At 73.4% G+C, this 57,671-nt stretch carries 45 protein-coding genes (2 of these 45 running past the window's edge); 18 read left to right on the plus strand and 27 right to left on the minus strand.

Translation table 11 applies throughout. The features are described from left to right. The 4 genes in view from ACGF7U_RS15655 to ACGF7U_RS15670 are tightly spaced (at most 17 nt apart) and all read left to right on the plus strand, a layout consistent with a single transcriptional unit that may run on beyond the window. Positions 1–260: the final stretch of an ABC transporter substrate-binding protein gene (locus ACGF7U_RS15655; protein ID WP_393106975.1), read on the plus strand. Its footprint begins 1,042 nt before the window's first position; the window shows 260 of its 1,302 coding nt (coding positions 1,043–1,302); its start codon lies beyond the left edge, outside the window; the stop codon is at positions 258–260. Then, positions 257–1,267: an ABC transporter ATP-binding protein gene (locus tag ACGF7U_RS15660; protein ID WP_393106977.1), complete on the plus strand. Its 1,011-nt coding sequence runs from the start codon at positions 257–259 to the stop codon at positions 1,265–1,267. The genes ACGF7U_RS15655 and ACGF7U_RS15660 overlap by 4 nt, the downstream gene beginning before the upstream one ends. Continuing rightward, positions 1,264–2,145 carry a carbohydrate ABC transporter permease gene (locus ACGF7U_RS15665; protein ID WP_393106979.1) on the plus strand — a complete coding sequence of 294 codons (882 nt, stop codon included), beginning with the start codon at positions 1,264–1,266 and terminating at the stop codon, positions 2,143–2,145. The genes ACGF7U_RS15660 and ACGF7U_RS15665 overlap by 4 nt, the downstream gene beginning before the upstream one ends. Positions 2,146–2,162: 17 nt before the next feature. After that, positions 2,163–2,633, plus strand: a complete 471-nt coding sequence (locus ACGF7U_RS15670) for a hypothetical protein (protein WP_393106981.1) — start codon at positions 2,163–2,165, stop codon at positions 2,631–2,633. Between the two features lie 137 nt (positions 2,634–2,770). Here the strand turns inward: ACGF7U_RS15670 and ACGF7U_RS15675 are convergent, their stop codons facing one another. Then, positions 2,771–3,796, minus strand: coding sequence for a WD40 repeat domain-containing protein (locus ACGF7U_RS15675; RefSeq protein ID WP_393106983.1), 1,026 nt, complete (start codon positions 3,794–3,796; stop codon positions 2,771–2,773). Between the two features lie 326 nt (positions 3,797–4,122). On the opposite strand from ACGF7U_RS15675, the gene ACGF7U_RS15680 reads away from it, so the two are divergent. Continuing rightward, the gene (locus ACGF7U_RS15680) at positions 4,123–6,510 is read left to right on the plus strand and encodes a WD40/YVTN/BNR-like repeat-containing protein (protein WP_393106985.1); all 2,388 of its coding nucleotides are present in this window, start codon (positions 4,123–4,125) and stop codon (positions 6,508–6,510) included. A gap of 103 nt (positions 6,511–6,613) precedes the next feature. Here ACGF7U_RS15680 and ACGF7U_RS15685 read toward each other — a convergent pair whose 3' ends face one another. The 5 genes from ACGF7U_RS15685 to ACGF7U_RS15705 form a co-directional block, all read right to left on the minus strand. After that, positions 6,614–7,795: a peptidoglycan DD-metalloendopeptidase family protein gene (locus tag ACGF7U_RS15685; protein WP_393106988.1), complete on the minus strand. Its 1,182-nt coding sequence runs from the start codon at positions 7,793–7,795 to the stop codon at positions 6,614–6,616. 150 nt (positions 7,796–7,945) lie between these two features. Next, entirely contained in the window at positions 7,946–8,935 is a 990-nt protein-coding gene (locus ACGF7U_RS15690) for an ABC transporter permease (RefSeq protein WP_393106990.1), read from the minus strand. After that, positions 8,932–9,825: an ABC transporter ATP-binding protein gene (locus ACGF7U_RS15695; protein ID WP_393106992.1), complete on the minus strand. Its 894-nt coding sequence runs from the start codon at positions 9,823–9,825 to the stop codon at positions 8,932–8,934. Before ACGF7U_RS15695 ends, ACGF7U_RS15690 begins: the two co-directional genes overlap by 4 nt. Before the next feature lie 11 nt (positions 9,826–9,836). Beyond that, positions 9,837–10,253, minus strand: coding sequence for a GntR family transcriptional regulator (locus tag ACGF7U_RS15700; RefSeq protein ID WP_393106994.1), 417 nt, complete (start codon positions 10,251–10,253; stop codon positions 9,837–9,839). A gap of 129 nt (positions 10,254–10,382) precedes the next feature. Continuing rightward, a complete protein-coding gene (locus ACGF7U_RS15705; RefSeq protein WP_393106996.1) occupies positions 10,383–10,970 on the minus strand; it encodes a TetR/AcrR family transcriptional regulator in 588 nt (195 codons plus the stop codon). A 48-nt stretch (positions 10,971–11,018) separates the two neighbouring features. Between ACGF7U_RS15705 and ACGF7U_RS15710 the strand changes: the two genes are divergently transcribed. Continuing rightward, entirely contained in the window at positions 11,019–11,624 is a 606-nt protein-coding gene (locus ACGF7U_RS15710) for a GNAT family N-acetyltransferase (protein WP_393106998.1), read from the plus strand. A 42-nt stretch (positions 11,625–11,666) separates the two neighbouring features. Here the strand turns inward: ACGF7U_RS15710 and ACGF7U_RS15715 are convergent, their stop codons facing one another. Further along, positions 11,667–12,311, minus strand: a complete 645-nt coding sequence (locus ACGF7U_RS15715) for a LuxR C-terminal-related transcriptional regulator (protein ID WP_393107000.1) — start codon at positions 12,309–12,311, stop codon at positions 11,667–11,669. After that, positions 12,263–13,576, minus strand: a complete 1,314-nt coding sequence (locus ACGF7U_RS15720; protein WP_393107002.1) for a histidine kinase — start codon at positions 13,574–13,576, stop codon at positions 12,263–12,265. The genes ACGF7U_RS15715 and ACGF7U_RS15720 overlap by 49 nt, the downstream gene beginning before the upstream one ends. Before the next feature lie 101 nt (positions 13,577–13,677). On the opposite strand from ACGF7U_RS15720, the gene ACGF7U_RS15725 reads away from it, so the two are divergent. Beyond that, on the plus strand, positions 13,678–15,828 hold the full coding sequence (locus ACGF7U_RS15725) for an MMPL family transporter (RefSeq protein WP_393107004.1): 2,151 nt from the start codon (positions 13,678–13,680) through the stop codon (positions 15,826–15,828). A gap of 166 nt (positions 15,829–15,994) precedes the next feature. Here ACGF7U_RS15725 and ACGF7U_RS15730 read toward each other — a convergent pair whose 3' ends face one another. After that, complete coding sequence (locus ACGF7U_RS15730; RefSeq protein ID WP_393107006.1) at positions 15,995–17,353, minus strand: hypothetical protein; 1,359 nt, start codon at positions 17,351–17,353, stop codon at positions 15,995–15,997. 507 nt (positions 17,354–17,860) lie between these two features. On the opposite strand from ACGF7U_RS15730, the gene ACGF7U_RS15735 reads away from it, so the two are divergent. From ACGF7U_RS15735 to ACGF7U_RS15765, 7 genes are read left to right on the plus strand one after another with little or no spacing between them, the layout of a single operon-like run. Continuing rightward, positions 17,861–18,913, plus strand: a complete 1,053-nt coding sequence (locus tag ACGF7U_RS15735) for a LacI family DNA-binding transcriptional regulator (protein ID WP_393107009.1) — start codon at positions 17,861–17,863, stop codon at positions 18,911–18,913. Positions 18,914–18,944: 31 nt separating this feature from the next. Further along, entirely contained in the window at positions 18,945–20,540 is a 1,596-nt protein-coding gene (locus tag ACGF7U_RS15740) for an FAD-dependent oxidoreductase (RefSeq protein ID WP_393107011.1), read from the plus strand. A gap of 23 nt (positions 20,541–20,563) precedes the next feature. Next, complete coding sequence (locus tag ACGF7U_RS15745) at positions 20,564–21,847, plus strand: ABC transporter substrate-binding protein (RefSeq protein ID WP_393107013.1); 1,284 nt, start codon at positions 20,564–20,566, stop codon at positions 21,845–21,847. A 12-nt stretch (positions 21,848–21,859) separates the two neighbouring features. Continuing rightward, the gene (locus ACGF7U_RS15750) at positions 21,860–22,810 is read left to right on the plus strand and encodes a carbohydrate ABC transporter permease (RefSeq protein WP_393107015.1); all 951 of its coding nucleotides are present in this window, start codon (positions 21,860–21,862) and stop codon (positions 22,808–22,810) included. After that, positions 22,800–23,642, plus strand: a complete 843-nt coding sequence (locus ACGF7U_RS15755) for a carbohydrate ABC transporter permease (RefSeq protein WP_393107017.1) — start codon at positions 22,800–22,802, stop codon at positions 23,640–23,642. Before ACGF7U_RS15750 ends, ACGF7U_RS15755 begins: the two co-directional genes overlap by 11 nt. After that, entirely contained in the window at positions 23,639–24,580 is a 942-nt protein-coding gene (locus tag ACGF7U_RS15760) for an ROK family protein (protein ID WP_393107019.1), read from the plus strand. Before ACGF7U_RS15755 ends, ACGF7U_RS15760 begins: the two co-directional genes overlap by 4 nt. After that, positions 24,577–25,287 carry an N-acetylmannosamine-6-phosphate 2-epimerase gene (locus ACGF7U_RS15765; protein ID WP_393107021.1) on the plus strand — a complete coding sequence of 237 codons (711 nt, stop codon included), beginning with the start codon at positions 24,577–24,579 and terminating at the stop codon, positions 25,285–25,287. Before ACGF7U_RS15760 ends, ACGF7U_RS15765 begins: the two co-directional genes overlap by 4 nt. A gap of 112 nt (positions 25,288–25,399) precedes the next feature. On the opposite strand, the gene ACGF7U_RS15770 is transcribed toward ACGF7U_RS15765, so the two are convergent. The 16 genes from ACGF7U_RS15770 to htpG form a co-directional block, all read right to left on the minus strand. Then, entirely contained in the window at positions 25,400–29,443 is a 4,044-nt protein-coding gene (locus ACGF7U_RS15770; RefSeq protein WP_393107023.1) for a ThuA domain-containing protein, read from the minus strand. Between the two features lie 182 nt (positions 29,444–29,625). Continuing rightward, entirely contained in the window at positions 29,626–30,789 is a 1,164-nt protein-coding gene (locus tag ACGF7U_RS15775) for a multicopper oxidase domain-containing protein (RefSeq protein ID WP_393107025.1), read from the minus strand. After that, positions 30,786–31,754 (minus strand): sugar phosphate isomerase/epimerase family protein, encoded by a 969-nt coding sequence (locus tag ACGF7U_RS15780; protein ID WP_393107027.1) that lies wholly within the window; start codon positions 31,752–31,754, stop codon positions 30,786–30,788. The genes ACGF7U_RS15775 and ACGF7U_RS15780 overlap by 4 nt, the downstream gene beginning before the upstream one ends. 20 nt (positions 31,755–31,774) lie before the next feature. Next, a complete protein-coding gene (locus tag ACGF7U_RS15785; RefSeq protein ID WP_393107029.1) occupies positions 31,775–34,927 on the minus strand; it encodes an OmpL47-type beta-barrel domain-containing protein in 3,153 nt (1,050 codons plus the stop codon). 877 nt (positions 34,928–35,804) lie between these two features. Further along, a complete protein-coding gene (locus ACGF7U_RS15790; protein WP_393107031.1) occupies positions 35,805–36,722 on the minus strand; it encodes a diacylglycerol/lipid kinase family protein in 918 nt (305 codons plus the stop codon). A gap of 143 nt (positions 36,723–36,865) precedes the next feature. After that, a complete protein-coding gene (locus ACGF7U_RS15795; RefSeq protein WP_393107033.1) occupies positions 36,866–37,675 on the minus strand; it encodes a class I SAM-dependent methyltransferase in 810 nt (269 codons plus the stop codon). After that, positions 37,656–38,480, minus strand: a complete 825-nt coding sequence (locus tag ACGF7U_RS15800; protein WP_393107035.1) for an ABC transporter ATP-binding protein — start codon at positions 38,478–38,480, stop codon at positions 37,656–37,658. The genes ACGF7U_RS15795 and ACGF7U_RS15800 overlap by 20 nt, the downstream gene beginning before the upstream one ends. After that, on the minus strand, positions 38,480–39,223 hold the full coding sequence (locus ACGF7U_RS15805; protein WP_393107037.1) for an ABC transporter ATP-binding protein: 744 nt from the start codon (positions 39,221–39,223) through the stop codon (positions 38,480–38,482). Before ACGF7U_RS15805 ends, ACGF7U_RS15800 begins: the two co-directional genes overlap by 1 nt. Next, complete coding sequence (locus ACGF7U_RS15810) at positions 39,220–40,224, minus strand: branched-chain amino acid ABC transporter permease (protein ID WP_393107039.1); 1,005 nt, start codon at positions 40,222–40,224, stop codon at positions 39,220–39,222. The genes ACGF7U_RS15805 and ACGF7U_RS15810 overlap by 4 nt, the downstream gene beginning before the upstream one ends. 11 nt (positions 40,225–40,235) lie before the next feature. Further along, entirely contained in the window at positions 40,236–41,129 is an 894-nt protein-coding gene (locus ACGF7U_RS15815; RefSeq protein ID WP_393107041.1) for a branched-chain amino acid ABC transporter permease, read from the minus strand. Then, positions 41,126–42,319 (minus strand): ABC transporter substrate-binding protein, encoded by a 1,194-nt coding sequence (locus ACGF7U_RS15820; RefSeq protein WP_393107043.1) that lies wholly within the window; start codon positions 42,317–42,319, stop codon positions 41,126–41,128. The genes ACGF7U_RS15815 and ACGF7U_RS15820 overlap by 4 nt, the downstream gene beginning before the upstream one ends. A gap of 45 nt (positions 42,320–42,364) precedes the next feature. Next, complete coding sequence (locus tag ACGF7U_RS15825; protein ID WP_091094994.1) at positions 42,365–42,769, minus strand: roadblock/LC7 domain-containing protein; 405 nt, start codon at positions 42,767–42,769, stop codon at positions 42,365–42,367. Between the two features lie 17 nt (positions 42,770–42,786). Next, complete coding sequence (locus tag ACGF7U_RS15830; protein WP_393107045.1) at positions 42,787–45,162, minus strand: nitrate- and nitrite sensing domain-containing protein; 2,376 nt, start codon at positions 45,160–45,162, stop codon at positions 42,787–42,789. A gap of 254 nt (positions 45,163–45,416) precedes the next feature. Beyond that, positions 45,417–45,890, minus strand: a complete 474-nt coding sequence (locus ACGF7U_RS15835; RefSeq protein ID WP_393107047.1) for a helix-turn-helix transcriptional regulator — start codon at positions 45,888–45,890, stop codon at positions 45,417–45,419. Between the two features lie 285 nt (positions 45,891–46,175). Further along, positions 46,176–47,447, minus strand: coding sequence for a cytochrome P450 (locus ACGF7U_RS15840; RefSeq protein WP_393107049.1), 1,272 nt, complete (start codon positions 47,445–47,447; stop codon positions 46,176–46,178). 550 nt (positions 47,448–47,997) lie between these two features. After that, the gene (gene htpG, locus ACGF7U_RS15845; RefSeq protein WP_393107052.1) at positions 47,998–49,911 is read right to left on the minus strand and encodes a molecular chaperone HtpG; all 1,914 of its coding nucleotides are present in this window, start codon (positions 49,909–49,911) and stop codon (positions 47,998–48,000) included. Positions 49,912–50,266: 355 nt separating this feature from the next. Here htpG and ACGF7U_RS15850 point away from each other — a divergent pair, with 355 nt between their 5' ends. The 4 genes from ACGF7U_RS15850 to ACGF7U_RS15865 all read left to right on the plus strand — a co-directional run bounded on the left by ACGF7U_RS15850 (position 50,267) and on the right by ACGF7U_RS15865 (position 55,893). Further along, positions 50,267–50,626 (plus strand): hypothetical protein, encoded by a 360-nt coding sequence (locus ACGF7U_RS15850; protein WP_393107054.1) that lies wholly within the window; start codon positions 50,267–50,269, stop codon positions 50,624–50,626. After that, a complete protein-coding gene (locus ACGF7U_RS15855; RefSeq protein WP_393107056.1) occupies positions 50,613–51,644 on the plus strand; it encodes a hypothetical protein in 1,032 nt (343 codons plus the stop codon). Before ACGF7U_RS15850 ends, ACGF7U_RS15855 begins: the two co-directional genes overlap by 14 nt. A gap of 318 nt (positions 51,645–51,962) precedes the next feature. Further along, positions 51,963–54,779, plus strand: coding sequence for an ATP-binding protein (locus ACGF7U_RS15860; protein ID WP_393107058.1), 2,817 nt, complete (start codon positions 51,963–51,965; stop codon positions 54,777–54,779). A gap of 463 nt (positions 54,780–55,242) precedes the next feature. Continuing rightward, on the plus strand, positions 55,243–55,893 hold the full coding sequence (locus tag ACGF7U_RS15865) for a C39 family peptidase (protein ID WP_393107060.1): 651 nt from the start codon (positions 55,243–55,245) through the stop codon (positions 55,891–55,893). A 74-nt stretch (positions 55,894–55,967) separates the two neighbouring features. Here ACGF7U_RS15865 and ACGF7U_RS15870 read toward each other — a convergent pair whose 3' ends face one another. Together ACGF7U_RS15870 and ACGF7U_RS15875 are read right to left on the minus strand one after the other, a co-directional pair. After that, a complete protein-coding gene (locus tag ACGF7U_RS15870) occupies positions 55,968–56,789 on the minus strand; it encodes an HpcH/HpaI aldolase/citrate lyase family protein (protein WP_393107062.1) in 822 nt (273 codons plus the stop codon). Continuing rightward, positions 56,790–57,671 carry the 3' portion of a CaiB/BaiF CoA transferase family protein gene (locus ACGF7U_RS15875; RefSeq protein WP_393107064.1) on the minus strand. Its footprint extends 330 nt past the window's final position, so only the last 882 of its 1,212 coding nucleotides appear in the window; its start codon lies off the right edge, out of view — the gene reads right to left on this strand; the stop codon is at positions 56,790–56,792.

Genomic DNA, 57,671 nt, shown 5'->3' on the forward strand with positions numbered 1-57,671 from the left:
TCCCGTCCCGGCTCGACGTCGCCAACTCCCCGGCGTTCCTCGACCCGGCCGCGCCGCCCCGGTCGTCGCGGGTCTACCTCGACGCCGCGCCGCACCTGCGCGCCACCCCGCGCACCGCCACCTGGTCGCGGGTGGAACGCGAGGCGGGCACCCTGCTGGAAGAGGTGTTCTACGGCCGGGTCGGGCGCGAGGAGGGGCTGCGCCGGCTCGAGGAGCGGACCCGGCCGCTGTTCGCCCTGCCGGCGGGAGCGGGCGGGTGAGCGCACGCGGGGCGATCCGGCTGGAGTCGCTGACCAAGGCGTACGGGCGGACGACCGCCGTCGACGGGATCGACCTGGACGTGCGGGCCGGGGAGATGCTGACCCTGGTCGGGCCGTCGGGCTCGGGTAAGTCCACCGTCCTGCGGCTGGTCGCGGGGCTGGAGCGGCCGGACCGTGGCCGGGTCGTGGTGGACGGCCGCGACGTCGCCCGCGTGCCGCCGCACCGGCGGGCCGTGGCGATGGTGTTCCAGGACTACGCGCTCTACCCGCACCTCACCGCCCTCGGCAACCTCACGTTCGGGCTGCGGGTCCGCCGGGTCCCCCGCGCCGAGGCCGATTGGCGGGCCCGCGCCGCGGCCGAGCGCCTGGGGATCGCCGACCTGCTCGACCGGCATCCCGACGAGATGTCCGGCGGGCAGCGCCAGCGGGTCGCGCTGGCCCGCGCCCTGCTGCGCGAGCCCAGCGTCTACCTGCTCGACGAGCCGCTGGCCAGTCTGGACGCGCCGCTGCGCTTCGCCACCCGCGCCGACCTGCTGGGCCTGCACCGCGAACTCGGCACCACCACCATCCACGTCACGCACGACCAGGCCGAGGCGATGACCCTCGGCGACCGGGTCGTCGTCCTGGACGGCGGCCGGATCCGGCAGGTCGGGCCGCCGCAGCAGGTCTACGACGAGCCCGCCGACACCTTCGTCGCCGGCTTCCTGGGCAGCCCGCCGATGAACCTGGTGACCGGGGGCGGCCCGCTGGGCGGCCAGCCGGGCGTGACCCTCGGCGTACGGCCCGAGGACCTGGCGCTCGACGCCGAGGGGCCGATCGAGGCGACCGTCGAGGCGGTGGAGGCGCTCGGCAGCGAGGCCGTCCTGCTGACCCGGTGTCCCGACGGCACCCGCCTCGTCGTGCGCACCGGCCCGCGACCGGGCGTGCGACCGGGCGACCGGGTGCGGCTGCGCCCCGACCCGGACCGGCTCCACCGCTTCGACACCGCCACGGGGCGGCGCCGGTGAAGGCGGGCAGGGCGGGCCGGCAGCTGACCGCCTGGGCGTTCCTCACCCCGTACGCCGTGGCGGTCGCGCTGCTGGTCGCCCTGCCGGCGCTGCTCAACGTCGGCTACGCGTTCACCGACCACACCGGGCTGACCCGCGACCCGAGGTTCGTGGGCCTGGCCAACGTGCGCCGGATGCTGGCCGACGGTTTCCTGCTCGACAGCGTGCAGGCGTCCCTGACGCACGTGGCGCTGGCCGTGCCGGTCCGGTTGCTCGCCGCGGTGGGGCTCGGGCTGCTGCTCGCCGCGCCCCGGCCGGGCGGCCGGTGGTTCCGGGTCGCGGTCTACCTGCCGACGGTCGTCCCCGACGTCGCCCTGGCCGTGCTGTTCCTGTGGGTGCTCAACCCGCTCTACGGCCCGCTCAACCAGGTGCTCGGGCTCTTCGGTCATCCGGGCTTCACCTGGCTGGCGGACCCGACGACCGCCCGGGTGGCGGTGGTGCTCATGCTGGCGTTCCCGATCGGCGAGGGCTTCGTGGTCGTCCTCGCCGCCCGCCGGATGCTCGACGGCCGGCTGTACGAGGCGGCGGCGCTGGAGGGCTGCGGCCCGTTCGGTCAACTACGCCGGCTCACGCTGCCGCTGCTGGCTCCCGTGCTGGTGCTGCTGGCGGTGCGGGACACGATCCTCACCCTCCAGGTGAACTTCGTGCCCGCGTACGTGCTCACCGACGGGCGGCCGGCCAACGCCACGCTCTACCTGCCCGTCTACATCTTCGACCAGGCCTTCGAGTTCTCCGGCTTCGCGTACGGGGCGCTCATCTCGACGATGCTGATGGCGCTGACGGCCGTCGTCATCACCGCCCTGCTGCTGATGGTGCGACGCTGGCGGGTGCTGCGTTGAGGTGGCATCCTGCGGCGGTGAGACTCCGGCTGTTCGCGGTCGCCGCCACGATCCCGCTGCTCGTCGCCTGCGGCGGGACGGACGCGGCGCAGCCGTCGGGGCGCGGCCCGGGGATGCTGGCGAACCTGCCCAGTTGCGACCGGGTGCCGCTGGACGCCGAGCCGCGGGTCGACGCCGAGGTCGTCGGCCTGGTGCTGCCCGATGGTGCGCGGGTCACCTCGGTGGTGGAGCAGGGTGCCCTGACGACGGTCGAGGCCACCGTCCGGATGACCCCGCTGGACGTGCGCGCCCACTACGAGGGCCGCACCGACATCGAGCTGCTGCGCGTCGAGGACGAGGTCTTCGAGGCCGAGGTGCTGACGCGGGCGCAGCAGCGGCGGATGTACCTGCGGGCGGGCGCGCTCTGCGCCGACGGCACCACGCTGACCGCGGTGGTGGGGCCGGACTCGGAGGACGCGGGGCTGCCGGAGTTCCGCACGGTCGGGTGAAGCCGCCAGCCTCCTTCGGGTACGTCGCATTCGTTGTCCCGCAGGTGCGTCACCTCGGACGGGCGGAGACCTGCCGGGTACGTGCAGGCGAAGAGCCTTCGATTCACCCTGCGTCGTGGTCGATCGGAATCGGCGGGTCAGGGCGTGAGGTCCCAGACCTGGACCAGGCCGTCCTGGCCGGCGGTCACGGCGACCGGGCGGTCTCGGATCTCCGTCACGGCCACCGCGTTGATCCGGAGCTTGTGGCCGGTCAGGGCCGGTCCGATCTGAACGCCCTGGGTGAGGTCCCAGATCCGTGCGGTTCCGTCGTCGCCGCCGGTCACCGCAAGCGTGCGCCCCCCGAACGCGGTGGCGTCCATGGCCAGGACCTCGGTGTCGTGGACCCTGATCGGATCCGTGATCGGCCTGGCGTCGGCCAGGCTCCAGCGCCAGAGGACACCGGCGTCGTTCACGGCCGCCACCATGCCCTCGGACAGCACGACAGCGCGGAAGATGCCGGCGCCGGCCATCGCGTGCAGCCGTTCGCCGCGTTCCAGATCCGTCACCAGCACGTCGTCGCCGGACACCGATGCGACGAGCATGCGCCCGCCGATCCGCGAAAGTTTGAGGTCTCCCATGTCATCCGAGTGCCCGGGAAGCTCCCGGCGTCGCTCGTCGATCCACTCGGGGGAGGACGGGTCCCACTCGTAGTGCTCCGGCACGGAGTTACCCGTGACGATGGCCAGACGCCCGTCCAGACACGCCGTGTCCAGCGCGTGAACGCCGCCATGGCTCAGTATCACGCCGCTGAGCAGTTCGCCGCTCAGCAGGTCCCACAGGGCCGGCCCCTGGTGGTGACCGCCCGTGGCCAGCACGACCCGCCCACCCACGACCTCTGCCCCGACGTGCATGAAGTCGGGGTAAAGGTGGGGAGCGAGCCCGTCGTCCTCGTCGTCCTCGTCTTCCTCGTCGTACTCGTCGTCCTCGTCGTCCTCGTCGTATTCCCTGAGGTCTTCCAGTGGGCGCCTGGTCCACTCGTCACCAAGCACATCCCAGGTCCACACGTCGTTCCCCTGGTCGGCGCACACCACCAGGGGACGCCCGTCCACCTCGATCACCGCGACATCGTTGACGGGACTGCCGGACGGGACCGCGCCGCCCTGAATCACACGCTGGGATGACATGCGGGAGATCATAAAGGGCCGGATGAATACGTCGGCACCCACGGTGCGAGCGCCAACGACCTCACTGAAGACGAATCGTCGACGAGGGCAGGCAGGGCGCCGCAATCGGCGCACGTCAGCCGAGGCGACCAGCGAGCCGACCGGACCCGCCACCCGGATCACCGTTCACGGCCGCTCGACGGGGCTCTGGAGATTGGGCTCGACAGGTGTCCTAACCCGACGACCGGAATCCCAACAGTTGCCGGGTGACGCCGGTCACCCGGCTGTCTAGCGTGCGACAGACGACTGGTTCCCGGTCGCACCCGCACGTGGACGGGAGATACCGCATGAGTCCCACCCTCGTCCGAGGCAGACGCGCCCTGCCGGTGGCAGCCGCCCTGGCGCTGCTGACCGCGGCCGCGTTGACGACCTCGACACCGTCGGCCCGCGGCGAGGAGTCGCTGGCCACCAGCAGCCCCACCGGCCCGATGGAGCTGCCGGCCGAGTGGATGACCGCCCAGCGGCTCAGCGACGGCAGCACGAACCTGTCGGCCGCCAAGTACGCGAAGGCCCGCGGCGAGGCGAACCAGCTCGCCGCCCGCACCCGCAGCGTCTACCGCCACCTCGCCGACCGGGACTGGCGCTTCTTCGGCCCGAGCAACATCGGCGGCCGGGTGGTGGACATCGCCGTCGACCCGCAGGTCGCCAACCAGGTGTTCGTCGCCGCCGCCTCCGGCGGCATCTGGCGCTCGGCCGACGCGGGCGCCACCTTCGAGGCCGCGTGGCCGGACGGCGGGACGCAGAGCATGGGCGCGGTCGCGATGACCAGCGACGGCGTGCTCTTCGCCGGCACCGGCGAGGCGCAGCCGGGCGGCGGCTCGATCACCTTCGGCGGCGACGGGGTCTACCGTTCCCGCGACCGGGGCCGCACGTGGCAGCGCGTCGGCCTGGAGAACAGCCACGCGATCGCCCGGTTCGCCATCGACCCGGGCAACCAGGACCGGATCTTCGCCGCGGCCGCCGGCAACCTGTTCGTGCCCGGCGGCGAGCGGGGCGTCTACCTCTCCGAGGACGGCGGGGACACCTGGCGACAGGCCCTCGCCCCGCCGAACGCCACCACCGGGGCCACCGAGGTCGTCATCGACCCGCAGAACCCGAACCGGGTCTACGCGGCGCTGTGGGACCACCTGCGCGAGCCGCACCAGCGCACCTACGGCGGGCCCGGCTCCAGCCTGTGGCGCTCCGACGACGGCGGTCGGAACTGGCAGCGGATGACCAACGGGCTGCCCACCGACGCCGACCAGGGTCGCTGGGGCCTCGCCCTCGCCCCGAGCAACCCCGAGCGGCTGTACGCGTACGTCGGCACCGCCCTCGGCCCGTTCCGCGCCTTCTACCGCTCGGACGACGGCGGCGACACCTGGACGCAGACCCCGGTCAACGCCAACCAGGCGTCCCAGTCCACCTTCAGCTGGTGGTTCGGCAAGCTCTTCGTCGATCCCGCGGACGCCGACCACGTGTTCCTCACCGGGGTGAACCTGCGCCGCTCGACCGACGGCGCGCAGAGCTTCGGCAACGTCGGCGGCGTCCACGCCGACCAGCACGTCGTGCGCTGGGATCCCAAGGTGCCGGGCCGGGCCTACCTCGGCAACGACGGCGGCTTCTACCGCTCCGAGAGCAACGGGGTGAGCGGCTGGGTCAAGTCCACGTACGAGCCGTACACGCAGTTCTACACGGTGGACGTCGCGGAGACCGACCCGGCGCTGAAGGTCGGCGGCGCCCAGGACAACGGCTGCAACCGGGGCTACACGGGCGTGGGCGGCCCGTGGAACGCCATCGGCTGCGGCGACGGTCTCCAGGTGATCATCCATCCGGAGAACCCGGACATCGTCTTCGGCTGCAGCCAGTACGGCTCCTGCTACCGCTCGGAGCACGCCGGCGCCGCCCCGCGCCAGTCCATCGGCCCCGGCCAGACGACCTCCGAGCGGCGCAACTGGCTGACGCCGCTGCAGTTCGACCCGAGCGACCCGAACGTCATGTACTACGCCGGCAACGTCGTCAACCGGTCGACGGACAACGGCCGCACCTGGGCGGCCATCAGCCCGGACCTCACCGGCGGCGGGCCGAACGATCCGTCCGGCTACCCGTGGGGCACGATCACCACGATCGCGGCGGCCCCGACCGACGGCGACAAGCTCTACGTCGGCACGGACGACGGCAGGCTGTGGTGGACCGACGACCTCGGGGCCACCTGGAGCCGGGTCGACCCCGCGCAACTGCCGGGCACCTGGGTGACCCGGGTGGCGGTGCACCCGACGGACGCGAACATCGCGTACGCCACGTTTTCCGCCTTCCGGTCGGGCAGCGACCGCGCGCACGTCATGATGACCCGCGACGGCGGTCGCACCTGGACGGACATCGGCCGGGGCCTGCCCGACGCGCCGGTGAACTCGGTGGTGCCGACCTCCGACGGCCTGCTGCTGGTCGGCACGGACGTCGGGGTGTTCGTCTCGGCATGGAACGGCGGCGAGTGGGCCGCGCTCGGCGCGGAACTGCCGGCGGCGGCCGTGATGTACCTGCGCTACCACGAGCCGAGCCGGCAGCTCACCGCGGCGACGTTCGGCCGGGGCGTCTACGACCTCACCGTGCCCCGGTGTCCGGCGGCGTCGACCGGGCTGCCGCTGCGCGAGCCCGGTGCCGGCGTGGTCGGCGTGCTGGCCTCGTGCCGCGCGGCGTGACCCGGTGAGCCCGGGGCGGGGGTGCGTGGTGCCCCCGCCCCGCACGCCGAGGGGCCTCCGCCGAGGTGGCGGAGGCCCGTGTGCCGTGGTCAGGTCGGGCCGGTCAGCACCAGCCGTTGATCGGGCCGTTCACGCCCGTCCACAGGTAGGCGTCGGAGACCCAACTGCCGTCGCTGAGCCGGTTCCACAGCGCGGTGGTGCCGTACCGCCCGGTGTGGCTGGAGCCGTTGGCGGAGCAGGAGACGGTGACGGTGGCGCCGTCGGCCACCGAGCCGAGCGCGGCGTAGCCGGCGCCGGGGCCGGACCGCCGGGTCAGCGTACCCCCGCCGTTGGCGTCGACGACCGCCTGGTTGAAGCCCAGCGCGCCGTAGTTGTAGATCGCGCCGCCGGCGCCCCGCCAGGTCGAGCCGTGCCGCGCGCCGCCCTGGTAGGCGGCGGCGCCGTTCTCGAACACCCACTTGCCGAGGCCGTGACCGGCGATGGGCACGTAGGCGCTGTTCTGCCGCAGCCCGAAGTGGACGTGCCGGCCGTACGCCGCCCCGCCGCAGGTGACGTCGGTGCCCGTGTAGCCCAGGTAGGCGCCCTGGCCGACGGCGGCGCCGTTGACCGAGATGCTGCTCCACAGGTGGTAGTAGTCCGTGGAGTAGCCCCGGTCGTGGATCACCCGGATCCAGCCGGTGCACATCGTGTACGCCGTGCCGGCCCGTGCCGCGCGGACCACCTGGTCGCCGCCGGCCAGGTCGATCGAGCTGTACGGCGCCTCGTAGCCGCCCCAGCCGTGCGGGCCGCTGGTCAGCGTCCACGTCTGGCCGACCGCGAACGGCAGGGCCATGCCGGTCCGGTAGTCGCCGCCCGCGTACATCGTGCTCGGGGCGCGGGTGAGGACCTCCCGCTCCTGCTTGCCGACCAGGGGCGACTCGGCGGCCAGCGCGCTGAACTCCGCCTCGCCGTCGAAGCCGACCCGCCATCCGCCGGCCTCGGCCCGGGCGATGAAGATCGCGCCGGTCGGGTGGATGTCCTCCTCGTGGGAGGTGACGGTGACGGCGGTGCCGAAGGCCCACCGGCCGCTGTTGCGGGTGACGGTGACCCGGGTGTCCGACGCGTCGGCGTGCGCCTCGCCGGCGGCCCTGGCCTGCCCGAGCAGCTTGGCGGTGACCGCCTGCTCGACGCTCGGCGGTGCCGCGTCCGGTGCCGCCGGGGCGGCGTGCGCAGCGGTGCCCGCGACCAGGAGTTCTGTCGCCAGCAGGGCCGTGGCGATGCCGGCCCATCGTCTGATGTGCACCATTGACGACCTCTTTCAAATCGAAGGACATCGCTAAGTGGTGCTGACGATAGACAGAACGAGGAAGATTGTCTACATGTTGACACTCCGGCAATGAAGGTATGTTTCGCGCGCCCCCGCCGCCCCCGGCGGGCGACGGGGGCGGCGGAGCGGTCAGGCGATGCGACGGATGCGACGCACGGCCAGGAAGAGCAGCAGCGCCGCGAGCGCGACGAAGATGCCGGTCTCGATGCCCTGGAACAGCCAGAACCGGCTCTCGGGCTGGTAGAGCTGCCAGTTGTAGGCGCCCGGCCCGAGGCCCAGGTCGGCGCCGCAGGCCCGCCCGCCGGGCCCGGTCGCGCCGGACGGACAGATGACCTCGGCGTTGGGGGCGACGAGTTTGCCGGCGGCGTCGCGAACGCCGCTGGAGAGCACCCAGTCGCCGGCTCCGCGGGGCGGCTCCCCGGCGGAGGCGTACACCGGGTAGGTCAGCTCGCGGGCCGGCAGGTAGCGGGGCCTGACCAGCGCGGCAAGGGCGACGCGCAGGCCGAGGAAGCCGGCGAGGGTGCCGGCCATCGCGGGCATCGTCCGGGGCCAGACCGTGCCGGCGAAGACGCCCAGCGCGACCGCGAAGAGGGTGTACCCGATCGGTGCCACGCCCTGCATGTCGAAGAAGAACGCGTCGAACCGGCTCTGCCGCCAGCCCTCGTTGAGCGGGGTCAGCCACCAGGACATGCCGAGGCCGTAGCCGACGGAGACCAGGAGAGCGCCGGCTCCGACGAACCCGAACTTCACCAGCGCCCAGTGCCGCCGGCCGACCCCCTGGGTCCAGACGAACCGGTGGGTGCCCTGCTCGACCTCGCGGGCCACCAGCGGCGCCCCCCAGAAGAGACCGACCAGCAGCGGCAGCACGAGGAAGAGGATGCCCGCCAGGCTCAGCGTGTCGAACTGGTCGTAGAACTGGTTGAAGGCCCGGTTGCAGGTCTCGCCGAGCCCGGGGCCCGGACCCTGGTCGCCCGCGGCCACGCACTCCGGCAGGCCGTAGTCGTCGAAGGCGTTGCGCATGGCCAGGCCGCTGACGACCAGGAAGGCGCCCAGGATCGCGAGCCCGACGAGGGCGAGGAGCGCGTCCCTGCGGTGTTGCCGCCAGGCAAGCCAGATCATGCCGGCACCCCCCAGTCCTCGTGGCTGGCCGGTGCGTCGTCGCCGTCGGCGAGATAGGCCAGGATGACGTCCTCCAATGCCACGTCGCGCACGCTCCAACGCGGGTCGGCGACGGGCCCGTCGGTGCGGACCAGCAGGGTCGACTGCCGGTCGGTGTGGCTGGCGCGGACGACGTCCGCGACGCCGGGGATCGACCCGCCGTCGTGCCGGGGACCGATCAGACGCCGGTGCGCGGCGACCAGGTCCTCGACGGCACCGGAGAGCCGGACCTCGGCGGAGTGCAGCACGATGAGGTAGTCGCAGACCCGTTCCACGTCGGCCAGCAGATGCGAGGAGAGCAGCACCGTCGTGCCGGCGTCGGCGACGCTGCCCATCAGCGTCTGCAGGAACTCCCGACGGGCGAGCGGGTCGAGGCTGGCCACGGGCTCGTCGAGCAGCAGGAGCCGGGGACGCTTCGCCATGGCGAGGGCGAGGGCCACCTGGGCCCGCTGCCCACCGGAGAGCTTGCCGACCGGCTTGTTCGGTGGGATGCCGAGGTCCGCCAGGCGGGTCCGGGCCAGGGTCGCGTCCCAGCGACGGTTGAGCCGACCTCCCGTGGTGATCAGCTCGGCGGCGGTGAAGTCCCGGTACAGCGGCGTGTCCTGGGCGACGAAGCCGATGTCGGCCAGGGCCGACGGGTTGTCGTAGGGCGACTGCCCGAACAGCCGCACCGCGCCGGCGTCGGGCCGCAGCAGGCCCACCGCCAGGTGCAGCAGGGTGCTCTTGCCCGCCCCGTTGGGCCCGACCAGGGCGCCGATGCGCCCGCCCGGCAGGCGCAGCGAGCAGTGCCGCAACGCCCACTGTCTTCCGTATCGTTTGCCCAACTGGTCGGTCTCCAGCACGGCTTCCATGGCGTGTCCTCTCATCCTGGCGACGTGGTTTTCTGCTGCGGTGCCTCGACCGGGAGCGCGGCCCGCATGGTCGTCTCCACCAGCGCGGTGATGTCCTCCGGCGTCAGCCCGGCCTGCTGTGCGCGGTGCAGCCAGGCCACCAGGTCCGCCCGCAACTCGGCCTGGTTGGGCAGCGACGCCCCGGCGAGGGTGCGTCTGACGAAGGTGCCGACGCCCGGGCGCCCCTCCGCCAGGCCCTCGATCTCCAGTTCGCGGTACGCCTTCAGCACCGTGTTCGGATTGATGGCCAGCGACTGCGCGACGTCGCGGACCTTGGGCAGTTGGTCCCCGGGAACCAGCAGTCCCACCCGCAGGGCCTGCTTCACCTGCTGCACCAGCTGCATGTAGGTGTTCACCTTCGAGCGCCCGTCCAGCACGAACTCGATCACTCGCCGCTGCCTCCCTATTGTCCTACGACAGTAAGACTATAGGACAGGTCGCTTCCGTCGCGGGACCCTCGAGCCGGAACCGCGCCGGCCCCGCCGTGGCGGAGGTCGGCGCACTCCGACAGGGGGCCGTCAGCGGGCGAGTGCGGTGAGGAAGCCGTCGACCAGTTCGGTCTGCGACGCGGCAGGGAACCCTTCGGGGTCGAACAGCGCCTGCACCACCAGGCCGTGCGTGAAGGACAGCACGGTCGCCGCGAGCCGGTCCGCGTCGCCGTCGGGCAGCTCGCCCCGACGCTGGGCGTCCTGGATGGACTCGCGGAGGTCGGCGCGGATGCGCGCGTAGCGGAGACGTTGGGCAGCGAACAGGTCCGGGTCGGAGAGAGCCACGTCCCAGGAGCCGACCCAGATCCGGTTCATCGCCGCCGCGTCCGGCGTCAGCGGGAGGATGTTGAGCAGGTGGGTGCGGAGCGCCGTCAGCCCGGGCGCGGGGGCGGCGTGGCGGGGGCGGTGCGCGGTGCGCGCTTCGAGGATGTCCAGGGCGTGGGCGACCAGCTCGCGCTTGCCCGCGAAGTAGTGGGTGACGAGCCCGGTCGACGCCCCGAGGGCCGCCGCCACGGCGCGCAGGGTGAGGCCCTGGAAGCCGTGCTCGGCGAGGACCCGCCAGACCGCCTCCGAGACCTTCCGGCGGCGGGAGTCGTGGTCGGTGCGGGGCGGGCTCATGGCCTGTTAGCGTACATACCAAACGTTCGTTATGTACGGAGGCCGCCGATGTTCGCACTGCCCCTCACCGGCTCGGCCGAGATGCGCCCGCTCGAGGTGTGGCAGGCCGGGGAGTTCCTCGCCCACCTGGACCGGGCACGCGAGCACATCGCGCCGTGGGTGTCGCCCTCGTTCGTCGCCCAGGACCTCGCCCAGGCGCGCACGGTCCTGCGGCGCTACGCGGAGAGGCGGGCCCAGGACGCCGGCGGGATCTGGGGAATCTGGCTGGACGGCTCGCTGGTCGGCGGCGTCATGTTCGTCTCCTTCGACACCACTCTTGGGGTGTCCGAGGCGGGTTGCTGGCTGGAACCCGGCGCGCAGGGCCACGGGCTGATCACCCGCGCCGCGGAACGGATCATCGACTGGGCCGTCGAGGAGCGCGGCATCCACCGTGTCGAGTGGCGCACCAACGCCGAGAACGTCCGCAGCATCGCCGTCGCGCGGCGGTTGGGGATGAGCCGCGACGGCACACTGCGGCAGGTCTACCCGGACCGGGCGGGCGGACGGATCGACCTCGAGATCTGGTCGGTGCTGGCCGACGAGTGGCGAGCCCGCCAGGCCGCCCGGCGCGACGAGGACCGGCGCGCCGCCGCCCGCCGCGCGGAAGCAGGCTGACCGTGGCGTCGGCCGGGAACTCCCCCGCCCGCCAGGAGCCGCTCACCCGTGCAGGTAGGCGAGGACCGCGAGCACCCGACGGTTGTCGTCGTCGGACGGGGGCATGCCCAGCTTGCTGAAGATGTTGTTGATGTGTTTGCTGACCGCCTTCTCGGTGACGAACAGCCGTCCGGCGATCGCCGCGTTCGAGCGGCCCTCGGCCATCAGGCCCAACACCTCGCGCTCCCGCCCGGTGAGCTCCCGCAACGGCTGCGCCGCCGCGTTGCGGGCGAGGAGTTGGGAGACGACCTCGGGGTCCATCACCATGCCCCCGGCGGCCACCCGGCGCACCGCGTCGACGAACTGGTCGACGTTGGACACCCTGTCCTTGAGCAGGTAGCCCACTCCCCCGCCGCGATCGGAGAGCAGCTCACGGGCGTACAACTGCTCGACGTGCTGGGACAGCACGAGGATCGGCAGGCCCGGCAGCCGGGTCCGGGCCTGCAGCGCCGCCTGGAGCCCCTCGTCGGTGAAGGTCGGCGGCAGGCGTACGTCGACGACCGCGACGTCCGGGCGGTGCCGGACCAGCGCCGGCAACACCGACGGCCCGTCGGCGACGGCCTCCACCACCTGGCAGCCGAACGCGTCGAGGATGCGCGTCAGCCCGTCCCGGAGGAGGGCGAGATCCTCCGCGATGACAACTCGCACGGCAGCTCCATGGTCACGACAGTCGGTCCGCCGGGCGGACTCGTCACGGTCATCGTGCCATCGAACGCTGCCAGACGGCGGTGCACGCCCGACAGGCCGGTCCCCGACTCCGGCCTCGCGCCGCCCCGGCCGTCGTCGCCGACCACCATGGTCAACGTCCCGTCCCCGTACGCCAGGCGGATCCAGACCCGCGCCGCGCCGCTGTGCCTGGTGGCGTTCGTCAGCGCCTCGGCCACCGCGAAGTAGGCCGCGGACTCGACCGCCGCCGGCGGGCTGCCGGGCAGCTCGACGTCGAGGTCCACGGGCAGCGGCACGGCCAGGGCGAGCGCCCGTACGGCGCCGGCCAGGCCGCGCTCGGCGAGCACCGGCGGGTAGATGCCGCGGACCAGGTCGCGCAGCTCGACCAGGGCCCGGCCACTGGCCTCCTGCGCCTCGGTGAGCAGGCGCTGCGCCGCGGCCGGGTCGTCGGCCATGAGCTTCTCGGCCAGGCCGATGCTCATCCGCAGCGCGACCAGCCGGGCCTGCGCCCCGTCGTGCAGATCGCGTTCGATCCGCCGCAGCTCCGCGGCCTGGGTGTCGACGGTGTCGGCCCGGGTGGCGGTGAGGTGGCGGACCCGCAGCGCCAACTCCTGCGCCCGGGTCGGGGCCAGGAAGAAGCCGGCGAAGCGGAAGTGCAGCCACAGCAGCCACGGCGCGGCCACCATGCCCGCGGACAGGAACAGCCACCCCTGGGGTACGGACAGCACCGCCTGCACGAGGTTGTCCATCGGCCAGAACACGCCGTAGCCGTACCAGTCGATGGTGAGGAACAGGACCACGGGCACCAGCAGGACGCCCTCCAGCCCGTACACCGGCAGGACGAACGCCAGCAGGCACGCCCCGCCCGTCACCGCGCCCGGCACCAGCCAGGCGAAGTCCCGCCACGTCGACGCGTCGCCGACCACCCAGCGGAACCGCCGCCACGTGCCGAGCCGGGCGTCCTCGGGCACCGGCGGGTACGGCGACGCGATCGGCGTGCCGCCCCACCCGGCCAACCGGCGTTGCAGCCCCACCGACCACCGCACCAGCACGGTCACCGCGGGGAACAACGCGAACCCGATGCCGAAGGCGGGGATGAGCGCGAGCGACACCACCGACAGCACGAACAGCGCCACGTTGGTGGTCAGGCTGAGCAGGGACACCGCCAGGCCCAGCGCGGCGGCGAGCGCCCCCGGCCGGATCCACTGCCGGACGAACGCGCGTACGGAGCTGTCCACGGCGCCCATTCTGCGCCACCGGTCCCGCCGGAATCGGTGGTGTTACCACCACCTCCGTTCGGGACCTGACACCCCTGACCCCGGCCCGCGCCGGCCGAAGGATTCAAGGCGTGACCACAACCAGGCAGGAGAGACCCGACATGTCCCGGCGGCAACGACTGGCCGGCATACCGTCCGGCCGACGCACCAAGTACGCGATGCTCGTCTTCTGGCTCGTCCTCGTCGCCGTCGCCGGGCCACTGGCGCTCAAGCTGACCGAGGTGCAGAACAACGACACCCTCGGAGCGCTGCCCGCCGGCGTGGAACACAGCCGCGCCGTGCAGCGGGCGGAGGCCGCGTTCCCCGACTCGCAGGCGCCCCTCGCGGTCGCCGTCTACGTACGCGACAGCGGGCTCACCGACGCCGATCGCGCGAAGGTCGACGGCGACCGCGCCGCGTTCGCCCGGTACGCCGACGGCGGCCAGGTGCCGCCCCCGGTGCCGAGCGAGGACGGCAGGGCGGTGCTGGTGTCGTTCCCGGTCGCCGGCGACGACGAGCAACGGGCCGACGCGGTGGCCGACATCCGGGACCGGCTGGCCGCCGACACACCCGACGGGCTGCGCACCGCGCTCACCGGCGAGGCCGGCGCCACGGAGGACGTCTTCGACGCGTTCGCCGGCATGGACACCGCCCTGCTGCTCGCGACCGCGGCCACCGTCGCACTGCTGCTGCTCGTCACCTACCGCAGCCCCGTCCTGTGGCTGATCCCGCTCATCACGGTCGCGCTGGCCAACCAGCTCGCCAGCGCGGTCGTCTACCTGCTGGCCGAGCACGGCGGCCTGGCCGTCGACTTCCAGAGCCAGAGCATCCTCACGGTGCTGGTCTTCGGCGTCGGCGTGGACTACGCCCTGCTGCTCATCGCCCGGTACCGCGAGGAGCTGCGCCGCCACGCCGACCGGCACGCGGCGATGGCCGTGGCGCTGCGGCGGTCGATCGGCGCCATCTGCGCCTCGGCGGCGACCGTCGCGGTCGGCCTGCTGTGCCTGCTCGCCGCGCAACTGCCGGCCACCCGAGGGCTGGGCCCGGTCGGCGCGGTCGGCATCGCGGCGGCCTTCCTCGCCATGACCACGCTGCTGCCCGCCGTGCTGGTCGTCTTCGGCCGGTGGCTGTTCTGGCCGTTCGTGCCCCGCCACGACCCCGACGCGGCCGGGCACGACGCGGCGGCCGGGCACGGGCTGTGGCGCCGGATCGCGGGCGTCGTCGGCCGCCGCCCGCGCGCGGTGTGGATGGGCACGGCGGCGGCCCTGGTCGCCCTCACCTTCGGCATCGGCAACCTCAGCATCGGCATGCCCGGTGACCAGTCGTTCACCACCGAGGTCGGCTCGGTCACCGGGCAGCGGATGATCGCGGCGCACTACCCGAGCGGAACCGTGGCGCCCGCCGAGATCCTCGCCACCGCCGGCACGGCCGATGAGGTGGTCACCGCCGCCCGCGCGGTCCCGGGGGTCGCCGAGGTCGGCGAGCCGCAGCGCTCCCCCGACGGCCGCTGGGTGCGCGTCGCGGCCGTCCTCGCCGACACGCCGGACAGCGACGCCGCGCTGCGGACCGTCGAGCGGCTCCGCACCGCCGTGCACGCCGTACCCGGCGCGCAGGCGCTCGTCGGCGGCGACAGCGCGTACCTGCTCGACGAGGAACGCACGGTCGGCCGCGACAACCGGATCGTCGTCCCGCTGATCCTGGCCGTGGTGTTCGCCGTGCTGGTGCTGCTGTTGCGGGCCCTGGTCGCGCCGCTGCTGCTGCTGGCCAGCGTCGTGCTGTCCTACGTCGCCGCGATGGGCGCGGCCGGGCTGATCCTCGACGCGATGGGCTACACCAAGCTGTTCGTCGGCATCCCGCTGCAGACGTTCCTGTTCCTGGTCGCCCTCGGGGTGGACTACACCATCTTCCTGGCCACCCGGGCCAGGGAGGAGACGGCGCGGCTCGGGCACCGGCGCGGCGTGCTGCACGCGCTGACGGTCACCGGCGGCGTCATCACCAGCGCCGGCGTGGTGCTGGCGGCCACCTTCGGCGCGCTCAGCGTGCTGCCGCTCGTGCCGTCGGTGCAGTCGGCCGTCATCGTCGGGGTCGGCGTGCTGCTGGACACGTTCCTGGTGCGCAGCCTGCTCGTACCGGCCCTGGCTCTGGAGATCGGCCGCCGCACCTGGTGGCCGAGCGCCCTGTCGCGGCCGGCGTCGCCGCCGGTGCGGACACGGCCGACGGAGCCGGTCGCGGCGACGTCGTAACGCCCGGGTCGAGCCGGCCGGCGCGGGCCGGGCGACCCGACGAGCGCCGGCCGCACCGGGAGGGGGGTGCGGCCGGCGCTCGTTCCGGTCCGGGGGCCGGCGAGGGGGCGGTGGCCGGGCCTCGCCGGCACGGGCGGGTCGGTCACGCGCCGCGCGACGGCTGCGGTCAGCTGCCGCGCTGGTCGTGCGGCACGGTGACGGTCACGGTGCAGCCGACCGGCCGGCCGATCTCGTCGTGTCCCGCGTACGTCAGGGTGTAGACCCGGTCCCCGCCGTCACCGGCCCGTTCCGCCCGCAGCTGCCCGCTGGTGTCCGGCGTGCCGCTGGTGAAGCCGCTGACGTCCGCGGTGTCGCCGCCGGTCACGTTCGTCAGGCGGAACGCGTTGGGGCCGAGCACGCCGTCGCGCAGGTCCGCCGTCACGGTGACGTCGACCAGCTCGTGGTTCGGCGGCCACAGGACCGGTCGGTCCACCACGCAGTCCAGCTCCCGGGCCGGCACCGGCTGGTCCAGGCTGGCGACGGCGTGGCCGATCGTCGCGGTGAGCCGGCCGCCGGCCTCGTAGTACATGTGCGCCGTGCGGCCGTCGAAGTAGAACGTCGGCGCGGCCGACCGGCCCAGGTCCGGCGCGACGGCCATCGAGTCGTGCACGACGCCGAGGTGGACCTCCCGGTCGAAGTCGTCGCCGACGTCCACGGCGTGCATGTTGCCGTCGGCCGCGTGGAAGACCACCAGGTTGCGGCCGTTCCACCGGAGGAAGAACGGTCCCGAGGCGTTCGGCCCCTCGACGCCCTGCGGGGTCACGATCGGGTCGGGCTGGATCGTCCAGGTCCGCGCGTCCGCGGAGACCGCCCAGCGGATCCGGCGGGACACCGGCCCGGTCGGCCCGGGCGGCGCTGCGGTGGGGTTGTCCATGAAGAGCATCAGGTAGCGGCTGCCCAGCCGCGGCACCGACTGTTCGAAGACCCGGGCGTAGGAGGTCTCCCCGCCGGTGGTGGCGTCCTGCCTGATCGCCGTTCCGCCGTAGCTGAAGTGGATGCCGTCCTCGGAGGTGGCGTACCGGGTGATCGAGTTCTCGCCGTGGAAGTAGAGGAACAGCTTGCGCTCGCCCTCGACCCAGATCGCGTGCGGCGAGGAGATGTGGCTGACCGTCGGGTAGTGGGGCAGCCAGGTGTTGCTGATCAACGGATTGGCCCGGTACTCGGTCCACGGGCCGTCGATCGAGTCGGCGTACGCCAGGGCGATCCCGCCGGGACGCTCGTGGGGCGCGTAGTACAGGTAGTACGTGCCGAGCGGGTTGGGGAAGTAGTCGGCGGCCCGGATGACGCTCGGGAAGATGAACTCGTTGGTCGGGTTGTAGGTCAGGGTGCTCTTGTCGAACGCGGTGCCCGCGTAGGTGAAGTGCGGAAAGTCCACCGCCGGTGCGGCGGCGGCCGGAGCGGCGCCGGTCAGGGCGGCGGCCAGCATGCCCGCGCTGGCCGCCGCGACGGCGGCCCGGCGCGGCAGTGGGACAGGTGCTCTCGTCATCGGTCTTCCTGCTCTGTTGGTGGGGTGGCGGACTTCCCGGCCGTCCCCGGGACCGGTTGCTCGTGCGCGGGCCGTCGGCGCAGAGGAAGCACGGGGGCGTGGACGGTCGCGCCCCTGCCGACTGTGGACGTCGCGTGTCGCGCTGCGGCGGCCGATGCAGCGCGACGTCACGCTGGGTGAGGCATCCAGGTGACCACCGCCGGCGGGCGGAGCGCCTCGCCGGCTACTAATACGTATTAGCATCTATGTTTCTCGAATGTTGCTCGACCGGGGCGCGCCCTGTCAAGAGGGCCGGCACAGCGACCGTCGCTCGCGCCGGCCGCCCGCCGGTGGCGGCGTCACGGGCGTCCGACCGCCCGGTGACCCGATCGCTAATCCGCATTACTCCTGGGAGTTCATCCCGCCGAAATCTTCCGCCGACCTCTTGACACAAACCCGGTCGGGCCGCGAGGCTCCTCCCCAACGCCGAGCGCTAATACGCATTAGCCGCACCGGAAGGACCCCGCCGTGCCCTCTACGCCCCGACGTGTCACGCAGCGTGACATCGCGCGGCTGGCTGGCGTCAGTCAGGCGACCGTGTCGCTGGTGCTCAACAACCGCGCCGACGCCGACGTCCGGATCGCGCCCGAGACCCGCGACCGCGTGCTGCGGGCCATCGCCGAGACCGGGTACGCCGCCGATCCCGTGGCCCGCCGGCTCGCCGCACGGTTCAACCGGATCATCGGCGTGTTCACCTACGAGCCCGCGTTCCCCAGCGGCAGCCGCGACTTCTTCCACCCCTTCCTGCTCGGCATCGAGGAGTACGCGGAACGGGCCGGCTGCGATCTGCTGCTGTTCACCAGCGCCCCGGTGATCGACGGCCGGCGACGCATCTTCCACCAGGACAACCGGCTACGGCTGGCCGACGGGTGCATCCTGCTCGGGCGGGAGATCGACGCCGCCGAACTGCACCGGCTCAACCGCGACGGCTTCCCCTACGTCGCCGTGGGCCGCCGCGACGACGCCGGGGGTCCGGTGCCGTACGTCGGCGCCGACTACGCCACGGCGGTGGGCGAACTGGTCGGCCTGGCCCTCGCCCGCGGACACCGGCGCCTGGCCTACCTGAACATGGGCACCACCGCGGAGTCCTCGGAGGACCGGCGGCGGGGGTTCGTCGCCGCCGCCACGGCCGCGGAGAGCGCCCGCCACCTGACGACCGTCGCCCGGGACGCCGAGGCGATCCTGGACGACCTGCTGGCCGAGGCGACCACCGTCGCCTTCGTGGAGGACTTCGCCACCGCCGTGGCGCTGGAGCTGGCCACCCGGCGGCGCGGCCTGAGCGTGCCCGGTGACCTGTCGATCCTGACTCTCGGCGACCCGACCGTCCCGGTTCCCACCGACCTGGCGTTCACCGGGTTCCGCATTCCGCGCGAGGAGATGGGCCGGCAGTCGGTCGAGGTGCTGGCCGCTGTCATCGACGGCAGCGCCGACGGTGTGCAGCAGCGACTGCTCCCCTGCGAACTCGTCGAGGGTGACACCCTCGGCGCCCCTGATCGGCGGTCGGCCGCGCCTGAGCGGTGACCGTGCAACCGGAAGGAAGCAAGTGGTACAGATGCGTGCGGACGTCCTCGTCGTCGGGGGCGGGCTGGGCGGGGTGGCGGCGGCGCTCGCCGCGGCCCGGTCCGGCCGGTCGGTCATCCTGACCGAGGAGTTCGACTGGCTCGGCGGGCAGCTCACCAGCCAGGCGGTCCCGCCGGACGAGCACTCCTGGATCGAACAGTTCGGTGCCACGGCGAGCTACCGGGCCCTGCGCAGCGGGATCCGCGACTACTACCGCCGGCACTACCCGCTCACCGAACGGTCCCGGGCCTGGACGGACCTGAACCCCGGCGCCGGCTGGGTCAGCCGGATCTGCCACGAGCCCCGGGTGGCCGTCGCCGTCATCGAGCAGATGCTGGCGCCGTACCGCGGCTCCGGCCGGCTGACCGTGCTCCAGCCGTACCGGCCCGTCGCCGCGGAGACCGACGGGGACCGGGTGGTCGCGGTGACCGTCGCGCACCGCGACCGCGACGACCGGATCGACATCACCGCCCCGTACGTCCTCGACGCCACCGAGACCGGCGAGCTGCTGCCGCTGACCGGCACCGAGTACGTCACCGGCTTCGAGTCGCAGGCGGACACCGGCGAGCCCAGCGCGCCGGCCGAGGCGCAGCCGATGAACATGCAGGCCGTCTCCGTCTGCTTCGCCCTCGACCACGTCGACGGCGACCACACCATCGACCGCCCGGCCGGGTACGACTTCTGGCGCGACTACAAGCCCGACTTCTGGGGCGACCGGCTGCTGTCCTGGCGGTCGCCGCACCCGCGCACCCTGGAGATCGTCGAACGCAGCTTCACCCCCAACCCGGACGACGACCCGCTGGCCGTCAACGCCGACCAGCGGGTCAACCCCGGCGACGGCAACCTCTGGACGTTCCGACGCATCGCCGCCCGCCGCAACTTCACCGACGGCGCGTACGGCAGCGACATCACGCTGGTGAACTGGCCGATGATCGACTACTTCGAGGGCCCCGTCATCGACGTGCCGAACGCGTCGTGGCACCTGAGCAAGGCCCGCGAGCTGTCGTACTCGGTCCTCTACTGGCTGCAGACCGAGGCGCCCCGGCCGGACGGCGGGACCGGCTTCCCCGGCCTGCGCCTGCGCGGTGACGTGACCGGCAGCCGCGACGGCCTGGCGCAGGCGCCCTACATCCGGGAGTCCCGGCGCATCCGCGCCGAGTACACGGTGGTCGAGCAGGACCTGTCGCTGGCCGTCCGCGGCCACCACGGCGCCGTCGCCTACCCCGACTCGATCGGCGTGGGGATGTACCGCATCGACCTGCACCCGTCGACCGGCGGCGACAACTACATCGACGTGGGCTCCTGCCCGTTCGAGATCCCACTCGGCGCGCTGATCCCGCAGCGGGTCGAGAACCTGCTCCCCGCCGGCAAGAACATCGGCACCACCCACATCACCAACGGCAGCTACCGGCTGCACCCGGTCGAGTGGAACGTCGGCGAGGTCGCCGGCCTGCTCGCCGACTTCTGTCTGGCGCGGGGCGAGTCCCCGCGCGCGGTCCGCGGCACCCCCCGCCTGCTGGCCGACTTCCAGGACCGCCTCTCCGCGGCCGGCGTGGAACTGCGCTGGCCGGAGATCGCGGGCTACTGAACACCCCCGGTGAGGAGAACATCATGAGATTGGGAAAGGGTGTGCGCGGTGTCGCCGCGGCACTGGCCGGCGTCCTCGCGCTGTCCGCCTGCGGTGGCGGCGACGAGGCCGGGGACAAGGGCCCGGCCAGCCTGCGGATGACCGTCTGGTCGGCCAACGAGGCGCACCTCAAGCTGTTCAACGAGATCGCCGACGAGTACCGCAAGACCCACCCGGACGTCGCGGCGATCACGTTCGACCCGCTGCCGTTCGAGAACTACACCACGACGCTGACCACCCAGATCGCCGGCGGCAACGCCCCCGACCTGGCCTGGGTGTTCGAGAACTCGGCCCCCGACTTCGTCGCCTCGGGCGCGCTGCTGCCGCTGGACGACACCCTCAAGAAGGCCGAGGGCTACCAGTACGACGACATCTCCCCGGCCACGCTGAAGCTCTGGCAGAACGACGGCAAGCTGTACGCGTACCCCTTCTCCACCTCGCCGTTCGGGGTCTTCGTCAACACCGACCTGCTCAAGAAGGCCGGCCAGAAGACCCCCGCCGAACTGATCGCGGCCGGGCAGTGGAACTGGGACAACGCGCTGGCCGTCGCCGGCGCCACGGCGGGCGCGACCGGCAAGGCCGGCCTGGTGATCCGCGACTTCGACTACAAGGGCTGGGACAACCTGTCGACCTTCTGGACCGGCTGGGGCGCCCAGGCGTGGAGCGAGGACGGGAAGTCCTGCGGCTTCGCCGCCCCGGAGATGGTCGCGGCGATGACCACCCTGCACAAGGCCATCTTCACCGGCAAGGCGCTGCCCGGGCCGGGCACGACCGCCGACTTCTTCGCCGGTGACGCCGCCATGACGGTCACCCAGATCTCCCGCGCCTCGCTGCTCAAGCCCGACGGCTTCGGCTGGGACCTGGTCCCGCTGCCGGCCGGCCCGAAGGGGAACTACTCGGTGGTGGGCCAGGCCGGCGTCGGGGTGATGAAGAGGAGCAAGCACGCCGACGCGGCGGCGGACTTCCTCGCCTTCCTGACCAACCCCACCAACTCGGCCAGGCTCGCCCAGTTCTTCCCGCCGCCGCGACAGTCGCAGCTGACCGCGGAGACGCTGGCCAAGACGAACCCGACGCTCAAGCCCGAGCAGTTGCAGAAGGTCGTCATCGACGGCATCACCAACGGCGTGGTCAAGCCCAGCCACGCCGGGCAGGCCGAGCTGAGCCAGCAGGTGCGCGCCGGGCTCGACCCGCTCTGGAAGCCGGACGCGGACGTGCAGGCCGTTCTCGGTGGTCTCTGCGCCAAGATCCAGCCGCTGCTGGCGAAGTAGGGCAGCCGGACCATGTCCCAGACGGACACGAGGGTGGGCGGGGCCGCGCAGGCCCCGCCCACCCCGGGCCGGCCGCGGCCGTACTGGACCAGCCGCCGCCGCGACCAGCTCACCGGTTACCTGTTCATCGCGCCGCAACTGCTCGGCAGCGCCGTCTTCGTGATCCTGCCGCTGATCCTGGTGGTCTGGTACAGCCTGCACGAGTGGAACGTGCTGGCCGGCACGTTCGAGTTCGTCGGCACCGAGAACTACGCGAACCTCGCCGGGGACACCAACCTGGGCTCGGTGCTGCGGGCCACCGGCCTCTTCTCGGTCGGCCTGGTGGTGTTCAACCTCGCCCTGGCCCTGCTGCTCGCCGTGCTGCTCAACCAGAAGCTGCGCGGCACGATCGTGTTCCGCACCCTGTTCTTCTCCCCCGTGGTCGTCTCGCTGGTCGCCTGGACCATCGTGTGGGGGTTCCTGCTGCAGGACAACGGCGGCGTGAACGGCCTGCTCGACACCGTCGGCGTCAACGGGCCGAACTGGCTGCGCGGGGAGACCACCGCCATGTTCTCGGTCGTCGTGGTGCAGGTGTTCAAGAACGTCGGCCTGAACATGGTGCTCTTCCTGGCCGCGCTGCAGGGCGTGCCGGGCGAGTTGTACGAGGCCGCCGAGGTGGACGGGGCGAGCCGGCTGCGCCAGTTCTGGCGCATCACCGTGCCGATGATCAGCCCGACCATCCTGCTCACGTCGATCATCACGGTGGTCGGCTCGTTGCAGGTCTTCGCGCAGATCGCCGTGCTCACCCAGGGCGGCCCCGGCACGTCGACCACCGTGCTCGTCTACTACCTCTACCAGCAGGCGTTCCAGTTCCATCACTTCGGTTACGGCGCCACCCTGTCGATCGTGCTGTTCGGCATCGTGCTCGCGCTCACCGTGCTCCAGTGGCAGATGCGTAAGAGGTGGGTCCACCATGAGTCGTGAGCTGTCGCGCCGGACCAAGCTGGTGCTCTACGGGGTACTGATGGTCCTGGCGATCCCGTTCGTCTTCCCCACCTGGTGGATGGTCACCTCGTCGCTGAAGCCGGTGTCGGACATCTTCGCCTTCCCGCCGAAGCTCCTGCCGGTCAACCCGGAGCTGGACGCGTACCAGCGGGTGTTCGAGTTGCAGCCGTTCGGTCAGCAGTACCTGAACAGCCTCTACATCGCGTTGGTGGTCACCGTCGGCACCCTGGCGGTGGCGGCGCTGGCCGGGTACGCCTTCGCCCGGATCCGCTTCCGTGGCCAGAACGTGCTCTTCCTGGTGATCCTCGCCGGCCTGCTCATCCCGAGCGAGGTCACGATCGTGCCGCTGTTCCAGATGTTCTTCAAGCTGGGCCTGGTCGACACCCACTGGCCCCTGATCGTGGTGCCGATCCTCGGCGCGCCGAGTGTGCTGGCGACCTTCATCATGCGGCAGTTCTTCATCAGCCTCCCGGGCGAGTTGGAGGAGGCGGCCCGCGTGGACGGGCTGGGCCGCTTCGCCACCTTCTGGAAGATCGCCCTGCCGCTGTCCCGGCCCGCGCTGGGCGCGGTCGCCATCTTCACGTTCCTGCACAGCTGGAACCTCTACCTGGAGCCGATCGTGTTCCTCTCCTCGCCCGAGAAGTTCACCCTGCCCCAGGCGCTCACCCAGTTCGTCGACGCCTACGGCGGCCCGATGTGGAACGTCCAGCTCGCCGCGGCGTCGATGACCGCGCTGCCGGTCCTGGCGGTCTTCGTCATCGCGCAGAAGCAGTTCGTCGAGGGCCTGGCGCACACCGGTCTGAAGGGATGACGGCGCCGGCTCCCCTGGTGGGCCTCGACATCGGCGGCACCAAGACGGCCGCGGCGCTGGTCGGAGCGGACGGAGTGGTGCTCGGGCGGCGCCGCGCGCCCACGCCGGCCGCGGCGGGACCGACGGCCGTGCTGGACACCGCCGCGCGGCTCGCCCGGGAGTTGCTCGACGCGGCCGGCGACGGCCCGCTCGGCGTGGGCACCGCCGGCACGGTCGACCCCGCCACCGGCACCATCCGGTACGCCACCGACAGCCTGCCCGGCTGGGCCGGCACGCGGGTCGCCGACGAGCTGGCCGAACGGCTGGCCCGACCGGTCCGGGTCACCAACGACGTGAACGCCGCCGCCCTGGGCGAGGGCTGGGTGGGAGCGGGACGGGGCAGGACGCACCTGCTGCTGGTCGCGGTCGGCACCGGCCTGGGCGGGGCCATGATCCGCGATGGCCGCCTGGCGACGGGCGCCCGCGGCGCCGCCGGCGAGGTGGCGCACCTGCCGGCGCCCGGCGCCGAGCGGCTGCGCTGCGGGTGTGGCCGGTACGGGCACCTGGAAGGCGTCGCCTCGGGCACCGGGTTGTCCGCCGCGTTCGCCCTGGAAACCGGCGCCCGGATCACCGGACAGGCCGTGGCCGGGCGGGCGGCGGCCGGCGACCCGACCGCCCGGCACGTGGTGGACCGTGCCGGGGCCGCCCTCGGTGCGGCGCTCGCGGGGTTGGTGACCCTGCTCGACCCGCAGGCGGTGCTGGTGGCGGGCGGGGCGGCCGACGCCCTGCTGCCCGCGGCCTCGGCCGCCTACGCCGACGAACTTCCCGCGGCCTGGGCGGACGTGCCCCTGCTCCCCGCGGCGCTGGGCGCCGACGCGGTCGTGGTGGGCGCCGCCCGGCTGGCCGGCGACCCCGACCCGACGGTGGCCGTGGCCGACGACGAGAGGACGAGATCGTGAGTGTGTTCGACGACCTGGCCGGGGGCCTCGTGATCTCCTGCCAGCCGCTGCTCGACGAGCCCGACGACCCGATGCGCGACCCGTACGTCCAGGCCCGGGTCGCCGCCTCGGTGGTACGCGGCGGCGCGGTGGCGGTCCGGGCCAACGGCGTCGCCGACGTCAAGGCGATCCGCGCCGCCGTCGACGTGCCGGTCATCGGGCTGCACAAGCAGGGCGTCGACGGCGTGTTCATCACCCCGACGGCGACGCACGCGGTCGACGTGGCGGTGGCGGGGGCGCACGTCGTCGCCGTGGATGCCACCGACCGTCGCCGTCCGGACGGGCGTACCTTCGCCGACACGGTCCGCGCGGTGCGGGCACGGACCGACGCGCTGATCCTGGCGGACGTCTCGACGGTGGCGGAGGGAGTGGCCGCCGTCCGCGCCGGTGCGGACGCGGTGGCCACGACCCTCTCCGGCTACACGCCGGCGAGCCCGCACCGCGACGGCCCCGACCTGGATCTCGTCGCACGGCTCGCCGCGCTCGTCGCGGTGCCCGTGATCGCCGAGGGCCGGTACCGCAGCCCGGAGCAGATCGACCGGGCCTTCGCGGCCGGAGCCCACTCGGTGGTGCTGGGGAACGCCGTCACCTCCCCGCTGTGGATCACCCGCCGACTCGTCGCGGCCACCCGCCGCACGGCCGCGGGGAACAGCGAGCACCGGGCGTAGCGCCGGCCGGCCGGGCCGGTGCGGAGAGCCGTCCGCCCCGGCCGACCGGCCCGATCGGTTCGCCCGACGCGCCGGGTGCGGAGGTGGCCCCTTCGCACCCGGCGCCCGGCTGCTACAGCTCCCGGACCCGGACGTTACGGATCTCGATCAGGTCGTTCGTGCCGTGGTTCTGCAACCCGACGAACCCGCTGAGGAACTGGCGCAGGTCGGTCGGCGGGTCGCCCTGGCGGGACGACGCCTTGCCCGGCGTGTTGTCGAACTCGTTGATCACGACTCCGTTGCGGGTGATCGTGTAGTGCTGCCCGACCACCCGGACCTCGTACTCGTTCCACTGGCCCTTCGGGGTCACCCCCGCCCGGTCCAGCCCGACCGGGTCGAAGTTGTAGATCGACCCGGTCTTCTGCGGCTCACCGGTGGGCCCGTCGTAGATCTGGATCTCGTGACCGCAGTAGATCGCCACCCACGCCTGCGAGCTGCGGGCCGACCCGACCGTGCCGCAACTGCCGGCCGGTCGCTGCTCCAGCGGCGTCCGCGGGTCCGGGAACCGGACGAAGGCGCCGCTGTTGGCGTACGTGCCCTCGCCGGAGACGTCCCGGAACTGTAGCCGCAGGGAGAAGTCGGCGAACTCCTCCTTGGCGTACCAGAGCATGCCGAGCCCGCCGGAGCTGCGGATGGAGCCGTCCGGCTGGAGGGTGAACGACCCGCCGGGCGCCTGCCGCCAGTCCGCCAACGACTGCGCCGTGCCGTCGAAGATGGCCTGGTAGCCGCCGACCTTGCCGATCTCGGACTGGGCCGCCGCCCGGTTGAGCGTCGCCGCCTCCCGGTTGTCGATCACCCCGGCCGAGCGGAGCTCGTTGACCACGTCGCTGACGTGGCTGACGAACTGGCCGTGGTTCGACCAGCCGCGCTCGTCGTCGATCAGGTCGTTGACGGTGCAGCCCCCGCCGACCGGACGGTTGGCCACCCCGGTGTCGGTGTCGAGCATCCGCACCGTCTTGCGGGTGTCCGGCGCGGCGCACCCGACGACCACCTCGATGGTGCCGGTGGCCACCTCGCCGTTGGCGTAGGTCACCCTGACCGTCGCCTGGTAGGTGCCGAACTTCGCGTACGTGTGGGTGGGGTTGGCCTCGCGCGACGGGGCGCTGCCGTCGCCGAAGTTCCACTCCCAGGCCACGCCGCCGGCCTTCGCGCTGGAGAAGGCGATGGTCTTCGGGTTGCTCTGCGCGACGGCCCGCGCGGTGGCGTGGTTCGGGTTCGGCGTCGCCGGGCCACCCTGGTAGGCGATCCGGATCAGCTTCTGGTTGGGGTGCAGGCTGAAGAACCCGCCGGCGTAGTCGAGCAGGTACAGCGCGCCGTCCGGGCCGAACTTCGCGTCCATCCAGGACTGGAGCTGGGTACCGCCGTTGCCCGAGCGGATGATGCTGCGCAGGTCCTCGGCGAAGGCCGGAGGGCCGTGCTTCGGCACGTTCGCCGGGTCGACGGTCACCGCGACCCGGTTGTTGGCGTTGGACTGGTCACCGATGAACCACTTGTTGTCCCAGTACGCCGGCCACGCCACGCCGCTGTCGACGTCGACCTTCTCCCGCTGGTAGGTCGGGCCGTCCATGATGGCCTGGCCGCCGCCCTTGAGGTACGGCTGGGTGAACGTCTCGTCGCCCGGCTGGTAGGTGGGCAGGCCGCTGCCGTCGGCGCGCTTCGGGTAGACCGGACCACCGCCCTGCGGCGAGTACCAGATCATGTTGTCCCGCGCCGGCGGGATGTTGACCAGCCCGGTGTTGCGCGGCGAGGTGTTCTTCAGGTTGTCGCAGTCGTACCAGCCGGTCAGCGCGTTGGCGTCGGTGTTGCTGCGGTCCCGGTAGGGCTGCCGGTTGCCCATGCAGTACGGCCAGCCCTGGTTGCCGGCGGAGGTGATGATCGTCGCCGTCTCGTACTTCGCCGGCCCGAGGTCCGGGCTCGGCCCACCGGCGTCCGGGCCGACCCACGCGGCGGTCAGCCAGTCGTTGACCGGGTCCCACGCGATCCGCGCGATGTTGCGGACACCCATCACGTAGATCTCGGGGCGGGTCTTGCCGCCGCCCTCCTCCTTGCCCGTGAACAGGTTGCCCTCGGGGATCGTGTAGGTGCCGTCCGGCTCCGGGTGGATGCGCAGGATCTTGCCGTTGAGGTCGTTGGTGTTGCCGGAGGTGCGGCGGGCGTCCTGGAACGAGACACCCTTGTAGTCCTGGGTCCAGTTGTTGCCGGAGTAGCCGTTCGAGCCGCCGGACGAGTTGCTGTCACCGGTGCCGATGTAGAGGTTGCCGCTCTCGTCGAAGGTCATCCCGCCACCGGCGTGGCAGCAGCTGTGGATCTGGGTGTCCCAGCGCAGCAGGTCCTTGCGGGTGCCCTGGTCGATCGACTGCTTCGCCGGGTCGTAGGTGAACCGCGACACCGTCCGCTGGCCGATGCGCCTGTCCCGGTCGATCGACTCGTGCGGCATCCAGTAGACGTAGACCCAGCCGTTCTGCGCGAACTTGGGGTCCAGGGTGATGCCGACCAGGCCCTCCTCGTTCTTCACCAGCTCGCTGCCGCTGCCCCGGTTGCCCATCACCGCGAGCGTGGTCAGCAACTTGACCTGCTTGGTCTTCGGGTCCCACTGGTGGATGGTGCCGCAGCCGAGGCCGACCTTGGGGTCGTCCCAGCTGACGATCGGCCCGGACGGGCACGCCGCCTTGCCGATGTAGAAGACCTTGCCGTCCGGCGCGATGGTCAGGCCGTGCGGCTCGCCGATCTGGTCGAGCTGGCCCGGCTGGTTGGCGGCCGTCAGCCGCTCGATGCGGTAGTTCGAGGCGACGGTCGCCTGGCAGTCGCCGCGGACCAGGCCGGCGGTCCACCTGATCGCGCCGAGCAGGTGGCTACGGAACTGCTTGTCGGTGGTGTAGCTGGCCTCGGTGCGGCCCATGCCGGTGTAGAACGACCGGCCGCCGTCGTAGTCCTGACACCACGAGATCGGGTGGAAGGCGCCGTTGCCGCTCAGCCCGGGGTTGTACGTGCCCTCCTCGACCTGGGCGACGGTGTGCACCCGGCCGGTCGGGCTCGGGTCCCAGTTGATCCACTGGTCGGATCGCTTCCAGGTCAGCGGCAGGCCCTGGTTGGCCGGGTGCTGCCGGTCGGTGAGGTCGACCACGGCCTCCTGCACCGTGCTGTCCGGCGGCGGGCCGGCGTCGGGACCGATCAGCCACAGCTCGGCCAGTTGGATCAGCGGCTCCCCGCTGTTGGCGGTGATGTTGAGCCGGTAGTGCTGGTACGCCTTGTCGTTCGTGAACGAGAACTGCCGGGTCTGGAACCGCTGCGGGAAGGTCTCGTTGCTGCGGGTGTCCAGGTCGGTCCAGGTGGTGCCGTCCGTGGAGCCCTGCAGGGTCCAGTTCTTCGGGTCCCGCCCGGGGAAGTCGTTGGCGGAGGTCAGCGCGTACCGGCTGACCACCACCGGCTTCGCCAGCTTCGCCGCGAGCCAGCCGGTCGGGTTGAAGGTCAGCCACTTGGTGCCGGTCGAGCCGTCGATCGCCTTCGCGGCGGTCTCGTTGGGCGGGTTCTCGGCGCTCGCCGTGGCGGAGACGGGCTTCTCGGCGTTCGGCAGGCCGGCGGCCGGGCGGGTGCCGATCAGCCCGGTGAACCAGGCGGAGGTGGGCTGGGCGCGGGCCGCGTCGTGCACGCCGAGGAAGCCGCCGCCGCCCTTGATGTACGCCTGGAACGCGGCCTCCTGCGCGTCGTCGAGGGTCACCCCGTTGGCGGACAGGAACACCACGGCCCGGTACCGGGCCAGGTTGCCGAACGTGAAGACCTTGGGGTCGGCGGACGCGTCGACGGCGAAGCCGTGCTCTGCGCCCAGGTCCCGGATCGCGTCGACGGCCTTGCCGACCGGGTCGTCCTGCTGGTCCACCGGACCGTGGAAGACCAGCAGCTTCACCGCGGTCGCGGCCTGCGCCCCGGCGGCCGGCGCCCGCACGGGCACGGGGGCGGCGGCGTGCGCGGGCAGGGACAGCAGTCCGAGGGTCAGCACCGCGCTGGCGGCGAGCGCGCCGGTGCGTCGTACGACCCGGCGGGTGGCGGGTGGTGGGGAGGCGGTGACGTCGGCGGGACGACGCCATCGGGACAGCCGGAAACGGCGTTGTTGAGCCATTTCGACTCCTTCACAGGTGAGGTGTGGCGGAGGTGCGTTGTCCGAGCGGGTCGAGCGGGAGGTGGTGCGGTCGGGGAGGGTTGGCGCGCCACAACGGTGGCGGTCCGGGCGGTGGCCGCCGGTCCGTTCAGCTCCGGACGGACCGGCGGGGCCCTCGACGGCGGCGCGGTGGCCGCCGGCGCTCAGTTGTGCTGGTGCTGCCCGGGCCCGGCGGTGGCGCCGGTGCCGCTCGCCGGGTGGGAGTGGTGGTGGCCCGGGGGCATGGTCCCGTCCTCGTTCAGGACGTGGAGCATGGTCGACATGCCGCCGTCGGAGTGGAACTGCATGTGGCAGTGCAGCATCCAGTGCCCCGGCCCGACCGAGTCACCGGCCGTCACCTGGAACCCGAACGAGTCGCCGGGGCCGAGCGGCTTGTTGTCGATGATCGGGATGCCGTCGGCGAACGGCTGTCCGTTGTCCACCAGCCCGGTGCGGGTGTCCGCCCAGGAGTGCCCGTGCAGGTGGAAGGTGTGCATGTCGTTGCCGATGCCGACGACGACGAACTCGACCTTCTCCCCCTTGCGGGCGATCAGGCAGGTCGGGCCCGGTTGCGGGTGCTGCCCGTCGCAGGTGTCGGCGGCGGCGCCGCGGCGCAGGTTGATGCTCTGCCGGTCGCCGAAGACCACCGTGTACGTGCGGTCCGGCTTCGGGTCGCCGGGGCGGCGGACCACCAGCCCACCGAAGAGTCCCGCGCCGAGGCCCTGGGTGCCGTGCGGGCCGCCCACGACGTGGTCGTGGTACCACCAGTAGCCGGCCGTGCCTGGCGAACCGGTCTTCCTGTTGCGCTGCTGGGCGAACCAGGTGTACGTGCGCGACTCGCCGGGCGGGACGAACGACCCGCTCTGCACGGTGCCGTCGGAGACCTGGGTGTACTTGACCCCGTGCACGTGCAGCGAGACGCCGAGCGGGTGCGCCGGGTCGGTACGCAGCTGCGCCAGGGTCGCGGCGGAGACCTGGTTGTGCAGGGTGATGGCGACGCACTCCCCCTCGGTCATCTCGATCGTCGGGCCCGGGTAGGAGGCCGTCTGCGGGGTGAGGCCGTAGCCGAGGCGGATCTGGGTGCCGTCCCTGGGCAGCTCCACCGCGTACAGCTGCATGCTGCGGTCCGGCTTGGCGCAGCCTTCCGGCCGCTCGGCGAAGAGCGCCCCGGAGCGGGCGGCCGCCAGGCCGCCGGCGCCGACCAGGGTCAGCAGCACGGTGGCCGCGACCACCAGCAGCCGGCGGGTGCTCGACCCGCGGCGGCGGGGCTCGCTGGCGCGCTCGTCCCCGGGCGGCGGGGGCTCCTCGACGAGCCGCCAGGCGCTCACCGGTCACCCCGCAGCTCGACGATCCGCTGGTAGCTGCGCTCGGCGGCGCCCAGCGAACCGGGCGGGTCGGGTTGGGCGCCCGGCCCGGAGTCCTGCTCCCACAGGTAGGTGAACCGTCCGCCCCCGTCGAGCTCGGCGAAGAACTCGGCGAACGGGATGACCCCGGCGCCGAACTCGACGTCCAGGTAGGAGTTGCCCTGCTGGGGGTCGGGCAGCGGGACGCCGTCCTTGACGTGGAACAGCGGGAACCGGTGCGGCTGCGCCTTGACGTAGTCGACCGGCCGGAACCCCGGGTACTTGCGGGCGCCGCCGTACGCCCACAGGATGTCCATCTCCAGGAACACGTACCGGGGATCGGTGAGCTCCAGGAACAGGTCGTACAGGCGCACGTCGGGCCGGTCGACGGCGAAGCTGAACTCGATGGTGTGGTTGTGCTGGTAGAGCTTGATCCCCCGGGCCGCGGCGGCGGCGCCCCACGCGTTGAACTCGGCGGCGGCGGCCTGGTACCCGGCGATGGTGCGGTTGCCGGTGGGCGCCTGCGCGGTGCCGAGGGCCGGCATGCCGAGGGTCTCGGCGACGTCCAGTTCCCACTCCAGGTTGTTCCGGAAGTCACCGAGCCCGCGGTGGCTGCCGGCCGCCTTCAGCCCGTTGTCGTCGAGCAGCCGGCGGATCTGCGCCGGCGTGATCGGGCCGACGTTGCCCTGCGTGTAGCCGGCGAACTCCACCTCCCGGTAGCCGATCCGGGACAGTTCCTCGAAGACGGCCGCGAAACCGAACTGCGCGACCTTGTCGCGGACGCTGTAGAGCTGGATGCCCAGGTGCCCACGCGGCACCAGGTGGCCGTTCGGGGCGCCGGCGGACGCCGCGGCGGGCAGCGCGCCGGCGAGGCTCGCCGCGCCGACCGCGACGGTGGAGCCGGCGAGGCCGCGCAGCAACGCGCGACGGTCGATCCTGTTCTTCGCCATGGTGGGTGCCCTTTCGATGGTCAGCAGCAGTTGCTCGGGTTGGCGGCGGAGGAGACGCCGCCGGGGCAGCACGGGGACAGCGGGGCGATCCGCACGTTGCGGAAGCTCACGACGTCGCCGGTGCCGTGGTTCTGCAGGCCGATGTGGCCGCTGGCGTGCTGGCGCCCGGTGCCGCCCGGGTCGTCGGCCCGGGGCGGGCTGAACACCGCGTCCGGGGTGTTGACGTACTCGTTGATCAGTTCACCGTTGCGGAAGACGGAGTAGTGCTGCCCCACCACCCGGATCTCGTAGTCGTTCCAGCTGCCCTTCGGGGCCACCTTCGCGCCGGCCAGGTCGACCCGGTCGAAGCCGTACACCGAGCCGCTCTTGTACTGGTCGCCGTCGGGCCGGTCGTAGATCTGCAGCTCGTGGCCGTACTTGATGGCCACCCACTCGGGTCGGGACTCCGCGGCGTGGCCGTGCACGTCGGGGAAGCGGACGAAGACCCCGCTGTTGGCGCGGCCGGTGCCGGGCGCGTCGTCGCGCCACTGCAACTTCAGCGAGAAGTCGCCGTACTCGGCGGTGGGAAGCCAGAGCATGCCGAGGCCGGGGACCGCGCGGCTGGTGATCGAGCCGTCGGCGTTGCGGGTGAAGCCGCCGGCGCCGACGTGCTCCCACCGGTTGAACGACGCCGCCGAGGAGTCCAGCAGCGGCTGGTAGCCGTTCTTCCCGTCCGGCTTGCCCACCCCGGAACGGCCGGCGGCGCTCGCCAGGCGGCCGTGCTCCTGGTGGTCGATCAGGCCGAGGTGGTGCAGGTGCTCCGCGACGTCCGTGACGTGCTTGACGAACTGGCCGTGGTTGGGCCACGGCTTCTCGTCCTGGATGGCGTTGTTGATCGTGCAGGCGTCGGCGACCACCCGGTTCGGCACGCCGCTGTCCACCGTGCCGAGCCACACCGTCGGCCGGGTGTCCGGCACCGGGCAGGCGCTGGGGCCGCTGGCGACCACGGTGAACGTGACCGACGCGGTGCCCGAGGTGTTGCCGGCCTTGTCGGTGGCCCGGTAGCTGACCGTGTGCTGGCCGACCTGGTTGACGGTGACCGGCGCCGAGTAGCGGGCGTACGGCTGCCCGTCGAGGGAGTACTCGACACGGTCCACGCCCGAGCCGGCGTCGGCGGCGGTGAGGATGACGGTGGCGCTGCCGAGGTAGGCGCCCTGGTCGTCGAGCTGGCCGGAGAGCGCCGCCGTGACGGTCGGCGGGGTGGTGTCCGGGGCCGGCGGGTCGACCACCGTGAAGGACACCGACTGGGCGGCCGAGGTGTTGCCGGCCTTGTCGGTGGCCCGGTAGCTGACCGTGTGCTGGCCGACCTGGTTGACGGTGACCGGCGCCGAATAGGCGGCGTAGGGCTGCCCGTCGAGGGAGTACTCGATCCGGTCCACGCCGGTCCCGGCGTCGGTGGCCGAGATGGTGACCGTGGCGGAGCCGACGTACGCTCCGGCGCCGTCCCGCTGGCCGCTCACCGTGGCGTTCGCCGTGGGTGGCGTGGTGTCCGGGGCGGGTGGCCGCACCACGGTGAACGACACCGACTGCGCGGGCGAGGTGTTCCCCGCCTTGTCCGTCGCCCGGTAGCTCAGCGTGTGCTGCCCCGGCTGGTTGACCGTCACCGGCGCCGAGTACGTGGCGTACCCGCCCCCGTCGAGGGAGTACTCGATCCGGTCCACGCCCGACTCGGTGTCCGTGGCCGACAGCGTCACCGTCGCCGAGCCCACGTACGCGCCGGCGTCGTCGCGCTGCCCGGAGACCGCGGCCGAGGCGGTCGGCGGCGTGGTGTCCGGCGCCGGCGGTCGCACCACCGTGAACGACACCGACTGCGCGGCCGAGGTGTTCCCCGCCTTGTCCGTCGCCCGGTAGCTCAGCGTGTGCTGGCCGGGCTGGGTCACCGCGACCGGCGCGGTGTAGGTGGCGTACGGCTGCCCGTCGAGGGAGTACTCGATCCGGTCCACGCCCGACTCCGTGTCGGTGGCCGACAGCGTCACCGTCGCCGAGCCCACGTACGCGCCGGCGTCGTCGCGTTCACCGGTGAGCGTCGCCGTGGCGGTGGGCGCGGTGGTGTCCGGCTTCGGCGGCGCCACCACGGTGAACGACACCGACTGCGCGGCCGAGGTGTTCCCCGCCTTGTCCGTCGCCCGGTAGGCCACCGTGTGCTGGCCCGGCTGGTTGACCGTGACCGGCGCGGCGTAGGTGCCGTAGGCGCCCCCGTCGAGGGAGTACTCGATCCGGTCCACGCCCGACTCGGTGTCCGTCGCCGACAGCGTCACGGTGGCGCTGCCGACGTAGGCGCCGGCGTCGTTGCGCTGCCCGGTCACCGCGGCCGTCGCGGTGGGCGCGGTGGTGTCCGGCTTCGGCGGCTCCACCACGGTGAACGACACCGACTGCGCGGTCGAGGTGTTGCCCGCCTTGTCGGTGGCCCGGTAGGCCACCGTGTGCTGGCCCGGCTGGTTGACCGTGACCGGCGCGGCGTAGGTGCCGTAGGCGCCCCCGTCGAGGGAGTACTCGATCCGGTCCACGCCCGATCCGGTGTCCGTCGCCGACAGCGTGACGGTCGCCGCCCCGAGGTAGGCGCCGTCGTCGTTGCGCGCACCCGACACGGCGGCCGACGTGGTCGGGGGCGTGGTGTCCGACCCACCGCCGGTGACGACCAGGAGGCCGGCCATCCCGCCGTGGCCGGGGATCGCGCAGAAGTAGCGGTAGGTGCCGGGCGACAGCACGACGTCGACGGTCCACCGGCCGCCGTTGGCGTCCGTCGGGTCGGCCAGGATGTTCACGTCGACATCGCTGTTGTACGCCGGATTCCCCGTGTCGAACGTCAGGGTGTGCTGCATGCCGGTGGTGTTGCCGGTCGCGGCGCTGTTCTCGAACACGAGCGTCGCCGGCCCGGCAACGGCGGTGGTGGGCGCCGAGAGGTACGAGAGGAAGTTGTCGCCGGCGGTCCACGTGAGCACCTGGGCCTGTAGCTGCCGGGACGGGTCGCTCGGGGCGGCTGTCCGGGCCCGTTCCCCGTCGACCGGGCGCGCGCTCGCCGGAACCGCCACCAGTCCCGCCGTCACCAGCAGCAGGGCTGCCGTGGCGATTGCCGCAATCGATCTCCGGAGCCGGCCCCTGGAGAGCCGGCCGGGCGGTGAGTACCCGTTCATGGATGCCTCTTTCACGGTCCGAGGGGGACACCGGCGCGGCGTGCATCGGCCGGTCGGTGCCATGAGTAGTCAGCGCTACGCGTCCCGAGGCTGCGGGAGCTGCTCAGGGGACGACAGGGGGCAGGAACACCTTCCGCGGATCCAGGTCGAACGTCGTCACATGCCCGTGCGCACCCTTCATGAGATCGACAAATGTCTCCGTGTCGACAACCTGTGCGCCCCCTCCCCGGCCGCACGGGATCCTCGGCCGTGACCAGCTGTCACGGTCGTTTCGGTGAACGGGTCTGCCTGGGCCGGCGGCGAGCCGATCGCGCGCGGTCAGACAGTGGTGCCGCGTCGGGGTCGACGGCAGGCGGGCGAGAAGGGACGGGCATCGGTCAAGCCACGGTGCGCTCGCGCACCGGGGCGCTTGCGTGGAGCGCCGACCCGGGGTGCCATCCCTGGTCTTACCCGTGGCCGCCGGACGTGTTGCGCCGCCTGGAGCCACGGTCGAGATTCACCGCGCCGCCGGTTCATCTCGGGGAAACATATCGATGTGTCCCGACACTACTAACTTGCCGTCAGCGTGTCCAGACCTTTCGTCAGCTCCGACGGTACTTTCCTCCAGACCGACGAAAGTCGGTAGCGTCGCAGGTCGTTTGGGCGTTACACGCGCCGGCGCCTCACCCGGGACGCCCAGCGGGTCCCGCCCTCCGGCATCGTTCGGGGCGCTGGTGCCGCTGACCGCCCGGCTGCGAGTGCGGGCACCGTCCGCAGGCCAGCCGGCGCCTCGCTCGGCACCGCCTCGGATGGCGCCCGTCGCCGCCCCGGCCCGAGACGAACGCCGCGGCCGGCGGCGTCGCCTCCGCAGGCACCGGCCGCGGCGAGGTCGCTGCGGTCAGGAGACGGGTTCGGGGCAGCAGACCGTCAGCGCGCCGGGGACGACCCGCACCTTGAGCTTGGTGACCTCCTCGCGGGCGCCGCCGTCGAGTTCGTACCTGCGCGGCGCCGCGAGGCGGACCTTGACCTTGCGGCCACGCGTGATGCGTACGAACGGCGACTCCTCAGAACGGCCGGCGGCCATCCGGCCGAGGGTGCGCGCCCAGTCCACCGCGCCGTCGGCGGTGGACACGCCGACCTCCAGGCAGCCGTCGTCCGGGCGGGCGTCGTCGAAGGCGGGGATGCCGCCGGTGATCGTGCCGACATTGCCGAACAGCACACAGCTCGCCTCGCCGTCGAACCACTCGGCGCCGTCGACGGTGATCCGGGTGCGGACCAGCTCGCCGCGGACGTGCCGCAGCCCCGTCCACATGTACGCGAGGCGGCCGAACCGGCCCTTGAGGGTGCGGTCGGCGTCGCGGATGAGGTCCCCGTCGAAGCCGGCGCCGGCCATGACGGCGAAGTGCTCGCCGTTGAGCCTGCCCAGGTCCAGAGGCCGGCGCGGCCCGTACAGGCCGATCCGGACCGCCTCCGGCAGGTCCTCGGGGATGCCGAGGTTGGCGGCGAAGAGGTTGGCGGTGCCCGCGGGCAGGATCGCCATGGCGGTGCCCGAGCCGGCGAGGGCGTCGGCGCAGCGCTGCACCATGCCGTCGCCGCCCCACACGAAGATCAGTTCGGCGCCCTTCTTCAGCGCCTTGCGGACCTTCTTCGGCGCCTTGCGGCTCTTCGGCACCTCGTACCAGACGAGGTCCTCGACCCCGGCGCCGGCCAGCTCGGCGCGCAGCTCGTCGAGGCCGCCGCCGAGTGTCTTCCTGCGGTGGGCGACGACGGCGACCGTGCCCACCCGGGCGGCGGCCGCCGCGGTGCTCGTGCTCATGGCCGGCGGTGATACCCAGCTCGCGCGGTTTCCACGCCCGGGCCGGTCCGGCCGCGGGTGTGGCCGGTCGGCGCGACGCCCCGAGGAGCGCCCCGCCGACCGGCCCGCCGACGCGACGACGGTACGGGCGAGGGGTTCCCGCCTCACCGTCGCGTCGGACGCCGGCCCCGCGTCGACACGAACTGGTACGACATCACCGCGAACCCGGGGTCGCGCAGCAGCTTGCGGAACGCCTCCAGCTGGCCGGGCGACAGCCCCGCCTCGAGCAGCTCGGGCTCCAGCTGGCGGGAGTTCGTCGCGTACAGCGACGCGCCGACCGAGCCGCCGGGCCAGCTCTGCGAGTGGGTCACCGTGTCGACGTCGACCAGACCCGCCGACGCGAGCTGCCCGTGCACGTCCTGCGCCCAGGCCAGGTCGGCGCCGTGGCTCTGCAGGATGCCGAGCATCGCGTCCGTCACCTGGGCGAAGAGCTTCGCCGCGTCGTCGCTCGGCGCGGTCAGCACGCGCAGCGGCGCGGTGCAGTCGAACTCCTCGACCACCAGCCATCCGCCCGGGGCCAGCGCGCCGACCAGCGTGGCCAGCACGCGCCGCCGCTCCGGCAGGTGCAGCAGCACCAGCCGGGCGTGGATCAGGTCGAAGGCCTCCCCCGGCGGCGGCTCGTCGCGCACGTCGTGCCGGCGGACGTCGAGGTTGGCCGTCGGGGCGAGGTGCGCCGTGTCGATGTCGGTCGCCAGCACGCGGCCCGCCGGGCCGACCGCCTCGGCCATGCGCCGGGCGACCGAGCCGCCACCGGCGCCGATCTCCCAGCACACGCCGCCCGGGGCGAGCACCGGGGCGGCGATCCGGCCCACCGTGATCGGGTCCAGGAACGACTCCAGCGCCCGCAGTTGGGGCACGGCCTCCGGGGAGCCGTTGTCGAAGGTGTACTCGGTGTCATGGATGTCTGTCGGCATCGCTGCTCACCCCTGTCGAGGATGGTCGGGTCAGGTGCGCGGAACCGGCCCAGAGCCCGGGCACCGGTCGGGGAGCCGGCGGCTCCGCGACCGCGGCGACGCTGAGCATCGCCGCCAGCCGGCCCGGGTCGGCCCGGGCCTCGTCCGCCGGCCGGTCGTAGACCACCCGGCCGTACTCGAGCACCGCGATCCGGTCCGCGATCTCGATGGCGTGCTGGAGCTGCTGCTCGACGAGCAGCACGGTCAGCCCGGTCCTCGCCAGGGCACCGACCAGGTCGCGCACCCGGGCCGCGAGGTCGGGGGCGAGCCCCTCGCACGGCTCGTCGAGCAGCAGCACCCGGGGCTGGCCGAGCAGCGCCCGGGCGATCGCCAGCATCTGCTGCTCGCCGCCGGAGAGCTGGTCGCCGCGGTGGCGCAGCCGGGCCGCCAACCGAGGCAGCAGCTCCAGGATCCGCGTGACCGTCCACCCCTCGCCGCCGGGCGTCGCCGCCCGCCACGGCGCCGCCGCGAGGGCGAGGTGCTCGGCCACGGTCAACCGGGAGAAGACCCGCCGGCCCTGCGGGACGAGGCCGACGCCGCTTCGGGCGATCCGGTGCGGCTGCCGACCCGCGACCTGCACCCCGCCGATCTCGATGCGCCCGCCGGCGGGCCGCACCAGTCCGGCAACGGTGTGCACGAGGGTGCTCTTGCCGGCACCGTTGCGGCCCACCACCGCCTGCACGGTGCCGGGCGCCACCTCGAGGGTGACCTCGTGCAGCACGATCCCGCCGGCGTAGCCGGCACAGAGCCGTTCCGTCCGCAGCATCAGGACACCCCCTCCGCGTAGGCCTGCCGGACCGGGGCGGACGCGCGGATCTCGGCCGGCGTCCCGGTGGCGACCGTCCGGCCGTCGCGCAGCACGGTCACCCTGTCGCAGAGCGCGTACACCAGGTCCAGCCGGTGCTCGACCAACAGCACCGCGACGGCGCGCGGCAGGGCCCGCAGGAACTCCACCAGCCGGGCGACCTCGACGACGGACAACCCGGCGGCCGGCTCGTCGAGCAGCAGCAGCCGCGGCCGGCCGGCCAGCGCCATCGCGATCTCCAGCTGCCGACGCTGCCCGTGGGCGAGCTGGCCGGCGGGGATCCCGTCGAGGTCGCGCAGGCCCACCCGCTCCAGCATCGCGCCCGCCGTCCGCTCGGCGGCGCGCCGCTTCGCGCCCGGCCGCCACCGGCCGGGCCGCACCGCGTGAGGCAGCGCCGCGACCACCACGTTCTCGGTCGCGGTCAGGGTCGACCAGACGGCGGGGCGCTGGTGGATCCGGCCGATGCCCCGCCGGGCCCGGGCGGCCGGGCCGAGCCGGGTGACGTCCCGACCGGCGAGGAGCACCCGCCCGCCGCCCGCCGGGGTCGCTCCGCCGAGCACGTCGAGCAGCGTGCTCTTGCCCGCCCCGTTGGGCCCGATCAGGGCGTGCCGCTGGCCGTGGTCGATCCGCAGGTCGACCCCGTCCAGCGCGGCCAGCGAGCCGTAGCGCACGGTGAGGCCCCGGGCGGACAGCAGCGGGGTCATGCCCGTGCTCCCGTCGGCGCCGGTCGCTGCGGGGTGGGACCGGGCGGACGTGCCGCGAGGCCCGGGAGCCGCCGGCCGCGCCCGGCCGGCGGCCGGTGCCCGTCGCCGGGGAGCAGGTGGACGGTGACGACGAACGCCACCCCCAGCACCAGGGGCGCGTACCCGGGGAGCACGCCGAACAGCCAGTCCCGGCCGGCGATGACGATCGCGGCGCCCACCAGGGCGCCGCCGACCGACGCGGTACCGCCGATCACCACCCCGAGCAGCAGCAGGGCGGAGGTGTCGAAGCCGAAGTCGGCCGGCGAGACGAACTGCTGGGCCACCACCAGCAGGGAGCCGGCGGCGCCCGCGACCGCGCCCGCGGCGACGTGCACCCCGGCCACGTGCATCGGCACCCGGTGCCCGCTGGCCCGCAGCCGCGCCTCGTCGTCCCGGCCGGCGCGCAGCAGCAGGCCGACCCGGCTGCGCAGGATCAGCAGCACCGCGCCGACCAGCACGGCGACGACCACGAGGGTGTACAGGTAGCGCGCCCGGTCGGTGGCCAGGACCGGCAGTCCCCACAGCGGACGCACCGGCGGGACCCCGGCGAGGCCGTCGGTGCCGCCGGTCACCGACCGCCACCGCCCGACGACCGTCACCACGAGCTCGCCGACCGCCAGGGTGATCATCAGGACGACCACGCCCCGCGCGGACACCACGAGCGGGGCGGTCGCCGCGGCCAGCGCCGCCCCGGCCGCCGCCGCGACGGCCAGGTGCACCACCCCCACGTCGGAGAGTTGGCTGCCGAGGACCGCGCTGGCGTAGGCCCCCGCCGCGTAGGGCGCGGTCTGCCCGAGGGTGGGCAGCCCGGCGACGCCCGTGAGCAGGGCGACGCTCACCCCCACCAGGCCGAGCGCGAGGGTGCGGGCGAGCAGCGCCGCGGTGTAGTCGTCGACCGCCCACGGCGCCAGCACCAGACCGGCCAGGACGAGGACGGCGACACCGCGCCGCAGCGCACGCACCGCCCCGTCCCTCACGTCGCCCTCCGGGCCGCGGCCAGGCCCCGCGCCCGCACCGCGAGGACGGCGGCCATGGCGGCGAAGAGCAGGAACGGGGCGGCCGACGGCGCGAGCGCCACCCCGAGGGTCTGGATCTGCCCGACCGCCAGCGCGGCGAGCAGGGTGCCGGTCATGGACCCGAGGCCGCCGAGGACGACGACCACCAGCGACAGCAGCAGCACGGCGTCGGCGGTGTCCGGTCCGGGGCCGATGATCGGCGCGCCGAGCACGCCGGCGGCGCCGGCCAGCGCCCCGGCGGCGGCCAGCACGCCGACCCGGATCCAGGCCGGGCTCACCCCGAGGACGGCCACCATCTCGGCGTCGTCGACGGCCGCGCGGACCAGCATCCCGGCCCGGGTGCGGCGCACCGCGAGGTGCAGCAGGCCGGCGAGCGCGGCGGCGACGACGATGAAGACCAGCCGGTACGCCGCGTAGCGGTGCCCGGCGACGACCACCGACCCGTCCAGCGCGGCGGGCACGCGCACCGGTGGGTCGTCCGGCCCGAACGCCGCCACGAGCAGGCTGCCCCCGGCCAGCGCCACCCCGAAGGTCAGCAGGGCCTGGGTGAGGTGGCTGCGCGCGGCGGCCCGGGTGAGCAGCGCGGCGACCAGGGCGCCGGCCGCGGTGGCGGCGGCGACCCCGACCGCCAGGGCCAGCACCAGGCTCGGCCAGCCACCGTCGAGCAGCGCGGCGGCGGTGTACCCGCCGATCGCGAAGAGGGTGCCGTGCGCCAGGTTCAGGATGCCGGCGACGCCGAAGGAGAGCACCAGCCCGGCCGCGGCGACGAAGATAAGCAGCCCGTAGGCCACCCCGTCCAGGGCCGGGACCAGGTACGGATCGATGCGGATGTCGACCGCCACGGCGCTCACCCGCCGACGGTGGCGAGGTCACCCACGACGGTGTTGGACAGCGCCCGGCCGTCCTGGCGTACCTGGCGCAGGTACCACTTCTGCACGGGCGCGTGGGTGGTCGGCGAGAACTGCCAGGTGCCGCGCGGGCTGGCGATCTGGCCGAGCTGGCCGATGGCCGCGTTGATGCTCTCCGGGGTCGGGTCGCTCCCGGCCGCCGCGATGGCCCGGTCCAGCACGGCCGCGGCGTCGTAGGAGGCCATGGCGTACGTCGTCGGGGAGCCGTCGTTCTTGGCCTTCCAGGCGGCCACGAAGGCGCGGTTCTCGGCGTTGTCCAGGTCGGGCGAGTAGTTGAGCACCGAGTAGATGTCCCGGGCCGCCTCGCCCTGGGCGTCGAGCACCCCGCCCTCGGTCAGGAACCCGGCGGCGTAGAGCGGCAGGTCCCTGATCTCCGACTGCGCGTACTGCTTGACGAAGTCGACGGCCGCGCTGCCGGCGTAGAACGTGTAGACGGCGTCCGCGCCCGAGGCCTTGATCCGGGCGAAGTACGGGGTGAAGTTGGTGGTCGTCGGGAACGGGGTGAAGGTGGTCTTGCCGTCGGGGTTGGCCAGGGTGCCGCCGGCGGCGACGAACGCGTCGGTGAAGCCGCGCAGCTCGTCCCAGCCGCCCTGGTAGTCCGGGCCGATGGCGTAGACGCTGCCCTTGACGTTGTCGCGCACGTGGCGGGCGATCGCCTCCCCCGGCTCGTCGGAGAGGTACGAGGTGTGCCAGATCCGCGACACGTCCTTGAGCTCCGGGCGACCGTTGGAGCCGACGAACGGCACCTTCGTCTCGTTGAGCAGCGGGTAGACCGCGGCCACCGAGCCGCCGCCGACGACTCCGGTGAGCGCGATAACGCGGTCCTGCTTGAGCAGTTTCGTCGCGGCGGGCACCGCGGTCGCCGCGCCGTTGCCCTCGTCGGCGACGACGAGCTCCACCTGCCGACCGCCGAGCTTGCCGTCGTGCGTGGCCAGGTAGAGCTCGAAGCCGGCGCGGATCTCCTTGCCGACCGCCTGGTACGTGCCGGACAGGGACGCCAGCAGCCCGATCTTGATCGATCCGGTGGAACCGGCGCCCCGCCCGCCGTCGGCGCAGGCGGCCGCGGCGAGCAGGACGAGGGCGAGCAGGGCCGCGGTGCGGGCACGGCGGCGCCTGGGGATGGTCACAGACATGTCTTCTCCTGCGGGGATGGGAGTTCCGGCGAGGGGTGCCGGGTGTCAGCGGCTGCGGCTCAGTGCCGCCCGCGCCGCGGGGGTCAGGGCGTCGCCGATGCGGTTCGCCAGCTCGGTCATCTCGTAGGAGACCTTGCCGACGTCGCACTGCGGGTCGGCGAGCACGAGCAGGGACGCCCCGTCGTTGAAGGCCATGGAGAACATGAAGCCGCCCTCGAGCTGGGTGACGTTGGAGATCACCGCGCCGGCGTCGAAGAAGGCCGCCGCGCCGCGGAGCAGGCTCACCAGCCCGCTGCCGGTCGCGGCCAGCTGGTCCGCCCGGTCCGGCGGGAGGCCGCGGGTGGCGGCCACCATCAGGCCGTCGCTGGAGATCGCGATCGCATGGCTGACCTCGGTGGCGCGCTCGGCGAAGGCGTCCAGCAGCCAGCCGAGATCCTGTTGGTCGGTCACGTGCTCTCCCTGTCGGGTCAGTTGTTGATCAGGTTGGCCCGGCGGCCGGCGACGCCCCGCGCGTACGCGGCCATCGCGGTGGCGACCTGGGCCGGGTCGCGGTGCTCGGAGCGTTGCTGCGGCACCGTGACGCCGCCCGGCACCAGGTGTCGTTGCGGCTGACGCCGCGGCAGACCGGACGTGGTGGTGGCGACGACCTCGGGCGCCTCGGCCCGGGCGGCGGTGCGCCAGGCGTCGTCGGCGGGGCCGGCCCACGGCGTCCCGTTCGGGCCGTCGTCACGGCTGGCCCGGAACCAGTGGTTGACCTCGTCGAAGATGACGAGTTCCTCGGTGGGTTCGTCACCTCGCCCGGGCGGTGCCGGCGCGGGCCGGAACACCGGCGCCACGGGCAGCGCCCGGTCGGCCGCCGGCCTCCCGGCCCACGGCTCCGGCGCCGCCCGGTACACCGGCGGCGCGGCGGTGGTCCGCGCCGCCCGCCGGGACGGTCGGGTGGGCGTGAGCAGGAACTCCTCCGGCGGCAGCGACCGGATGATCGCCCCCGGCAGCGCCGCTTCGGCGATGGTGCCGCGGCGGGGGCCGGGACGGAGCTGGACGACCACCCCGAGCCGGGCGGCGAGCTGCCCCACGACGACCAGCCCCATCGCCCGTACGGCCGCGACGTCGATGGCGGGCGGGCGGGCCAGCAGGTCGTTGAGCTGTTGCCGCCGCTGCGGGGACAGCCCGACGCCCTCGTCGCCGACCTGGACGACGACCCGGTCGCCGAGGCTACGGCCGGTCACCCACGCCTCGGTTCCCGGCGGGGAGTAGCCGGTCGCGTTGTCCATCAACTCGGCCAGCAGGTGCACGACCTCGTCGACGGCGTCGGCCGCGACGGCGACGTCGCCGTCGACCATGCCCAGGCGGATCCTGGCATAGTGCTCGATCTGGCTCTGCGCGGCCTGGAGCACCTGTTGCAGCGGTACGTCGTGCTGGCGTACCCGCCCGACTCCCACCCCGCCGAGCACCAGCAGGCTGGCGTTGATCCGTCCCATCCGGGTGGCCAGGTTGTCCAGCGTGTACAGCTGGTCGAGCCGCTCGGGGTCGGTCTCGTCCCGCTCGACCTTGTCGACCTGCGCCAGCACCGCGTCGACCAGCCGCTGCTCCCGGCGGCTGAGGTGGATGAAGATGTCGGCCGTGTTGGCCCGCATCACCGCCTGCTCGGCCGCGGTGCGCACGGCCGCCCGGTGCACGGCGGCGAACGCCTCCCCCACCTCGCCGATCTCGTCGCCGCTGGACGGTTCCAGGGCGTCCTCGGACTGCCGGTGGGCCAGCTCGTCCGGGTCCACCGACGAGCTGCCCGGGTTCTGGAGCCGGGCCACCACCTGCGGCAGCCGTTCGAACGCGACCGCGTTCGCCGCGTCCCGCAGCCGGCGCAGGCGTCGGGTGATCTGCCGGGCCACCGCCCAGGTGACCAGGGCGGTGAGCAGCAGGGCCGCCACCGCGGCGGCCGCCTCCACGGCGGTGCGCCGCCGCTGGTCGGTGTGGGCGGCCCGGATGTCGTCGAGCACCGCCGCGTCGACCCGTTGGCGCAGCTCGGCCAGGCGGACGGACCACTGCTGGGTCGCGGTGACCCAGGCGCCCAGGTCCAGCCGCAGCCGGCTGCCCGAGCGGGTCCTCGACACCTCGTCCTGCATCCGTTGCAGCAGCAGGGCGTCCTCGCCGCTGCCCGCCTGCTCCCACCAGCCCCGCCAGGCGGGACGGGCGAGCGCCAGGAACGAGAGGCTGGACTCGGTGAAGCCGGACCGGGCGGCGGTGATGTCCTGCTGCACGGCGGGGGTCAGCTGGCCGGCCGCGACCGCGCGCAGGACGGCGACCTGCTGCTGGCCGGCCGCCTCGGCCGCCTTCGACAGCGCAGCGGAGGCCCGCATGCCGTCGGCGATCCGCGCGTTGACCACCCCGAGGGTGACGCTCTCGCGGAGGCTGAGCAGGTCCGCGATCGCGATCCGGTAGCTGAAGGTCATCGCCGACACCGAGGCGTGCGCCGCCGTACGCACCTGCGCGCGCAGCGGCGGCAGGCCCTGAAGGGCCAGGTCGATCCGCTGCAGCGCGGTCCGACCCGGGGCGGGCCCGGCGGGCACCCGGGTCCGCTGCCGGTGGTACCGGGCGACGGCGGCGTCGGTGGCGTCGGTGGCGTCCGCGAAGGCCTCCTGCTGCTCCGACGCGCCGCGGCTGAGCAGGTCGGCGGCGGCGACGCGCTCGCGTTGCAGCCGGTGGGCCAGGTCGCCCGCCTCGGCGCCGAGTTGCGCCATGACGCCGAGGTCGCTCGCCCGGGTCGTCTGGCGGGCACTCTCGGTCAGCGCGAGGCCGGCGAAGCCCATCACGGCGACCAGCGGTGCCGCGACGATGAGGCGCATCCGGGTGGCAATCTTCCAACCGCGCCGGCGGGTCGGGTAGGGTCGGGCCGCGTGGGACCTCGTGCTCGACGCCAAGACTGACTCCCGCGACTCATCTAAGACGGCCTATGTGCACCTTGCCGTATGCACGTCTCATTCCGCCGGAACCCGCGCCCAGAGACCAGACCCGACGGTGGTACAAACAGCCCGTACCACGATCTGTACCCAGCGTCAGCAACGCCGCCCCGGCCCGGGTGCCCCGGCCGCCACGCAGGTCAGGACAGACCGGAGCGCCCGCTCGACGGGTGCGGGGGCACGTCCGTCTCGGGCTGGACGCTGAGCACCTGGTCGATCAACTCGCGCAACTCGTCGATCGCCGCCACGACCGCCTGCGGATCGCGCGCGTCGCGCCGCACGACCGCCGGCGCGGCAGCCGCATCGAGGCGCGCCACCTCCCCGAACCGGGGGCCCCGGCGACCGTCCGCCGCCAACTGCTCCGCCGCGACCTGTGGCCACAACGCCGCCAGACGCCCGCCGGTGCCGAGCACCTCGTCGCAGCGGACGGCGAACTCGTGGCTGCCGTATCGGCGACCGGACTCCACCGCGGCGACCGTCTCCCGACTGAACCGCACCCGCTCCGCGAGCGCCCGCTGGGTCAGCCCCTGCCGGGTACGCCAGGCGCGCAGTTCGGCACGAAACCGGTGGATGGCACCGGAGCCAGCGGCGCTCGACGGGGGCGTGCGATCCATGTGTTCACCTTCACGACGCCGATCGACCGGCATCGGTATCGGCATCAATCGACGTTGGGCGATGACTGGACATTCGCAGGGGACAATTCTTAACCCATGAAGCGACGGGTGTGAAGACGTGACTTCATAGAGTGGTCACCCGCCCCGGCTCGACGGCCTGCGGGCGGCCGGGCGGATGCGCCCGCACCCGGCCGGGAGCCCACCCGTCGGCGGGCCGCCGAAGAAGGACCTTCCGCCTCCTCTGAGCAGGCTCGGCCCACCACGACATCGCCCTTCGGTCGCCGGTCACCCCGCGACAGGCGTCGCCGGACCGACGGAGGGCACCGTCGCGTCGATGACCACCGGCAGGCTCCGGTGCGCCCGGAACGCGATATTCGCTTTGTATGAACGGCGGTGGTCGGATGTTAAGCGCAGGCCCGGAATTGCCGTGGCGAGCCGGGCCAACGCGACCCGCGCCTCCAGTCGCGCCAGTGCCGCACCGATACAGAAATGGGGCCCGTGCCCGAAAGACAGGTGGCCGTCCGCGTCGGGCCGGTGGGGGTCGAATTGGTCCGGCCGGGAGAACACCGCCGGATCCCGGTTCGCGGCGCCGATGAGCAGCAGGCAGCGCGCCCCCGCCGGGATCGTGACACCGCCCAGGGTCACGGGCCGGCGGGTCACCCGCAGCCAACCGTCGATGGCGGGCGCGTAGCGCAGCGTCTCGGTCAGGAAACCGGGTATCCGCCGCGGATCCTCGGCCATCGCCCGCCACCCGTCCGGGCTCGACAGCGCCCGGTCCAGCGCGTGGGCGAGCAGCCCTGCCGTGGTCTCGTGCCCGGCGACCAGGAGGTTGAACACGATGCTCGCCACCTCGGCCGCCGTGAGCACCTCGTCGTCGCCGTCGCGGTACGCCAGCAGCCGCCCGACGTAGTCGTCGCCGTAGCGGCCACCGTCGAGCCGGGCGCGCACCAGCTCCTGGCAGTAGCGCCAGAACTCCAGCAGGCCCTGGGCGAGCCGGACCTGCTCGCCCGGGTCGGGCTGCCCCCAGATCAGTGCGATCTGGCCGTCCGCCCAGGCCCGGACCCGCCCGACGTCCACCTCGGGCACGCCGAGGATGTCGAGCACGACCAGCAGGGGCAGTTCGGTGGTGAACTCCGCGACGAGGTCGGCCCGCCCGCCGGAGCGGGCGACGAGCCGGGACACCAGTTCGTCGACCCGACGCCGGACGATGTCGCCGTACTGGTGCTCGACGCGTTCGGGGGTGTTGGCGAAGGTGGCCCGCAGGGCTCGGCGGGTCCGGGGGTGCACCGGGGGGTCCGCGGCAGCCGTGGTGGGCGGCGCGTCGATCCCGGCGATCACGTCCATCGCCTCGGGACAGACGTCGTACACCGGCGCGAGGGTGAGGGCGTTGCCGAAGGTCGCGGCGTCACCGAGCGCGCGGCGGACGTCGGCGTGCCTGGCGATCAACCACAGCCCCAGGTCCGGGTCGTGGTGCACCCCGTCGGACTCGTCGAGGAGCCGCCGCCACACGTACGCCGGATCGGCGAGATACGCCCCCACGAACGGATTCAATCGCATGACCGCCTCCTGGAGTGCCATGGCTGCGCCGCGGAATTGCCGAGCGCCCTCCGGGCTCCGGTTATCGCCGCACGCCCTCACGGTGCGTCAATTACGAGATGAAGTCAATATCAGTCTTCTTCAATTCGTTTATTCGCTATTTCATGCCGTCGTGAACGCGCGCACCATTTCGTCCTGCAACTTGCGAGGCGCGCCTTGCCCGGAACCACCGCGATGAACAGGGTAAACGACGCAGCGGCGCGCATCGGGCGACCGCACCGACCCGCCGCCCGCGTGTCCCGAATGGCTCCCGAAAGGCGGGCGCGCCGTGGCGACCACCGCGCTCCGGGTCGTCGGTCGGGGCCCATTTCGGCGAACCCCGCCCCGACGAGGCACTCGGCACGATGCGCGACGCCTCCGAACGGCCGGATGCCGGTGGCCCGGCCACCAGGGGCGGCACGGTGCCCCGCGGCACCGACGACCGGGACAGCCGCGACACCCGGTGCCGCCGAGGCGCCGCCCCGTCCGCGGGCCGGTCGGCGGGCTCCCCGCCGACCGGCCCGCCGGAGCGCTACAGGGTGCGGGCGAGGCGGTCGGCGAGGATGCGGGTGAACCGGGACGGGTCGGCCAGCTCCCCGCCCTCGGCAAGCAGCGCCATGCCGTAGAGCAGTTCGGCGGTCTCCTTCAGCGACTCCTCGGTGCCGCCCTGCTCGTGGGCCTTGCGCAGGCCGGTGACGAGCGGGTGCCCGGGGTTGAGCTCCAGGATCCGCTTGACCGCCGGCACCTCGTGCCCCATCGCCCGGTACATCTTCTCCAGCGTCGGGGTGATGTCGTGGGCGTCACCGACGACACAGGCCGGCGACGTGGTCAGCCGGGAGGAGAGGCGCACCTCCTTGACGGAGTCGGCGAGGGTGGCGCCCATCCACGTGAGCAGGTCGGCGAAGTCCCTGCGCTGCTGCTCGCGCTCGGCCTCGGCCTCCTTCTTCTCCTCCTCGGTGTCCAGGTCGACCTGGCCCTTGGCGATCGAACGCAGGGTCTTGCCGTCGTACTGGCCGACCCGCTCGACCCAGACCTCGTCGACCGGGTCGGTGAGGAGCAGCACCTCGTAACCCTTGGCGCGGAACGCCTCCATGTGCGGCGAGTTCTCGATCATGGAGCGGGACTCGCCTGTGGCGTAGTAGATGTCGCTCTGCCCGTCCTTCATCCTGCTGACGTAGCCGGCGAGGTCGGTCGGCTCGGCCGGGTCGTGGGTGGAGGCGACCGAGAGGATCTCCAGGAGGGTGTCCCGGTTCTCCGTGTCGTCGATCAGGCCCTCCTTGACCGCCGCGCCGAACTCCGTCCAGAAGGTCCGGTAGCGGTCGGCGTGGTTGGCCTTCATGTCCTTGACGGTGGACAGGATCTTCTTGACCAGCCGGCGGCGGACGACCCGGATCTGCCGGTCCTGCTGGAGGATCTCCCGGGAGATGTTCAGCGACAGGTCGTGCGCGTCCACGACGCCCTTGACGAAGCGCAGGTAGTTCGGCATGAGCGCTTCGCAGTCGTCCATGATGAAGACGCGCTTGACGTAGAGCTGCACGCCGCGGCGGCCCTGCGGGGCGAACAGGTCCAGCGGGGCGTGGGAGGGGAGGAACAGCAGCGCCTCGTACTCGAAGGTGCCCTCGCCCTTCATGTGCACGATGTCCAGCGGGTCGGCCCAGTCGTGGCTGACGTGCTTGTAGAACTCCTTGTACTCGGCCTCGTCGACCTCGTCGCGGGGCCGGGCCCAGAGCGCCTTCATCGAGTTGAGCGTCTGGGTCTCGGTGGTGCTCTCGTCGCCCTCGCCCGGACGCTCGACGGTCATCCGGATCGGCCATGCGATGAAGTCGGAGTACCGCTTGACGATCTCCCGGATCGTCCACTCGGCGGTGTAGTCGTGCAGGTTGTCCTCGGCGTCGGCCGCCTTGAGGTGCAGGGTCACCGCGGTGCCCTGCGGCGCCTCGTCGACGGCCTCGACCGAGTAGGTGCCCTCGCCGGCCGACTCCCAGCGGGTGCCGCCGGTCTCCCCCGCCCGCCGGGTCACCAGCTCGACCCGGTCGGCGACCATGAACGCCGCGTAGAAGCCGACCCCGAACTGGCCGATCAGCTCCTGCCGCGCCCCGGCGTCGGCGGACTCGCGCAGCTTGCGCAGCAGCTCCGCCGTGCCGGACTTGGCGATCGTGCCGATCACCTGGACCACCTCGTCGCGGGACATGCCGATGCCGTTGTCCCGGACGGTCAGCGTGCGCGCCGCCTTGTCGACCTCGATCTCGATGTGCAGGTCGGAGGTGTCGACCTCCAGGTCCTTGTCGACCATCGACGCCAGGCGCAGCTTGTCCAGCGCGTCCGAGGCGTTCGAGATCAGTTCGCGCAGGAAGACGTCCTTGTTCGAGTAGATCGAGTGGACCATCAGCTGGAGCAGCTGACGCGCCTCGGCCTGGAACTCCAACGTCTCGGCCCGGTTACTCACGCCGTGTCCTTTCATCCTCGAAAGCCCACCAGAGAGGTTCGCGCAAAGGATACGAGCCGTCGCCCACGGCGAGACGACGACGCCCGGTCGGAGTCTCCCGACCGGGCGTCGTCAAGGGGTACGCGTCAGAGGCCGAGCCGCGATCCCGGTCGACGCTGGGCGCGCTTCGCGCCGATTGTCCACTTCTAGTGAAGTTCGTCACGGACCCCCGCACTGCCGGGCCGCCCCGGGTCGCGAACCGTTCGCGGGCACGCGTTGCCGTCAGGCTCTACCGTCGACGGTGGCGTCACCGTGGCCGCCGGGAGAGCAGAGGGCTGGTGCGACCGCCACATCCGGCGGTCAGTACGGTAGGGATGTGTCTCTATGGATGGCCGCGATGTGGGGACTGGTCGGCAGCGCGGTGGCCGAGGCGCTCAACCTGTCCGGGATGATGCGCCCCACCACCGAGTCGGGGGGCCGGTGGCAGTGGCCGTGGCGGGACCGGCGGGACGCGCCGATCGTCGTGTTCGCGGTGCTGCTCAGGACCGTGGCCGGGACCGGGCTCGCCGCCGCGGCCGGGGCGGGTGGCCTCGCCACCACAGCCTTCGCCAGCTTCACCTTCGGGGTGGCGGCCCCGCTCGTGATCGCCAAGATGTTCGACCAGGTCCGGGTGACGGACCAGCCGACCGACGGCGCGCCCGGCGGACCGGACGGCGAGCACGATGACGCCGCCTGAGAGCCTGCTGGGCAGGGTCGTCTCCGCGCTGGCGGCCCGTCCGGCCACCACGGCGACGGCCGTACCCGTTCCGACGAGGACCAGGTTGGCCGCCGCGCTGGCGGCCAGGCCGGTCGCCGCCGCGGAGGCTCGTCGCGCGCCGGCGCCCGTCGGGGAGGCCGAGCACGGCGGGAAGCTGACCCAGCGGGTCAGGGAGGTGCTGGCCGGCATCCTCGGCGTCACCGCCGACCAGCTGCGCGTCGACGCCGACGGCGACGTCGCCATCCGCGTCGGCTCCGCCATGATCTTCGTACGGGCACAGGACGACCCGCCGCTGGTCGACGTGTTCTCACCCCTGCTCACCGGGGTCGAGCCGACCGAGTCGCTGTACCGGCGGCTCTCCGACCTCACCAACGGTCTCGTCGTCGGCCGGGTCTACTGCACCGGCGACACGGTCTGGGCGTCCGTCCCCGTCTTCGGCCAGGACTTCGTCCCCACCCACCTGCTGCTGGCCGTACGGGCCATGGTCGAGCTCGCCGACGACCTCGACGACCAGCTCCGGCGGGAGTTCGGCGGCAGCCGCTTCTTCGGCGAGGAGTCCTCGGGCCTGGCGGCGGTGCCCGACCCGACCGGCTACCTGCGCGACCTCGACCGGGCTGGCGCGAGCGGGGCGGGCAGCGTCCTGGTCGACCTGCTGGCCGACCGGGGGCGGACGGAGGAACTGCGGGCCCGCGCCGAGCACGGCGACTGGCACGCCGCCACCCGGCTCGCCGCGCTGCTCGCCGAGGAGGGGCGCGCCGACGAGGCCGAACGGTACTGGCGGATCGCCGCCGAGCAGGGCGACCCGAGAGGCCGCGACGAGCTGGCCAGCCTGCTGGCCGCCCGGGGCCGGCACGACGAGGCGATCGCGCTGCTGCGGCAGGCGGTCGACGACGGCGACTGGCGCCCCCTGCCGCTGCTGCTCACGCTGCTCACCGAGCGCGGTCTACTCGACGAGGCGGTCGCGCTGCTGCGCCGCCGCGCCGCCGACCGGGACTGACCGCCACCGCGCCGCCGGCCCGCACCGACCGCCGCCGCGCGGCAGACCCGCACCGACCGTCGCCGGCCCGAACCGGCCGCCGTCGCGCCGCCGCCCCCGCGGAAGCAGCCGCCGTGCGGCAGACCCCCGAGCGACCACCCGTCCGGGATCCGGAGAACGATCCGCGTCCGGAGGTGTGGCCGCGGCGGCGGGTGGGTAGAGAAACACGCTGGGGTGCCGGCGGACGTGCAGCTGAGGCCGGGTGCCAGGATGAGCGCGTAACACCAGCAAGGGTCGGCCGGGCCCGGAAGTGAGGGCTGCGATGGGGTGCGACCGAAGGTGACGCGGCCCACGGGGGACCTGTTCGCCGGGGGCGGCGAGACCGGACGGCTGATGGCGCGGCTGGACTGGGCGGCGACTCCGCTCGGCCCCGTCGACGGCTGGCCGCAGAGCCTGCGCGCCGCCGTACGGATGGTGCTCTCCTCCCGCTACCCGATGCTGCTGCTCTGGGGCGACCGGTTCACCCAGCTCTACAACGACGCGTACTCGGCGCTGATCGGTGACAAGCACCCCGACGCGCTCGGCGGCGACGTCCGGGTCACCCTGGCCGAGGGCTGGGACGTGCTGGCCCCGTTGATCGACGAGGCGATGGCGACGGGGGTCGCCAGCTGGGTGCCGGCCCTGCGACTGCTGCTCGACCGGGCCGGCTACCGCGAGGAGGCGTACTTCAGCGTCTCGCACGCCCCCGCCCGTGACGACGAGGGACGCACGGTCGGCGTGCTCACCGTGTGCAGCGAGGTCACCGAGCAGGTGGTCGGCGAGCGTCGGCTGCGCCTGCTGCGCGACCTGTCCGTACGCGGCGACGGGCGGACCGTCGACGTGGGGAGCACCTGCGCAAGGCTCGCCGAGGCCGTCGGCGGGCACCCGCTGGACGTCCCGTTCGCCGCGATCTACCTGCGCGAGGACGCGCTGCTGCGCCGGGCCGCCTGCGTCGGCGGCGAGAGGGTGGCCGCGGCGCTGCCGGCGACCCTGCCGGCCACCGAGGATCGGGAGTGGGGCCTGGCGTCCGCCGCCGGCGGCACGGCGGCCGAGGTCACCGGGGTGGCCGAGCGGCTCACCGTGCCCGCCGGGCCCTGGGGTGACCCGGTCGGCACGGCCCTGGCCCTGCCGCTGCCCTCGGCGGAGGCGGACCAGCCACTCGGGGTGCTCCTGGTCGGGGTCAGCCCGAGCCGAGGGCTGGACGAGGCGTACCGGTCGTTCTTCGCGCTGCTGGCCCAGCAGGTCGCCGTCGCCGTGCGCAACGCGCGGGCGTACGAGGAGGAGCGCCGGCGGGCCGAGGCGCTCGCCGAGCTGGACCGGGTCAAGACCGGCTTCTTCACCAACGTCAGCCACGAGTTCCGCACCCCGCTGACGCTGATGCTCGGCCCGCTCGCCGATGCCCTCGCCGACCACGAGCACCCGCTGCCGGCCGTGCAGCGGGAGCGGGTCGACGCCGCCTCGCGCAACGCGACCCGGCTGCTCACCCTGGTCAACAGCCTGCTCACCTTCTCCAGCCTGGAGGCGGGCCGGGCGCAGAGTCACGCCCGCGAGGTCGACCTGGCCGCGCTCACCGCCGAGCTGGCCAGCGTCTTCCGGGCCGCCGTGGAGCGCGCCGGGCTGCGCCTGGAGGTCGACTGCCCGCCCCTGCCGCGTCCGGTCGCCGTCGACCCGGTCAACTGGGAACGCATCGTCACCAACCTGCTGTCGAACGCCCTGAAGTACACCTTCGTCGGCCGGATCCGGGTCGGGCTCACCGCCGACGAGCAGGAGGTGCGGCTGACCGTCACCGACACCGGCATCGGCATCTCCGAGGAGGAGCTGCCCCGGCTCTTCGAACGCTTCCACCGGGTGCAGGGCGCCCGGTCCCGCAGCCACGAGGGCACCGGCATCGGGTTGCCCCTGGTCCGCGAGCTGGCCCGCCTGGAGGGCGGCGACGTGCGGGTGGAGAGCCGGGTGGGGGCCGGGACGACGTTCACCGTGGCGCTGCCCTTCCGCGCCGTGGGGCGGCCCGCCGCACCGGCGGACGTGGACGGCATCGGTCAGGCGGCCCGAGCCGCCGCGCAGGAGGCGATCGGCTGGCTGGCCGACCCGGCGCAGGAGTCGGCGACCTCACCGGCCGGGCCGCCGGTGTCACCGTACGGGACGGTGGACCCGCTGCGGGACGCGCGGATCCTGGTGGCCGACGACAACGCGGACATGCGCGCGTACCTGGCCCGGCTGCTGACCGGGCAGGGTTGGCGGGTGGAGACGGTCGGCGACGGCCGGCAGGCGCTGGCGGCGATCCGCCGGGAGCAGCCGGACCTGGTCCTCACCGATGTGATGATGCCGGACGTCGACGGCTTCGAGCTGGTGCGTCGGCTGCGCCAGCAGGCCGACACGCGGGCGCTGCCGGTGGTGGTGCTCTCCGCGCGCGCGGGTGGGGACGCCAGCGTCGAAGGGCTCGACCTGGGCGCCGACGACTACGTGGTCAAGCCCTTCGCCGCGGGCGAGCTGATCGCCCGGATCCGGGCGACCCTGCACGGCGCCCGCGTCCGGGGGCAGCGCCCGGCCGGCGCCTCGGGGGCGGCCGACTGGGACGATCCGGCGGTGGCCGCGCGCGGCGGCGGGACGGCGGCGCCGACGCCGACCGGGCCGGGCCGGGCGAGCGCGCTGTTCCCGCAGGGCGGCCCGGACACCGACCCCGTCGGGAACGGGCCGCGCACGCGGGGCGGGGTGTCGGACCCCGCGCACCTGGCGGCGCTGGAGACCGGGTGGACGTACCCGTCGAAGCCCACCTCGGCCTCGGCCATGCGCCGGGACGTGCGGGCGTCGTTGGAGGCCCTGGACGTCGATCCGGACATCGTGCAGGACCTGCTGCTGGCCGCCTCCGAGGCGGTCAACAACGCCGTGGAGCACGCGCAGCGCCCCAGCCGACCGGAGGTGCGGGTGCGACTGCGGGTGGTCGCGGGCACGGTCCAGATCTCGGTGCGGGACTTCGGCACCTGGCGCGACCGCCGGCCCGCCATGGACCGGGGTCGCGGCGCCACGCTGATGAACGCGTACGGCGACGTGCGGATGGTGTCGACCGCCGAGGGCACCACGGTCACGATCGAGCGCCGCCTGTCACCCGCCCCCTGACGACCCCGACCACCCGGACCCGACGCCGACCGGCCACGCGACACGGGCCCACCCGATCAGCCCGGATGTCGCATTCCGGAGGTCTGGTCTCCCGGTCTGGTGCCGTGTGTCGGGTTTGTGGTGGGTTGTGGTGGCGGGCGCCACCGGCTCGGCGGGCATGCACCGGGGGCCCGGGTCGTTGTATCCATCGTGACCGCGTGGCCCCCGCGCCGTTCCGACGGCCCGGGCGACGGCCGGAATGCCGACCGGACCCGCGTCGTTACATCCCCCGGGACCCGAGACGAGCCGGGCCGCCGGCCGCCGGAATGCGTGGCCCGGCCCGCCGGTTACACCCCCCGGGACCGCGCCCCACCCCCTCCGGGTCGAGGGCGCCTGATCCCCTCTGGTTCGACCTTTCCTTTCCCGTGACGCACCCACCCCCCTTGGTGTGTCGCGTACCCCCGATCGAAAGGTGCACCCCATCATGCGTACCAACCTGATCCGCAACGCCGCCCTGACCGCTGCCGGCCTCGCCTTCACCGGCGGCGCCATCGCCGGCCCCGTCACCGCCGCCCACGCCGCCCCCACCCAGGGCAAGCCCACCACCGTCGCCCAGGACCGCAAGAACGGCGAGCGGGAACTGGGCGTGCGCTACGAAGCCCAGCCCAACTTCTACTACTGCGGCCCCGCCGCCGCCCGCAACGCCCTGAGCGTGCAGGGCAAGAACATCGACGTCGACACCATGGCCAAGCAGATGGGCACCACCGAAGCCGGCACCAACTCCATCAACGACATCACCCCCGTACTGAACAAGCAGACCGGCAAGGACGCCTACCAGTCGGTGGAGATCCGCCAGGCCAAGGCCGACGACAAGCAGACCGACACCCTGCGCACCGACATCACCAAGGCCATCGACGAAGGCCACGCCGTCGTGGCGAACATCGCCGGCACCGCCACCGACACCGACGGCGGCGTGCACTCCTTCGAAGGCGGGCACTACATCAGCGTCGTCGGCTACCGCGACAACGGCCACACCGTCACCATCGCCGACTCCGCCGACCCCGCCCAGGCCTCCTACCGGATGAGCATCGACAACCTCGCCGACTGGATCGCCACCCGCGGCTACACCGCCTGACCCCAACCAGCCGAACACCACCAACGACAAGGGCCGGCCCCCACCCGGGGGCCGGCCCTTTCGTCGTACCCGCGTCAGGCCGCGTAGCGGGCGGCGAGGTCGACGGTGCGACGGGCGGCGGCGACCATGGCCCGGTCGGCGAACCGGCCGTCCGGCAGCACCACCGTGCCGGAGCTGCGGGTCTGCGCCTCCGCCACCGCGGCGAGCAGTTCCTCCGCGCGGGCCACCTCGCCCTCCGCCGGGCGGAACGCCTCGGCGATCACCGGAAGCTGGCGTGGGTGGATGGCCGCCCGGCCGAGGAAGCCGAGCCGCCGGCCGAGGGCGCACGAGGCGGCGAGGCCGTCGAGGTCGGCGACGTGCGCGTACACCGACATGGCGGGCGGGGGCAGGGCGGCCGCGCGGGCCGCGACCACGACCCGGCCACGGGCCCAGGCCAGGCCGGCGTCGTCGTCGACGCCGAGGTCGGAGCGCAGGTCGGCCTCGCCGAGACCGATCGAGGCCACCGCGGGGTCGGCGGCGGCGATGGCGTACGCGGACTCCAGGCCGAGGGCCGACTCGATCAACGGGTGCAGCGGGGCGTCCGTCCGGGCGGCGACGGCGGCGACGGCGTCCGCCGACTCCACCTTCGGCAGCCGCAGCCCCGACAGCCCGGGGCGGCCGGCCACCGCGGCCAGGTCGGCGTCGAGGTCCGGGCCGGTCAGCTCGTTGACCCGGACCTGGACCGGCACCGGGTGCGGCTGCCCGAGGAACTCGGCGACGGCCTGCCGCGCGTACGCCTTGCGGTCGGCGAGCACCGCGTCCTCCAGGTCGAGGATCACCGCGTCGGCGCCCGAGGCGACCGCCTTGGCGAACCGGTCAGGCCGATCGCCGGGCACGTAGAGCCAGGTCAGCAGCAATCAGATCACCCCCTTCTCGCGCAGTGCCGCCAGCTCGGCGTCGGCCAGGCCGAGGGACCGCAGCACCGCGTCGGTGTCCTGGCCGTGCCGGCGCCCGGCGTGCCGGATGTCCCCCGGCGTCTGCGAGAGCCGGAACGGCACGTTCTGCATCCGCACCTCGCCCAGCTCCTCGTCGGGAACGGTGCGGACGGTGCCGAGCGCGGCGTACTGCGGATCGGCGAGGATGTCCCGCACGTCGTAGACCGGGGCGACCGCCGCCTCGGCCGCCTCGAACGCCGCCACCACCTCGTCCCGGTCGCGTTCGGCGACCCAGGCGCTGACGGCGGCGTCCAGTTCGTCGGCGTGCGCGGCCCGGCCGCTGCCGGTGGCGAACCACGGTTCGTCCACCAGCTCCGGGCGGCCGACCAGCCGCAGCACCCGCTCGGCGATGCTCTGGGCGCTGGTCGACACCGCGACCCAGCGCCCGTCGGCGCAGCGGTACGTGTTGCGCGGCGCGTTGTTGTTGGACCGGTTGCCCAGCCGGGGCTGGACGTAGCCGAGCTGGTCGTACCAGGTGATCTGCGGGCCCAGCATGGCCATGATCGGCTCGATGATGGCGAGGTCGACCACCTGCCCGGCCCCGGTGAGGTCGCGGGACCGCAACGCCAGCATGACCGCGTACGCGGCCGCCAGCGCGGTCACCGAGTCGGCCAGCCCGAACGGGGGCAGGGTCGGCGGGCCGTCGGGCTCCCCGGTGGCGGCGGCGAAGCCGCTCATCGCCTCGGCCAGGGTGCCGAACCCGGGCCGCCGCGCGTACGGGCCGACCTGGCCGAAGCCGCTGATGCGGGCGATCACCAGCCGGGGGTTGACCGCGTGCAGCTCGGCCGGGCCGAGCCCCCACCG

The organism is Micromonospora sp. NPDC047670, assembly GCF_043204915.1.
In the GTDB taxonomy this organism is placed as follows: Bacteria; Actinomycetota; Actinomycetes; order Mycobacteriales; family Micromonosporaceae; genus Micromonospora.

Excerpts from the sequence above, each read along its gene's own strand:
- ACGF7U_RS15770 (WP_393107023.1), bottom strand. The coding sequence starts at position 29,443 with ATGGCTCAACAACGCCGTTTCCGGCTGTCCCGATGGCGTCGTCCCGCC.
- ACGF7U_RS15855 (WP_393107056.1), top strand. The coding sequence starts at position 50,613 with ATGACGCCGCCTGAGAGCCTGCTGGGCAGGGTCGTCTCCGCGCTGGCG.
- ACGF7U_RS15790 (WP_393107031.1), bottom strand. The coding sequence starts at position 36,722 with ATGAGCACGAGCACCGCGGCGGCCGCCGCCCGGGTGGGCACGGTCGCC.
- ACGF7U_RS15830 (WP_393107045.1), bottom strand. The coding sequence starts at position 45,162 with ATGCGCCTCATCGTCGCGGCACCGCTGGTCGCCGTGATGGGCTTCGCC.
- ACGF7U_RS15785 (WP_393107029.1), bottom strand. The coding sequence starts at position 34,927 with ATGAACGGGTACTCACCGCCCGGCCGGCTCTCCAGGGGCCGGCTCCGG.
- ACGF7U_RS15675 (WP_393106983.1), bottom strand. The coding sequence starts at position 3,796 with ATGTCATCCCAGCGTGTGATTCAGGGCGGCGCGGTCCCGTCCGGCAGT.
- ACGF7U_RS15745 (WP_393107013.1), top strand. The coding sequence starts at position 20,564 with ATGAGATTGGGAAAGGGTGTGCGCGGTGTCGCCGCGGCACTGGCCGGC.
- ACGF7U_RS15780 (WP_393107027.1), bottom strand. The coding sequence starts at position 31,754 with ATGGCGAAGAACAGGATCGACCGTCGCGCGTTGCTGCGCGGCCTCGCC.
- ACGF7U_RS15750 (WP_393107015.1), top strand. The coding sequence starts at position 21,860 with ATGTCCCAGACGGACACGAGGGTGGGCGGGGCCGCGCAGGCCCCGCCC.
- ACGF7U_RS15730 (WP_393107006.1), bottom strand. The coding sequence starts at position 17,353 with ATGACGAGAGCACCTGTCCCACTGCCGCGCCGGGCCGCCGTCGCGGCG.
- ACGF7U_RS15865 (WP_393107060.1), top strand. The coding sequence starts at position 55,243 with ATGCGTACCAACCTGATCCGCAACGCCGCCCTGACCGCTGCCGGCCTC.
- ACGF7U_RS15680 (WP_393106985.1), top strand. The coding sequence starts at position 4,123 with ATGAGTCCCACCCTCGTCCGAGGCAGACGCGCCCTGCCGGTGGCAGCC.
- ACGF7U_RS15840 (WP_393107049.1), bottom strand. The coding sequence starts at position 47,447 with ATGCGATTGAATCCGTTCGTGGGGGCGTATCTCGCCGATCCGGCGTAC.
- ACGF7U_RS15690 (WP_393106990.1), bottom strand. The coding sequence starts at position 8,935 with ATGATCTGGCTTGCCTGGCGGCAACACCGCAGGGACGCGCTCCTCGCC.
- ACGF7U_RS15835 (WP_393107047.1), bottom strand. The coding sequence starts at position 45,890 with ATGGATCGCACGCCCCCGTCGAGCGCCGCTGGCTCCGGTGCCATCCAC.
- ACGF7U_RS15820 (WP_393107043.1), bottom strand. The coding sequence starts at position 42,319 with ATGTCTGTGACCATCCCCAGGCGCCGCCGTGCCCGCACCGCGGCCCTG.
- ACGF7U_RS15740 (WP_393107011.1), top strand. The coding sequence starts at position 18,945 with ATGCGTGCGGACGTCCTCGTCGTCGGGGGCGGGCTGGGCGGGGTGGCG.
- ACGF7U_RS15705 (WP_393106996.1), bottom strand. The coding sequence starts at position 10,970 with ATGAGCCCGCCCCGCACCGACCACGACTCCCGCCGCCGGAAGGTCTCG.
- ACGF7U_RS15760 (WP_393107019.1), top strand. The coding sequence starts at position 23,639 with ATGACGGCGCCGGCTCCCCTGGTGGGCCTCGACATCGGCGGCACCAAG.
- ACGF7U_RS15685 (WP_393106988.1), bottom strand. The coding sequence starts at position 7,795 with ATGGTGCACATCAGACGATGGGCCGGCATCGCCACGGCCCTGCTGGCG.
- ACGF7U_RS15695 (WP_393106992.1), bottom strand. The coding sequence starts at position 9,825 with ATGGAAGCCGTGCTGGAGACCGACCAGTTGGGCAAACGATACGGAAGA.
- ACGF7U_RS15800 (WP_393107035.1), bottom strand. The coding sequence starts at position 38,480 with ATGCTGCGGACGGAACGGCTCTGTGCCGGCTACGCCGGCGGGATCGTG.
- ACGF7U_RS15720 (WP_393107002.1), bottom strand. The coding sequence starts at position 13,576 with ATGGGCGCCGTGGACAGCTCCGTACGCGCGTTCGTCCGGCAGTGGATC.
- ACGF7U_RS15755 (WP_393107017.1), top strand. The coding sequence starts at position 22,800 with ATGAGTCGTGAGCTGTCGCGCCGGACCAAGCTGGTGCTCTACGGGGTA.
- ACGF7U_RS15805 (WP_393107037.1), bottom strand. The coding sequence starts at position 39,223 with ATGACCCCGCTGCTGTCCGCCCGGGGCCTCACCGTGCGCTACGGCTCG.
- ACGF7U_RS15710 (WP_393106998.1), top strand. The coding sequence starts at position 11,019 with ATGTTCGCACTGCCCCTCACCGGCTCGGCCGAGATGCGCCCGCTCGAG.
- ACGF7U_RS15795 (WP_393107033.1), bottom strand. The coding sequence starts at position 37,675 with ATGCCGACAGACATCCATGACACCGAGTACACCTTCGACAACGGCTCC.